Origin of the sequence: Curtobacterium sp. USHLN213 (assembly GCF_037144815.1) — a bacterium.
In the GTDB taxonomy this organism is placed as follows: Bacteria; Actinomycetota; Actinomycetes; order Actinomycetales; family Microbacteriaceae; genus Curtobacterium.
In genome coordinates this window covers 286,610-342,325 of the sequence record NZ_JBBCYQ010000003.1, presented here as the reverse complement: position 1 = coordinate 342,325, position 55,716 = coordinate 286,610, and the positions used below count along the sequence as shown (strand labels likewise).

Annotated in this window: 55 protein-coding genes (2 of these 55 only partly in view); 23 read left to right on the top strand and 32 right to left on the bottom strand. The window is 72.1% G+C overall.

Going from position 1 to position 55,716, the window contains the following annotated elements; translation table 11 throughout:
* Both WFH25_RS06195 and WFH25_RS06190 read right to left on the bottom strand, forming a co-directional pair.
* Positions 1 to 445 carry the 5' portion of a thioredoxin family protein gene (locus tag WFH25_RS06195; RefSeq protein WP_336697121.1) on the bottom strand. Its footprint begins 50 nt before the window's first position, so 445 of the gene's 495 nt are visible here — the first part of the coding sequence; the start codon lies at positions 443 to 445; its stop codon lies beyond the left edge, outside the window.
* A 95-nt stretch (positions 446 to 540) separates the two neighbouring features.
* Positions 541 to 1,146, bottom strand: coding sequence for a TMEM175 family protein (locus WFH25_RS06190; protein WP_070418568.1), 606 nt, complete (start codon positions 1,144 to 1,146; stop codon positions 541 to 543).
* Positions 1,147 to 1,188: 42 nt separating this feature from the next.
* Here WFH25_RS06190 and WFH25_RS06185 point away from each other — a divergent pair, with 42 nt between their 5' ends.
* A complete protein-coding gene (locus WFH25_RS06185; protein WP_336697120.1) occupies positions 1,189 to 1,410 on the top strand; it encodes a DUF1653 domain-containing protein in 222 nt (73 codons plus the stop codon).
* 234 nt (positions 1,411 to 1,644) lie between these two features.
* Here the strand turns inward: WFH25_RS06185 and WFH25_RS06180 are convergent, their stop codons facing one another.
* A complete protein-coding gene (locus tag WFH25_RS06180; protein ID WP_336697119.1) occupies positions 1,645 to 2,193 on the bottom strand; it encodes a hypothetical protein in 549 nt (182 codons plus the stop codon).
* A 155-nt stretch (positions 2,194 to 2,348) separates the two neighbouring features.
* Here WFH25_RS06180 and WFH25_RS06175 point away from each other — a divergent pair, with 155 nt between their 5' ends.
* Positions 2,349 to 5,867, top strand: a complete 3,519-nt coding sequence (locus tag WFH25_RS06175; RefSeq protein ID WP_336697118.1) for a TM0106 family RecB-like putative nuclease — start codon at positions 2,349 to 2,351, stop codon at positions 5,865 to 5,867.
* A 9-nt stretch (positions 5,868 to 5,876) separates the two neighbouring features.
* Here the strand turns inward: WFH25_RS06175 and WFH25_RS06170 are convergent, their stop codons facing one another.
* The 4 genes from WFH25_RS06170 to WFH25_RS06155 all read right to left on the bottom strand — a co-directional run bounded on the left by WFH25_RS06170 (position 5,877) and on the right by WFH25_RS06155 (position 9,001).
* A complete protein-coding gene (locus WFH25_RS06170; protein WP_071296652.1) occupies positions 5,877 to 6,305 on the bottom strand; it encodes an SseB family protein in 429 nt (142 codons plus the stop codon).
* 192 nt (positions 6,306 to 6,497) lie between these two features.
* Positions 6,498 to 7,166, bottom strand: coding sequence for a GOLPH3/VPS74 family protein (locus WFH25_RS06165; RefSeq protein ID WP_070418572.1), 669 nt, complete (start codon positions 7,164 to 7,166; stop codon positions 6,498 to 6,500).
* A gap of 92 nt (positions 7,167 to 7,258) precedes the next feature.
* Complete coding sequence (locus WFH25_RS06160; RefSeq protein ID WP_336697117.1) at positions 7,259 to 8,062, bottom strand: SDR family oxidoreductase; 804 nt, start codon at positions 8,060 to 8,062, stop codon at positions 7,259 to 7,261.
* A gap of 120 nt (positions 8,063 to 8,182) precedes the next feature.
* A complete protein-coding gene (locus WFH25_RS06155; RefSeq protein WP_336697116.1) occupies positions 8,183 to 9,001 on the bottom strand; it encodes an HNH endonuclease family protein in 819 nt (272 codons plus the stop codon).
* A gap of 133 nt (positions 9,002 to 9,134) precedes the next feature.
* On the opposite strand from WFH25_RS06155, the gene WFH25_RS06150 reads away from it, so the two are divergent.
* Together WFH25_RS06150 and WFH25_RS06145 are read left to right on the top strand one after the other, a co-directional pair.
* Entirely contained in the window at positions 9,135 to 9,680 is a 546-nt protein-coding gene (locus WFH25_RS06150) for a cysteine hydrolase family protein (protein ID WP_336697115.1), read from the top strand.
* A gap of 33 nt (positions 9,681 to 9,713) precedes the next feature.
* Positions 9,714 to 10,493, top strand: a complete 780-nt coding sequence (locus WFH25_RS06145; protein ID WP_336697114.1) for an aldo/keto reductase — start codon at positions 9,714 to 9,716, stop codon at positions 10,491 to 10,493.
* Positions 10,494 to 10,732: 239 nt separating this feature from the next.
* On the opposite strand, the gene WFH25_RS06140 is transcribed toward WFH25_RS06145, so the two are convergent.
* Positions 10,733 to 14,023, bottom strand: a complete 3,291-nt coding sequence (locus WFH25_RS06140) for a DEAD/DEAH box helicase (protein WP_336697113.1) — start codon at positions 14,021 to 14,023, stop codon at positions 10,733 to 10,735.
* Positions 14,024 to 14,067: 44 nt separating this feature from the next.
* Entirely contained in the window at positions 14,068 to 14,748 is a 681-nt protein-coding gene (locus WFH25_RS06135) for a hypothetical protein (protein WP_336697112.1), read from the bottom strand.
* Between the two features lie 86 nt (positions 14,749 to 14,834).
* Here WFH25_RS06135 and WFH25_RS06130 point away from each other — a divergent pair, with 86 nt between their 5' ends.
* Positions 14,835 to 15,140, top strand: a complete 306-nt coding sequence (locus WFH25_RS06130; RefSeq protein WP_070418579.1) for a hypothetical protein — start codon at positions 14,835 to 14,837, stop codon at positions 15,138 to 15,140.
* A gap of 61 nt (positions 15,141 to 15,201) precedes the next feature.
* Positions 15,202 to 15,651 carry a BLUF domain-containing protein gene (locus WFH25_RS06125; RefSeq protein WP_070418580.1) on the top strand — a complete coding sequence of 150 codons (450 nt, stop codon included), beginning with the start codon at positions 15,202 to 15,204 and terminating at the stop codon, positions 15,649 to 15,651.
* Positions 15,652 to 15,660: 9 nt separating this feature from the next.
* Here the strand turns inward: WFH25_RS06125 and WFH25_RS06120 are convergent, their stop codons facing one another.
* Positions 15,661 to 17,088: an amino acid permease gene (locus tag WFH25_RS06120; RefSeq protein WP_070418581.1), complete on the bottom strand. Its 1,428-nt coding sequence runs from the start codon at positions 17,086 to 17,088 to the stop codon at positions 15,661 to 15,663.
* A gap of 308 nt (positions 17,089 to 17,396) precedes the next feature.
* On the opposite strand from WFH25_RS06120, the gene WFH25_RS06115 reads away from it, so the two are divergent.
* Complete coding sequence (locus WFH25_RS06115; RefSeq protein ID WP_071296660.1) at positions 17,397 to 17,885, top strand: DUF427 domain-containing protein; 489 nt, start codon at positions 17,397 to 17,399, stop codon at positions 17,883 to 17,885.
* A 9-nt stretch (positions 17,886 to 17,894) separates the two neighbouring features.
* Here the strand turns inward: WFH25_RS06115 and WFH25_RS06110 are convergent, their stop codons facing one another.
* The gene (locus WFH25_RS06110) at positions 17,895 to 18,230 is read right to left on the bottom strand and encodes a hypothetical protein (RefSeq protein ID WP_229086134.1); all 336 of its coding nucleotides are present in this window, start codon (positions 18,228 to 18,230) and stop codon (positions 17,895 to 17,897) included.
* Between the two features lie 83 nt (positions 18,231 to 18,313).
* On the opposite strand from WFH25_RS06110, the gene WFH25_RS06105 reads away from it, so the two are divergent.
* From WFH25_RS06105 to WFH25_RS06095, 3 genes are all read left to right on the top strand, one after another.
* Positions 18,314 to 18,694 (top strand): DoxX family protein, encoded by a 381-nt coding sequence (locus WFH25_RS06105; protein WP_070418584.1) that lies wholly within the window; start codon positions 18,314 to 18,316, stop codon positions 18,692 to 18,694.
* Between the two features lie 98 nt (positions 18,695 to 18,792).
* Positions 18,793 to 19,113: a hypothetical protein gene (locus WFH25_RS06100; protein WP_139219841.1), complete on the top strand. Its 321-nt coding sequence runs from the start codon at positions 18,793 to 18,795 to the stop codon at positions 19,111 to 19,113.
* Positions 19,114 to 19,208: 95 nt separating this feature from the next.
* Positions 19,209 to 19,670 (top strand): hypothetical protein, encoded by a 462-nt coding sequence (locus tag WFH25_RS06095; RefSeq protein ID WP_071296662.1) that lies wholly within the window; start codon positions 19,209 to 19,211, stop codon positions 19,668 to 19,670.
* 8 nt (positions 19,671 to 19,678) lie between these two features.
* Here the strand turns inward: WFH25_RS06095 and WFH25_RS06090 are convergent, their stop codons facing one another.
* Positions 19,679 to 20,299 (bottom strand): hypothetical protein, encoded by a 621-nt coding sequence (locus tag WFH25_RS06090; RefSeq protein WP_070418587.1) that lies wholly within the window; start codon positions 20,297 to 20,299, stop codon positions 19,679 to 19,681.
* 116 nt (positions 20,300 to 20,415) lie between these two features.
* A complete protein-coding gene (locus WFH25_RS06085; RefSeq protein WP_336697111.1) occupies positions 20,416 to 21,885 on the bottom strand; it encodes an APC family permease in 1,470 nt (489 codons plus the stop codon).
* A 138-nt stretch (positions 21,886 to 22,023) separates the two neighbouring features.
* Here WFH25_RS06085 and WFH25_RS06080 point away from each other — a divergent pair, with 138 nt between their 5' ends.
* Entirely contained in the window at positions 22,024 to 22,449 is a 426-nt protein-coding gene (locus WFH25_RS06080) for a DUF6892 domain-containing protein (RefSeq protein WP_336697110.1), read from the top strand.
* Between the two features lie 127 nt (positions 22,450 to 22,576).
* Here WFH25_RS06080 and WFH25_RS06075 read toward each other — a convergent pair whose 3' ends face one another.
* Together WFH25_RS06075 and WFH25_RS06070 are read right to left on the bottom strand one after the other, a co-directional pair.
* Positions 22,577 to 23,194 carry a uracil-DNA glycosylase gene (locus WFH25_RS06075; protein ID WP_336697109.1) on the bottom strand — a complete coding sequence of 206 codons (618 nt, stop codon included), beginning with the start codon at positions 23,192 to 23,194 and terminating at the stop codon, positions 22,577 to 22,579.
* Entirely contained in the window at positions 23,191 to 24,393 is a 1,203-nt protein-coding gene (locus WFH25_RS06070; RefSeq protein WP_336697108.1) for a glycosyltransferase, read from the bottom strand. The genes WFH25_RS06075 and WFH25_RS06070 overlap by 4 nt, the downstream gene beginning before the upstream one ends.
* A gap of 57 nt (positions 24,394 to 24,450) precedes the next feature.
* Between WFH25_RS06070 and WFH25_RS06065 the strand changes: the two genes are divergently transcribed.
* Both WFH25_RS06065 and WFH25_RS06060 read left to right on the top strand, forming a co-directional pair.
* Positions 24,451 to 24,639: an antitoxin VbhA family protein gene (locus tag WFH25_RS06065; protein ID WP_336697107.1), complete on the top strand. Its 189-nt coding sequence runs from the start codon at positions 24,451 to 24,453 to the stop codon at positions 24,637 to 24,639.
* The gene (locus WFH25_RS06060) at positions 24,636 to 25,238 is read left to right on the top strand and encodes a Fic/DOC family protein (RefSeq protein WP_336697106.1); all 603 of its coding nucleotides are present in this window, start codon (positions 24,636 to 24,638) and stop codon (positions 25,236 to 25,238) included. Before WFH25_RS06065 ends, WFH25_RS06060 begins: the two co-directional genes overlap by 4 nt.
* On the opposite strand, the gene WFH25_RS06055 is transcribed toward WFH25_RS06060, so the two are convergent.
* The gene (locus WFH25_RS06055; protein ID WP_336697105.1) at positions 25,235 to 26,101 is read right to left on the bottom strand and encodes a DUF429 domain-containing protein; all 867 of its coding nucleotides are present in this window, start codon (positions 26,099 to 26,101) and stop codon (positions 25,235 to 25,237) included. The two genes, WFH25_RS06060 and WFH25_RS06055, sit on opposite strands and share 4 nt — an antisense overlap.
* Positions 26,102 to 26,321: 220 nt before the next feature.
* On the opposite strand from WFH25_RS06055, the gene ligD reads away from it, so the two are divergent.
* On the top strand, positions 26,322 to 27,341 hold the full coding sequence (gene ligD, locus WFH25_RS06050) for a non-homologous end-joining DNA ligase (RefSeq protein ID WP_336697104.1): 1,020 nt from the start codon (positions 26,322 to 26,324) through the stop codon (positions 27,339 to 27,341).
* Positions 27,342 to 27,346: 5 nt separating this feature from the next.
* Here ligD and WFH25_RS06045 read toward each other — a convergent pair whose 3' ends face one another.
* The gene (locus WFH25_RS06045) at positions 27,347 to 27,490 is read right to left on the bottom strand and encodes a hypothetical protein (RefSeq protein WP_175473622.1); all 144 of its coding nucleotides are present in this window, start codon (positions 27,488 to 27,490) and stop codon (positions 27,347 to 27,349) included.
* Between the two features lie 82 nt (positions 27,491 to 27,572).
* Positions 27,573 to 28,622, bottom strand: coding sequence for an ATP-dependent DNA ligase (locus WFH25_RS06040; protein ID WP_336697103.1), 1,050 nt, complete (start codon positions 28,620 to 28,622; stop codon positions 27,573 to 27,575).
* A gap of 120 nt (positions 28,623 to 28,742) precedes the next feature.
* Here WFH25_RS06040 and WFH25_RS06035 point away from each other — a divergent pair, with 120 nt between their 5' ends.
* Entirely contained in the window at positions 28,743 to 29,786 is a 1,044-nt protein-coding gene (locus tag WFH25_RS06035; RefSeq protein ID WP_336697102.1) for an MBL fold metallo-hydrolase, read from the top strand.
* Between the two features lie 182 nt (positions 29,787 to 29,968).
* Here the strand turns inward: WFH25_RS06035 and WFH25_RS06030 are convergent, their stop codons facing one another.
* The 5 genes from WFH25_RS06030 to WFH25_RS06010 all read right to left on the bottom strand — a co-directional run bounded on the left by WFH25_RS06030 (position 29,969) and on the right by WFH25_RS06010 (position 36,593).
* On the bottom strand, positions 29,969 to 30,601 hold the full coding sequence (locus WFH25_RS06030) for an FMN-dependent NADH-azoreductase (RefSeq protein WP_336697101.1): 633 nt from the start codon (positions 30,599 to 30,601) through the stop codon (positions 29,969 to 29,971).
* A gap of 133 nt (positions 30,602 to 30,734) precedes the next feature.
* On the bottom strand, positions 30,735 to 32,369 hold the full coding sequence (locus WFH25_RS06025) for a putative Ig domain-containing protein (RefSeq protein WP_336697100.1): 1,635 nt from the start codon (positions 32,367 to 32,369) through the stop codon (positions 30,735 to 30,737).
* Positions 32,370 to 32,569: 200 nt separating this feature from the next.
* Positions 32,570 to 33,403, bottom strand: coding sequence for a hypothetical protein (locus WFH25_RS06020; protein ID WP_336697099.1), 834 nt, complete (start codon positions 33,401 to 33,403; stop codon positions 32,570 to 32,572).
* 167 nt (positions 33,404 to 33,570) lie between these two features.
* Positions 33,571 to 35,481 (bottom strand): hypothetical protein, encoded by a 1,911-nt coding sequence (locus tag WFH25_RS06015; protein WP_336697098.1) that lies wholly within the window; start codon positions 35,479 to 35,481, stop codon positions 33,571 to 33,573.
* Positions 35,482 to 35,690: 209 nt separating this feature from the next.
* Positions 35,691 to 36,593, bottom strand: a complete 903-nt coding sequence (locus WFH25_RS06010) for a LysR family transcriptional regulator (protein ID WP_070418601.1) — start codon at positions 36,591 to 36,593, stop codon at positions 35,691 to 35,693.
* A gap of 81 nt (positions 36,594 to 36,674) precedes the next feature.
* Between WFH25_RS06010 and WFH25_RS06005 the strand changes: the two genes are divergently transcribed.
* Positions 36,675 to 40,136, top strand: a complete 3,462-nt coding sequence (locus tag WFH25_RS06005) for a bifunctional proline dehydrogenase/L-glutamate gamma-semialdehyde dehydrogenase (protein ID WP_336697097.1) — start codon at positions 36,675 to 36,677, stop codon at positions 40,134 to 40,136.
* Between the two features lie 216 nt (positions 40,137 to 40,352).
* Positions 40,353 to 40,793 (top strand): VOC family protein, encoded by a 441-nt coding sequence (locus WFH25_RS06000; RefSeq protein ID WP_336697096.1) that lies wholly within the window; start codon positions 40,353 to 40,355, stop codon positions 40,791 to 40,793.
* Between the two features lie 99 nt (positions 40,794 to 40,892).
* Here WFH25_RS06000 and WFH25_RS05995 read toward each other — a convergent pair whose 3' ends face one another.
* Positions 40,893 to 41,336, bottom strand: coding sequence for an acyl-CoA thioesterase (locus tag WFH25_RS05995; RefSeq protein ID WP_336697095.1), 444 nt, complete (start codon positions 41,334 to 41,336; stop codon positions 40,893 to 40,895).
* Entirely contained in the window at positions 41,333 to 41,908 is a 576-nt protein-coding gene (locus WFH25_RS05990; RefSeq protein ID WP_071301838.1) for a QsdR family transcriptional regulator, read from the bottom strand. The genes WFH25_RS05995 and WFH25_RS05990 overlap by 4 nt, the downstream gene beginning before the upstream one ends.
* 46 nt (positions 41,909 to 41,954) lie before the next feature.
* On the opposite strand from WFH25_RS05990, the gene WFH25_RS05985 reads away from it, so the two are divergent.
* The gene (locus WFH25_RS05985) at positions 41,955 to 43,148 is read left to right on the top strand and encodes an acyl-CoA dehydrogenase family protein (RefSeq protein ID WP_336697094.1); all 1,194 of its coding nucleotides are present in this window, start codon (positions 41,955 to 41,957) and stop codon (positions 43,146 to 43,148) included.
* 289 nt (positions 43,149 to 43,437) lie between these two features.
* Here the strand turns inward: WFH25_RS05985 and WFH25_RS05980 are convergent, their stop codons facing one another.
* The 3 genes from WFH25_RS05980 to WFH25_RS05970 form a co-directional block, all read right to left on the bottom strand.
* Entirely contained in the window at positions 43,438 to 45,549 is a 2,112-nt protein-coding gene (locus tag WFH25_RS05980) for a S9 family peptidase (RefSeq protein ID WP_336697093.1), read from the bottom strand.
* 60 nt (positions 45,550 to 45,609) lie between these two features.
* On the bottom strand, positions 45,610 to 46,482 hold the full coding sequence (locus WFH25_RS05975) for a patatin-like phospholipase family protein (protein ID WP_309886790.1): 873 nt from the start codon (positions 46,480 to 46,482) through the stop codon (positions 45,610 to 45,612).
* 152 nt (positions 46,483 to 46,634) lie between these two features.
* On the bottom strand, positions 46,635 to 47,384 hold the full coding sequence (locus WFH25_RS05970) for a S1 family peptidase (protein WP_336697092.1): 750 nt from the start codon (positions 47,382 to 47,384) through the stop codon (positions 46,635 to 46,637).
* 113 nt (positions 47,385 to 47,497) lie between these two features.
* Here WFH25_RS05970 and WFH25_RS05965 point away from each other — a divergent pair, with 113 nt between their 5' ends.
* On the top strand, positions 47,498 to 48,325 hold the full coding sequence (locus tag WFH25_RS05965) for a GAF domain-containing protein (protein ID WP_336697091.1): 828 nt from the start codon (positions 47,498 to 47,500) through the stop codon (positions 48,323 to 48,325).
* Positions 48,326 to 48,366: 41 nt separating this feature from the next.
* Positions 48,367 to 48,552: a hypothetical protein gene (locus WFH25_RS05960; RefSeq protein WP_022907754.1), complete on the top strand. Its 186-nt coding sequence runs from the start codon at positions 48,367 to 48,369 to the stop codon at positions 48,550 to 48,552.
* Positions 48,553 to 48,618: 66 nt separating this feature from the next.
* Here the strand turns inward: WFH25_RS05960 and WFH25_RS05955 are convergent, their stop codons facing one another.
* Positions 48,619 to 49,647, bottom strand: a complete 1,029-nt coding sequence (locus tag WFH25_RS05955; protein WP_336697090.1) for an NADPH:quinone reductase — start codon at positions 49,645 to 49,647, stop codon at positions 48,619 to 48,621.
* Between the two features lie 44 nt (positions 49,648 to 49,691).
* The gene (locus tag WFH25_RS05950) at positions 49,692 to 50,060 is read right to left on the bottom strand and encodes a winged helix-turn-helix transcriptional regulator (protein WP_070418612.1); all 369 of its coding nucleotides are present in this window, start codon (positions 50,058 to 50,060) and stop codon (positions 49,692 to 49,694) included.
* A gap of 93 nt (positions 50,061 to 50,153) precedes the next feature.
* Between WFH25_RS05950 and WFH25_RS05945 the strand changes: the two genes are divergently transcribed.
* Positions 50,154 to 50,801 (top strand): NAD(P)-dependent oxidoreductase, encoded by a 648-nt coding sequence (locus tag WFH25_RS05945; protein ID WP_070418613.1) that lies wholly within the window; start codon positions 50,154 to 50,156, stop codon positions 50,799 to 50,801.
* Positions 50,802 to 51,170: 369 nt separating this feature from the next.
* Here the strand turns inward: WFH25_RS05945 and WFH25_RS05940 are convergent, their stop codons facing one another.
* A complete protein-coding gene (locus tag WFH25_RS05940) occupies positions 51,171 to 52,496 on the bottom strand; it encodes an MFS transporter (RefSeq protein ID WP_336697089.1) in 1,326 nt (441 codons plus the stop codon).
* A gap of 143 nt (positions 52,497 to 52,639) precedes the next feature.
* On the opposite strand from WFH25_RS05940, the gene WFH25_RS05935 reads away from it, so the two are divergent.
* A complete protein-coding gene (locus WFH25_RS05935; protein WP_070418614.1) occupies positions 52,640 to 53,497 on the top strand; it encodes a LysR substrate-binding domain-containing protein in 858 nt (285 codons plus the stop codon).
* A 13-nt stretch (positions 53,498 to 53,510) separates the two neighbouring features.
* Here the strand turns inward: WFH25_RS05935 and WFH25_RS05930 are convergent, their stop codons facing one another.
* Positions 53,511 to 54,788, bottom strand: coding sequence for a hypothetical protein (locus WFH25_RS05930; protein ID WP_336697088.1), 1,278 nt, complete (start codon positions 54,786 to 54,788; stop codon positions 53,511 to 53,513).
* 98 nt (positions 54,789 to 54,886) lie between these two features.
* Between WFH25_RS05930 and WFH25_RS05925 the strand changes: the two genes are divergently transcribed.
* Positions 54,887 to 55,716: the 5' portion of an aldo/keto reductase gene (locus tag WFH25_RS05925; RefSeq protein ID WP_070418616.1), read on the top strand. The gene runs 139 nt beyond the window's last position; only the first 830 of its 969 coding nucleotides appear in the window; the start codon lies at positions 54,887 to 54,889; its stop codon lies beyond the right edge, outside the window.

Below are 55,716 nucleotides of genomic sequence, written 5' to 3'. Positions count from 1 at the left end.
CTGCTGCCAGGGCGGTGTCGAGGGCGGCGGTGAGCTCGGCGGGTCGTGGCGGGCCGCCGAAGCGGGTGTGCACTGCGCGGCCTCGGTCGAGGAGCAGGACCGTGGGGGTCTGCATGACGGCGAAGCGTCGGGCGAGCTCGGGGCGTTCCGCGAGGTCGATCTCGAGACGGGTGACGCCGGGGTGCTCGGCGGCGACGGCGTCGAGCTGGCGACGAGTGGCCGGGCAGCGGGCGCAGGTGGGCGTGGAGAACTGGACGAGGGTGGCCTCGGTGCCGAAGGCCTCGGCTGGGGCGAGGTCGGCGGTCGTCGGGTCGGTGGTGGTGGTGCGGGTGTCGTTCGTCCGTGTGGGGCGGGCTCGGCCGGTCCGGGCGCGCAGGAGCAGGCCGAGGGCCGTGGCGAGTGCGAGGACTCCCACGAGGACGGCGACTGCTGCGGCGACGGTCATGTCGCGACGGTACGTCCTCGGGTGCTCGGGAGCATCGACATGACCGCGTGTGACGGGCCGAGGCAGGCGGGCGGGCGGCGTCCGGTTCGGTCGGGTCAGGTGCGAGGCTTCGGCAGCAGCCGGCCGAGTGTGCCCTGGAGGACCAGGAGGAGCACCCAGTACAGGCCGATCGACGGGAAGATCATCGAGAGGACGAGCGCGAGGGCGAGCAGCACGGCGGCGATCGGACCCTTCCGCCAATCGCCGAGCGGCGAGGACAGCAGCTCCGGGGAGCGGCGGAGCTCCCACTCGATCGCAGTCAGCGTGAGGCTCGTCACGACCATGCTGCCCAGGTAGAGGGCGTGTGCGACTCGGTCGCCCTCGACCTCGGTGTTGAGCAGGTTCGCGGCGAAGGGCAGGAACGCGATGCTCACGAGCCACACGAAGTTGAGCTGCATCACGCGGATGTTGTACGAGCGGACGTGCTCGAACACCTGGTGGTGCAGCGTCCAGAAGCGGGCGATGACCCAGAAGGTGATGAAGAACTCGAGGAGCGCCGGCCAGTGCTCCTGCAGCAGGTCCCCGGCGCCCCGACCCCCGCTGAGTTCGCCGGCCAGGTCGACGAGCGGGAGGATCAGGATCGTGATCGCGATGGCGACGGTCGCGTCGGAGAAGTTCACGAGGCGGTCGAGGCCACGTTCGGTGCGTGCCGGCTCGGTCATGGAGCCGAGTCTAGGGACCGCGACGGCCCTAGCATCGGGAGCATGGTCGACGACGTGACGCCTGGACGGTACCGGCACTTCAAGGGCGGGGAGTACGAGGTGGTGCTCGTGGCGCGGGACGTCGAGACCGAGGAGCCGGTGGTCGTCTACCAGGCGCTGTACGGGGAGCGCGGGCACTGGGTGCGGTCGCTCGCGGACTTCACGGCGTGGGTGTCCCGGGACGGGTGCGAGGGGCCGCGCTTCGTCCGCGCCGCAGTGGCCTGACGATCTGACCGTCAGTCGTCGTCGCTCAGGGCCGACGGTTCCTCCGGCGGCGGATCGCGCTGCCGGTGGAGACCATTGCGAGGAACAACGCGATCGCAGCCAGTGCTGGTCCGTACCAATGGTCGGCGGTCGCGGGCCACGTCGCCGACACCGAACCGAGGACGACCAGGCCCACGCTGGTGATCAGCGCGAACGGCAGGCTGGTGACGCATCGGCGCACGGCGCTCGCACGCCTCAGGCGCATCGCGGCTTGACCTTGCCGCCAGCGAACGGGTAGACCCGCAGCTGCTTCGTCCCGCAGCGGATCGCGCCGCTGCCCGTGATCGCGACCGTGGCAGCCGTCAGGATCGCCCCGACGACGACGCAGAACGTTCCGCCGCTCACGGCGCAGACCGCCGCGCCGAGGGCGAACGCGGAGCCGCTGATGATCATGTTCTGGTCGGTGGCATTGAAGCTCACGAAGGTTGCCTTGGAGTCCCTGCCGGCACCGAGGCGCTGCGTCGTCGGCGCCGTCACGAGGTCGAAGACGAACCCGTCCCCGAGGTCGATCGTCGTCACCGAGCCGTCCGGTGTCGCCACCGTGCTCGTGACTGCGCCCACCGCGCGCGCTTCGGTGATGGCCTGATCGATCTGCGTAGGAGTGAGGCTCGTCGCTTCGCGCATCACGTCCGTCTCGGTGCGTGATGCTTCCGCTGCGTTGGCTGCTGGGGTGACGAACACCCCTCCGGCGATCAGCGCGCCGGTCGCAGCGAGCCCGATCATCGTGTGCCGCAGACGTGTCATGTGGTTCCCCTTCTTCGACGGAGCCGCGACGGTCGCGGATCCAACAGCACTATGGACTGCAGTACCAGAATGTCGCAATGCATATTTCACTTCTGCATGGTGATGTCGGCGGGCGGGCCTAGGCTCGCAGGGCACCGAGGAGACGGGGGAGACGCATGCAGATCGGCGGCGACGGGCAGGTCCTGCTCAGCCCGAGCGACCTCTCGACGTGGGCGGCCTGCGAGTGGGCGTTCCTCCGGCGCATGGACGTCAAGCTCGGCCGGGGCGAACCGCTGCCCGAGTCGCACGACGACATGCTCGAGCGCACAGCACGCCTGGGGGACCAGCACGAGCTCGACTACCTTGGGATCCTCCGCGAGACCCGGGACGTCGTCGAGTTCGACCGACCGGCGCCGCCCGAGTACCCGGCGGCTGCGGCGGCCGCACTGGAGGCGATGCGCACCGGCGCGGACGTCCTCTACCAACCGACCTTCTTCGCGCCGCCGACGGCAGGGGCGCCGGGCTTCATCGGCTTCGCGGACTTCATCATGCGGAACGACCGCGGCCAGTACGAGGTGTACGACACCAAGCTCGCCCGCCACGCCAAGATCAGCGCCCTGCTGCAGCTGGCCGCGTACGCCGAGCAGATGCAGGCGCACGGCATCCCCACCGGCGAGCAGGTCCACCTCGTGCTCGGCGACCGGACGACCACCACGCACGACCTCGCCGACATCGCGCCGGTGTACCGGACGCAGCGCGCCGAGCTCCAGCGGGTGATCGCCGAGCGGATGGCCGAGACCGAGTCGCTGCAGTGGGCCGACCCGCGGTACTCGTCGTGCGGCCGGTGCGACGTGTGCACGACACAGGTCGCCGAGCACCGTGACCTGGTCCTCGTCGCGGGCATGCGACTCGACCAGCGGACGAAGCTCATCCGGCAGGGGGTGCGGACGATCGACGAGCTGGCGGACCGGGCCACGGCCGTGCCCGGTCTCCCGCGCGTGACGCAAGCGCGGCTGGTGCGTCAGGCGCGCCTCCAGGTCGACACCGAGCACGCGCGGACCGCAGCCGACGGTGCCCAGGCGACCGGGACGACCAAGCCGCTCTTCGAGGTGCTCGACGCCCGAGCGCTCGACGCGATCCCGACGCCGGACCCGGGCGACGTGTTCTTCGACTTCGAGGGGGACCCGCTCCACACCGAGGACGGCGTCCACTGGGGACTCGACTACCTGTTCGGGCTCGTCGACCCCGAGGCGCGCTTCACGGCGTTCTGGGCGCACACGATCCGTGACGAGCGCCAGGCGCTGCTGGACTTCCTCGCCTTCGTCGAGGCTCGGCGGCAGCAGTACCCGGGGATGCACATCTACCACTACGCGGCGTACGAGCGGACGCACCTGCTGTCCCTCGCTGCCCGGCACGGCGTCGGGGAAGAAGCCGTCGACGACCTGCTCCGCGCCGGGGTCCTCGTCGACCTGTACCCGATCGTGCGCAAGGCGCTCGTGGTCGGCAGCCGCAGCTACTCCATCAAGAAGCTCGAGCCGCTCTACATGGGTTCGGACCTGCGGCTCAGCGATGTGACGAACGCGGCGGACAGCATCACGGCGTACGTCGACGCGATCGACGAGCTCCGGAACGGTGACGCCAGCGCCGGGCAGCACATGCTCGACGAGGTCGCCGACTACAACGCCTACGACTGCCGGTCGACCCTCCGGCTCCGCGACTGGCTCCTGTCGCTCCGAGCGACAGCGCGCGCGTCCTCGTCCGCGCCCGTCGCTGCCGAGCCGGACGAACTGCTCCCGCCGATCCCGGTCGACCGCGAACCGAACCCCGTGTACACGGCGCTCGCCGCGCAGTTCGACGGGGTCGACGCCCTCGACCGGACGCCCGACCAGACCGCGTTGGCGCTCGCCGCAGCCGCGATCGACTACCACCGGCGCGAGGCGAAGACGTTCTGGCAGGACCACTTCGACCGCTTGCGGAACCCGGTGGACGAGTGGGCGGACACCCGCGACGTGCTGGTCGTCGAGCGGGCGTCGGTCGAGCGCGACTGGGACACGCTGCCGCGTGCCCGGTCGCAGTCCCGAGAGATCCGGTTGTCGGGGACGCTCGCGCCCGGTTCGCGGCTCCGTCCAGGAGGCACGCCCCACCTCGTCTACGACGACCCGCTCCCGCCGTCGATCGCCGCTCCAGCGCCGGGTTCGAAGGGCGCGTCGGCCCGCGCCGTCGTGCTGGACGCGTTCGAGGACGGTGACGGGTTCGAGGTGCTCGTGAAGGAGAGCCTGCCGGTGGGCGGCTCGCCGCACGAGGTCTTCCCGGTCGCCCTCGCGCCGGCAGCACCACCGCGGTCGAAGCCCCAGCCCGAGGCGATCGCGGAGTGGGGACAGGCGGTCCTCGACGCTCTGCCCGCGATGCTGCCCGATCCGGCGCTCGACCTGCTCCGCCGGGTCCCGCCGCGGGGGCCGATCGTGCCCGTGCAGGGGGACGACACGGTGTCGGCCGTGGTCGCGACGCTGCTCGGCCTCGACCGGTCGTACTTGGCGATCCAAGGCCCTCCGGGGACGGGCAAGACGTACGTCGGGTCGAACGTCGTCGCGCGGCTCGTGCGCGAGTACGGCTGGCGCGTCGGGGTCGTCGGGCAGTCGCACGCGACCTCGGAGAACTTCCTGGCGTCGGTCGTGCAGGCCGGGGTGCCCGCCGACTGCGTGGTGAAGGTGCCCCGGGCCGGAGCGGACCCGGGCGACGTCGAGTCGGCACCGTGGACGCCCGTGAAGAACAACGCCGCCGTGGCCGCGTTCCTGTCGTCCTGCGCCGAGACCGGCAGGGGCGGGGTCGTCGGCGGGACCGCGTGGACCTTCGCGAACGAGGGCACGATCCCGCGCCGCTCTCTCGACCTGCTCGTGGTGGACGAGGCCGGGCAGTTCTCCCTCGCGCCGACGATCGCGTCCTCGATCGCGGCGACGCGCCTGCTCCTCCTCGGGGATCCGCAGCAGCTGCCGCAGGTGTCGCAGGGGTCCCACCCGGAGCCCGTCGACGAGTCGGCGCTCGGCTGGCTCGCCGACGGCCAGCACGTGCTGCCGGACGCGTTCGGGTACTTCCTGGCGCGGACCCGGCGTATGGAGCCGGCACTCACGGCGTCGGTGTCGGCGCTGTCCTACGACGGGCAGCTCGCGTCGATGGTGTCCGGGCGACACCTCGACGGCATCGACGCGGGCGTCCACCCGGAGCTGATCGTGCACGCGGGGAACACCACGTCCTCGGTGGAGGAAGCGGCTCGGGTCGTCGCGCTCGCGCAGGACCTCGTCGGTCGGCGGTGGGTGGACGGTGACACCGAACGCGTGCTGACTGACGAGGACGTGATCGTCGTCGCGCCGTACAACGCCCAGGGTGCGGTGATCCGCGACGCCCTCGACCGTGCAGGACTGCGGGGGACGCAGGTCGGCACCGTGGACCTGTTCCAGGGGCGCGAGGCCGTCGTGTCGATCGTGTCGCTCGCGGCGTCGAGCGCCGCCGACATCCCGCGCGGGCTCGACTTCCTGCTCATGCCGAACCGGTTGAACGTGGCGCTGTCGCGGGCGAAGTGGGCGGCGTACCTCGTGTACTCGCCGGCGCTGGCGACGGGCTTGCCGCCCTCGATCGCCGGGCTGTCGCTGCTGTCCCGGTTCATCGAGCTCGTCGAGCCCGGTCCGAGCAGCCGCTAGGCGACGGGGTCAGCCCTGGTCGGGGTCCTCGTCGAGGTGGACACCGCTCTGCATCTGCGCGCGCATGCCCGCGAGGACGTCGGCGTGCAGGAAGTTCGCCTCGGCGGCACTCGTGGGGTCGACCACGATGCCGAACTCCTCCGGCAGCGCCGTCACGAGCTCGGACATCGACACCGGGCGGCCCTCGGTGTCGGGCAGACCGGCGGCGAGTTCGGCGGGGTCGGTGAACACCGGGACGAACGGCTTCTCGCGGATGACCACGTGCGCGACGCTTCCGCCGTCCGGAGCGTCCGCGGGTCGCCACGGCACCCAGGCGGCGCTGCGGAGGAAGCCGGCCGGCGAGGTCGCCATGCGCCGCCGGAGTTCGGCGGCGGCGGTCGGCGGGGTCTTGTCGACGCCACGGCCGAAGGCCGATCCGGTCTGGTCGTTGGTGCTCATGCGGGTTCCCTCCCGGGGTCGTCGACCATGCTGTCACGGCCGATGGGGTCGTCACGACGTCGCAGCACGGCGACCGGGGACCGCGCCTGATGGTTGACCGTTCTGGTTCGGAGAAGCCGGGGATCGCGAACCGGAACGGTCACGGGCCCGGAACGAAACGTGCTCGCGCGGCGCCGACGTCGGCGGTCGGGCTCAGCTCGAGGAGATCGTCGCCGTCGTCGCGGCGGTGCTCGCCGCCACCGTCGCCATGATCGCCGCCGTCTGGATGTCCTCGAGCACGGCCTTGACCGCGGGGCTGGCCCAGCCGCCCGAGGTGACCTCCTTCACGAGCGCCCGGTCGACCTTGCCGAACTGCTTGCGGAGCGTGCTGGTCGCGTCGAGCAGGCCGATGACGGCGGCGGCGAACGGCGTGGGTTCGGCGCGCCCGGCGAGGACGTCGCCGATGCCGGCGCGGAGGAGCGCCTCGGGGCCACCGTCGCGCTCCGGGTACTTCGTGGTGGGGAAGATACCGAGCGTCTTGCCCTGTTCGAGCGTGATGAGGCCGCGTGCGATGAGGCCGGCGAACACGTCGTCCCGCAGCGGTCGCTTGCCGATGCGGGTGATCCACCACTTCGCCTTGCGGGGCTTGTCGGCGGCGGCGATGGTGCCGACGACCCCGTCGAGGACCGGGTCGCCGGTGGCCGCACCGTTCACGACGGTGACGAAGCCGTCCTGCAGCGAGACGACGCCGCGCAGGGCGAGGTCCGCGAGGACGGCACCGGCGAGCCCGGCGTCGAGGGTCTGCACGTCCGTGGACTTCCGCCCGTCGGACTCGATCTGGAGGAGCGCGAACGCCTGCGGGACCGTGAGTTGCTCAGCCATGTCCGCAGCCTGCCACGCGGGGCGGGGGTGCGCCGCGCCTCCAGGCCGATGCCCAGCGCACGTCGAGGTGGCCGCGCGCCGGGCTGCGTGACTCAGTACGCGGCGGACTGCCCGCCGTCGATCGGGACGACCGTGGCGTTGACGTACGAGGCGTCGTCGGACAGCAGGAAGGCGACGACGGCGGCGATCTCGGACGCCTCGCCGTAGCGCTTGGAGGGGTTGACCTGGATGAACTCCTCGGCGGCCTTGCGGGGGTTCTCCGGGTCGAGCTGCTTCATCGAGTTCTCGACCATCGGCGTCCAGATGGCACCGGGGGCGATGGCGTTGATGCGGATGCCGTAGCGGCCGTACTCGACGGCGGAGTTGCGGGTGAGACCGACGACACCGTGCTTGGCGGCGGCGTAGCCGGACTGGTTGCCGATGCCGCGGATGCCGCCGACGCTCGCCGTGTTGACGACCATGCCGGAACCCTGCTCGCGCATGATCTTCAGGACCTTCTCGAGGCCGAGGAACACACCGCGCAGGTTGATCGAGACGACCTTGTCGAACTCGGCGGCGGTGAACGACTCGGTCGGGTTCTGCTTGCCCTCGATGCCGGCGTTGTTGAAGAAGCCGTCGATGCGGCCGAAGCGCTCGGTGGTGGCGGCGACGTAGGCCTCGACCTGGGCCTCGTCCGAGACGTCGGCGACGGTGGTGAGGACCTCGGCGTCGGGGGCGGTCTCGAGCACGGCGGCGTTCGAGGCCTCGAGTCCCTCGGAGGAGACATCGACGAGGGAGAGCTTCGCGCCCTCGGCGGCGAGACGGACGGCGGTCGCACGGCCGAGGCCGGAGCCGCCGCCGGTGATGAGGACGACGCGGTCGGTGAAGCGGGTCGTGGGGGAGCTGGTTGCGGTCATGGGGAGGCCTCCTGAGGTCTTCGACGGTGAAGGGCTCGGGGTCCGCGGTGGAGCAGCGAGTCCGAACGATGCATTCGCATCGACGGGAGATAGGCTACACCTGTTGTATTGCGGCCGTGCTCAGCAGGTCCGCAGGATCCGCGCCATCGCGTCGTGCTCGGCGGGGGCCACCCACAGGCGGTACTTCGTCTTCACCGCCACCTGGTGCTCGATGTACGTGCACCGGAACGACTTGTCCGCCGGCAGCCAGGTCGCGGCGTCGCCGGAACGCTTCTGCGCGTTCGAGTGCTGGTCCACTGCGAACAGGTTCGCCGGATCGTTGGCGAGCGACTCCCGCTCACGCTGCGAGAGCTGCTGGGCCCCGGTCCGCCAGGCGTTCTCGAGCGCGACGACGTGGTCGATCTGCACGAGGGTCGAGGTCCTCTCGCCGCGCACGAAGCCGATCGTCGCCCCGGTGTACGGCGACACGAGCGTCCCGGTGAGCACCCGGCAGGGGCCCTGGCGAGTGGTCGCCGACAGGTCCCGCGCCAGCACGTCGTTCCGCGTGTCACAGCCGTTCCGGTCGACGTCGAGCCACGCGGTGCCGAAGTCGCCGACCCGGTCGTACCCGGTGGCGGGGGCCTTGCCCTTGACCGGCAGGGCGGCGAGTTCCGCCCGTGCGGTGGCTGCGGCGTCGGCGTCGGCGTCCGCGTCGGTCGCGGTCGTCGCGCCCGTCGCGTCGGTTCGGGAGGCGCGGGTCGTCCCCGGCGCGCCCGGTTCCGTCTCGATGGTGGGGGCGTCGGTCCCCGTGGGCGCGCTGGTCGTCGCCGGTGCGGCTTCGGCGTCGGGCGCGATGATGCCCGCGGTGTGCAGGGCGTACCCGCCGACGGCGAGTGCGAGGACGACGAGGACGGACGTGAGGCTGGTGCGGGTGCGGGTGCGGCGTCGGCGGGACGTCATGCGTGGGTGGAGCTCCTGGTGGTGCGGTGGTGCGGTGGTGCGGTGCACCGACGATGATGCCGGACACGTCGGACATCGCCCCGGACCCCGGCGGAGGGTCGGCCGCCCGGCCCGCCGGAGTAGCGTCCACGAGGTGGGCAGCGCACTCCTCGTCATGGACTACCAGAACAGCATCGTCGAACGACTCGGCACGGACGAGGCCCTGGCTGCGGCGACGGCAGCGGTCTCGGCCGCCCGGGAGCGCGGCATCCCCGTGGTCTTCGTCCGCGTGGCGTTCCGGCCGGGCGCACCCGAGGCCGCGCGCACGAACAAGATGTTCGGCGGGATGCGGGAGCGCATCGGGGCCCAGACTCCGGGTTCGACCGACGTGCACAGCGCGTTCGGGGTCGGCGACGACGGCCTCGTCGTGACGAAGCTCCGCGTCAGTGCCTTCGCCGGGTCGGACCTCGAGGTGCTGCTCCGTGGCCTCGAGGTCCGCGACCTCGTGCTCGCCGGGATCGCCACGAGCGGCGTCGTCCTCTCGACGCTGCGCCAGGCGGCCGACCTCGACTTCGGGCTGACGGTCCTCTCGGACGCGTGTGCCGACGGCGACCCGGAGGTCCACCGCGTCCTCACCGAGAAGGTCTTCCCGCGGCAGGCCGACGTCGTCACCGTCGCCGAGTGGACCGCCTCGCTCTGAACCGTCCCGCGGGCACGGCGTAGACACGGGTGCATGACCGATCACGCGAACCCGTCCGTGTCCGTCACCGGTGGGTCGATGCCGCTCCTCGGCTTCGGCACCTGGCAGATCCCCGACGCCGAGGCGCCCGCCGCCGTCGGCGAAGCACTGGCGGCCGGGTACCGCCACATCGACACCGCCACCGGGTACCGCAACCAGCGCGGCGTCGGGAAGGCCGTCGCCGAGTCCGGACTCGTCCGCGACGACGTCTTCGTGACGACCAAGTTGCCGCCGGACAACGCCGACCGCGTGCGCGAGACCATCGAGGAGAGCCTCGACCAGCTCGGTCTCGACCACCTCGACCTCTGGCTCGTGCACTGGCCGCCGAACGGCGACGCACGCCCGGACGTGTGGGAGCAGGTCGTCCAGGCGCAGTCGGACGGCCTCACGAAGGCGGTCGGGGTGAGCAACTACTCCCTCGCGCAGATCGACGAGATCACCTCCGCCACGGGGACTGCCCCGGCCGTGAACCAGATCAAGTGGAGCCCCGTCGAGTTCGACCGCGCCGTGGCGGACGGGCTCGCCTCCCGCGGGGTCGTCCTCGAGGGCTACAGCCCCTTCAAGGCGAGCAACCTGCAGGACCCGACGCTCGTCGACATCGCGACCGCACACGACGCGGACAGCGCGCAGGTCATCGTCGCGTGGCACGTCGCGCACGGGTTCGTCGTCATCCCGAAGTCGTCGAACCCCGAGCGCATCCGGTCGAACGCCGCCGGTGCCCGCATCGAGCTGTCGTCCGACGAGGTCGCCGCGATCGACGCCCTCGCCCGCTGACCCTCGGCACGACCCACGTCCCGCCGGACCACGCACCGCCGTGGTCCCGCGGGACGTCACTCGTCCTGCTGCCGCGCCGCCGGCGGACTGGAGGCGCGCTGCGGGCCCGCCCCGCGCCTCCCGTCCCGCACGGCGCGCGTTCCATTGGCCGGTCTCGGTGGGCGCGACGCCGGAGCGCGCACCGTGCGCGTTCCGTCAGTCGGTGCTCCGCACCGTGCGCCCAGCGGCGCGCCCGCGCGTCAGGCCAGCAGGGAGCGGATGTCGTCGGCTGTGAGGTCCTCGGCGAAGAGGGCGTCGTCGTCGATCATCGTCGCGAACAGCTCGGCCTTCTTCGCCGCGAGCGCGAGGACCTTCTCCTCGATGGTGTCCTCGGCGATGAACCGCTGCACGTTCACCGACCGGGTCTGGCCGATGCGGTGCGTCCGGTCCACCGCCTGGTTCTCGGCGGCGGGGTTCCACCACGGGTCGAGCACGAACACGGTGTCCGCCTCGGTCAGGGTCAGCCCGAAGCCACCGGCCTTGAGCGAGATGAGGAAGGCCGGGGCGGTGCCGTTCCGGAAGCGGTCGATGACCTCGGGGCGGCGCCTCGTCGAGCCGTCGAGGTACTCGTAGCCGACGCCCCGGTCGTCGAGGGCGGTGGCCACCATGCGGAGGAACGAGGTGAACTGGCTGAACACCAGGGCGCGTCGACCCTCGGCGGTGAGCTGTTCGAGTTCGTCGAGCAGCAGGTCGAGCTTCGCGGAGGACAGGTCCTCTCGTGAACCGTCGACCAGCGCCGGCGACAGCGCGAGCATCCGCAGCAGGGTCAGCGACCGGAACACGATCATCCGGTTCTTCGCAAGGTCGTCGATGAGGTCGAGGACCTTCAGGCGTTCCCGGTTCAACGTCGTCTCGTACAGGGTCCGGTGCGCGGGGTCGAGCGTCACCCGGACGACCTGCTCCTGCTTCGGCGGGAGGTCCGCGGCGACGCTCTCCTTCGTCCGCCGGAGCATGAGCGGCCGGATCCGCCGTCGGAGCCGCGCGGTGAGCTCCTGACGGGCGGCGCCGCGGAGGTCCGGCGAACCGAGCGGCTTCACGTAGTCGTCGCCGAAGCGCGACCAGGACGACAGCAGCCCGGGCGCGACGATGTGGAACAGCGCCCAGAGGTCCGTCAGCCCGTTCTCGAGCGGCGTGCCCGTGATCGCGAACTTCACCGGCGCGCGGAGGTCCACCGCCACCCGGTGCGTCTGCGACTGCGGGTTCTTCACGAACTGCGCCTCGTCGAGCACGAGGGCCGCCCACGGCAGGTCGGTGTACGCCTGCGCGTCGAGCCGGAGCAGCGCGTACGAGGTCACCACGATGTCCGACGCGGCAGCAGCGCGTGCGACGAGCCCGGGGTCCTTCAGCGTCGTCGCGCCGATCGTCGTGACGCGCAGCGACGGCGTGAACCGGGTTGCCTCGGCCGCCCAGTTGCCGACGACCGAGGTCGGCGCGACGACGAGGAACGGCGGCGCATCCGGCGAGGACTCGCGCGCGGCGGCGATCGTCGTGAGGACCTGCAGCGTCTTGCCGAGACCCATGTCGTCCGCGAGCACCCCGCCGACCCCGTGCGACAGCAGGAACGACAGCCAGGCGTACCCGGTGTGCTGGTACGGCCGGAGCTCGGCGTGCACCGAGTCCGGCACGAGCACCGACTCCGGTGGCGTCGCCCCGAGCAGCCCCGCCGCGATCGCCTCCCACCGCTCGTCGTGCGAGGTCTCGTCGGCCAGCTGGTCGAACTCGGACCACAGCCCGGCCTGCAGCGGCGTCACGGTCATCGGCTGGTCGGGCTCCCACTCGTCGAGGTCGCGCGCCTCGTCGATGAGCTCCTTCAGTCGGTCGAACGCGGGGTCGGACAACGACAGGTACGAGTTGTCGATGAGCTTCATCCGCCGGTCCCGCTTCGCGAGCGCCCGGAGCAGCGGCGTGAACGGCACCTGCTTGCCGTTCACGGACACGAAGATGCCGAGGTCGAACCAGTCGTGCTTGTCCGACGGCATGGTCGTCACGCGGATGTGCGGCCGACCGGTCAGCCGTTCGTAGTCGACGCGTTCGCCCTGCACGACGGTGCGGACGCCGAGCGCGGGCAGCGCCGGCAGCAGCTCGTTCGCGAACACCGCGACGTCGGCGCCGTCGATCGTGCCGTCCTCGAACCACGCGAGTCCGCCGCCGGGTCCGGTCGGGCCGCCCGTGTCGTCGGCCGCGCGCAGCCCGGCGAGGTCCGGGAGGGGTCCGTGCAGCGCGACGGGGTCCTTCCGCCCGTCGACGTGCCAGCGCCACTGGAGGTGAACACGGTCGTCCGTCCGGGGCGCCCGGGCCGGCTCGAACGTCGCCGTGAGCACGAGCTCGGGCGGCGTGCGCTCGGGCAGCTCGACGGAGCCGTCCGCGCTGACGAGGCCGAGCGCGCCACGGAGCCGTGGGGACCAGTCGGCGAGGAACTCGGCGACCTCGGGCTCCGGAACCGCGATCCGGGCACCGTCGACGAGCATGCGCCGCTGGTCCTCCGGCACGGAGGTGACCGTCGGGGCGAACGCGACGTGGAACTCGGGGCTCTCGCGAAAGACGTAGACGCCGTGGTCGCCGATCATCCGGGCCGTGCCCGGAGCCGCCGGTCGGCCGTCGAGGACCGCGCTCGCACCGATCACGAGTCCGCCGTCCTGCCGGGCGACGTCGAGGAGGACCCGAGCCTCGGCACCGAGGACGGCACCGCCCTCGCGCTTGCCGGTGACGAACGCGATGCCGAGGGCCGGTGCCTGCGCGAGGAGCGGCCAGAGCAGCGGACTGCCGAAGTCGTCAAGGTGGATCCAGTCGGCCTCGCCCGGGAGCCCGGCGAGCTGCCCGGCGCGGTGGAGCGCGGCGAACTGGACGAACCAGGCGTGCTGCTCGGGGGAGAGGCCGAGCCGGTTCATCGAGTAGGGGAGCGTGCCCCACGTCAGCTGCCCCCGAACCCAGTTGCCGGCGTCGCTGCGGGTCACCGGGCGGACGCCGAGTCGCACCGACCGCGAGGCGGTGGGCAGCGCGCGCCCGGCGGCTCGCGCACGCGAGGCGAGCCGGGCGGAGACCGCGTCACGCAACTCGAACTGCAGTCCCATGGGGGTGCCCTGCGGCTCGGTCACCTGCTCGTCGTCGCCGGCGAGGCGGGCGAGGTCGTGCCTCCAGTCCGAGGGCGGCGGAGCCGGCTGTTCCGGCTTCGGGCCGGCGGCTGCGGCGAGTGCGCGGGCGTTGACGGTGAGCAGGGCGGCGGCGACGTGCTTGCAGTCGCCGCCCAACGGGCAGGTGCAGGTGCTGCGGACCGGACGGACGAACTCGCCGCGGGCCGGGGTGGTCTCGATGCGGAGTTCGTACGGGTCGTCGGCGGAGCCGGACACCGTGCCGGTGACGGTGCCGTCGTCGTCGTGCCAGACGACGTCGTCGACGAGGCCGGCCCGGACGAGGTCCCGCGCGCGGCCGAACGCCTGCGGCCCGACGAAACGGATGACGTCGACGGCGTCGATCATCGGGGCGGCTGGCACGGGTCAATCGTGCCAGGTGCCACCGACCTCCGGCGCTCGCCGGGTCAGCGGATCGACCAGGTGCTGCCGGCGTTCAGCTGCAGGACGGACGGGCCCTTCGACAGGGTGATCCGCTTCGAGAGGTCCTTGCCGGAGCCGTCGTCGCTGGCGGGGATGGTCTCGTAGTCGTTGCGGAGCAGGGTTTCGCGGAGCATGCACGTCGCGACCCGAGTCGTCGTGCACCGGAACTGCCGGGCGGCGGAGGAGCCCCAGTAGAGCATCACGTTGTCGCCGTGCCCCGACGTCGTCAGGGCGGGGGCGCTCGAGACCTGGCTGAACCGCAGGGTCCACTGCCCCTTGGCCTCCACCTTGAGCGCGGCGGGCTTCCGCCACGAGTCGGTGCCGTAGGCGACACGGCCGGTGTACTTGCCGCCCTGGCCGATGGGGTTCGACCCGGTCGGGCCGCCCTTGCTGTTCAGCTCGTGCACCTCGAACTCGGTGTGCTCGGCATCCGCCGGGGTGAACGTCGCGACGATGATCCCGCTGCGGGCGTTCTGCGGGAGCACGATCGTGGCGTTCCTGCTGCCCGACTTCGTGAACGGGGTGAACGTGCCGTACTGGTGGTCGTACTGCGCCTTCATCGCTGCGGGCATCCCGGCGGCCTGCGCCGGCGCGACACCGACGAGGGACGACACCACGGCGGCGACGCTGACGACGAGTGCGGCGGTGAGGGTGGTGCGGCGCATGGAACTCCTCCGGATCGGCGTTCCCGATGATGGCGTGCGGCGCCCGCGTGCGACAGACCCTGTCCGGGGGCCGCGATACTGGGTGGGTGACGACACTGCGAGGAGAACTGCGCTCGACCGCGACGACGGAGGCCGAGGGCAGCGGCGAGAACATCGAGGCGGCGCGCACGGCGGCGGTCGAGGCCCTGGACCTGCACGGGTTCGAGCTGCAGCAGGTGAACGCGGTCACGAGCAAGGCGACCGGCGAGACCACCGTGCGTGCGATCGCCCGTTCCAAGGAGACCCGGCCGCACGAGGCGACCGGGCAGACCTACGAGGAGGCGCTGCAGGCCTTCCGCGCGTCGATCCCCGAGGGGTGGCAGGCCCAGAACATGCGCGAGATCCGGTCGTAGGACGTCCGGCGTCCCGTTCTGGGGGAGTCGCGGGCGCGCGGGAGCGGGCAGGATCGACGGCATGCTGCAGTCACTCGTCTACATGAGCGCGGCCACGGAGCCGTTCGACGACGACGCCCTCGACGAGGTGCTCGCTCACGCCCGTGCCCGGAACACCGCCGACGGTCTGACCGGGCTGCTCGTGCACCGCAACGGGCGGTTCATGCAGCTGCTCGAGGGACCGTACGAGCAGGTGCTGTCGACGTACCAGCGGATCCTCGCGGACGAGCGCCACGACGAGGTGCGGCTCCTCGCCGAGGAGTCCATCCACACCCGGCGCTTCCCGGAGTGGTCGATGGCGTACGACCGCGACGTCGAGGGCGCTGCGACGCCGGAGGGCTTCAGTGACTTCCTCACCTCGGGCGACCAGAGCGCCGACTCCGGCCGTTCCCGGGAGCTGCTGCGGTGGTTCCGCAACCACCCGATGGCCGACCCGACGGCGGCGAAGGGGAAGCACCGCCGGGACGCGTAGCCCGTCCGGTCAGACGATCGGCTTGCCCGTCGCCTCGCCGGTCGCCAGCTTGCTGTGCCGACGGGAGTAGCCGAAGTACACGCCGAGGCCGATCGCGAACCAGACCGCGAAGCGCACCCACGTCTCCCACTGCAGGAACGTCACGAGCCACAGCGACGCGATGACGCCGATGATCGGGATCACCGGCATGAACGGCAGCCGGAACTGCCGGTCGAGGTCGGGCTGGCGGTAGCGCAGCACGATCACGGCGGAGCAGACCACCACGAAGGCGAGCAGGATGCCGATGTTCGTCAGCTCGGCCACGACCCCGATCGGGAGCACGCCGGCCAGGATCGCCGACGCGATGCCGAGGATCCACGTGACGCGGGTCGGCACGTGGCGCTTCGGGTCGGTCTTCGCGAACCACTTCGGCATGAGGCCGTCGCGGCTCATCGAGAACCAGACGCGACTCGCACCGAGCATGAAGGTCACGAGCACGGTGATGATGCCGACGATGGCGCCGATCGCGATGATGTTCGCCACCCCGCCGAGGCCGACCGAGGCGAACGCCGACGAGAAGCCCGAGGCGGGGTCGATGTCGGTGTACTTCTGCATCCCGGTGAGCACCAGGGTCGCGAGGACGTAGAGGACCATCGAGATGCCGAGCGAGAGCAGGATCGCCTTCGGCATGTGCTTGCGGGCGTCGGTGGACTCCTCGGCGGCGGTGGACATCGCGTCGTAGCCGAACACCGCGAAGAACACCGTCGCGGCACCGGTCATCACGCCGCCGAAGCCGAACGGGAAGTACGGCGAGTAGTTCGCGCTGTTGATGTGGAACACGCCGAGCACCACGATGAGCACGACGAGGGCGACCTTGATGCCGACGGCGACGAACTCGAACCGTGCGGCGCTGCGGATGCCGCGGGTGAGGACGAACGCGGTGAGCAGGCACAGGATGATCGCGAACACGTCGATCACGTGGCCGTCGCCCGTACCCGGTGCGCCGAGCATCCAGGCGGGCAGGTCGATGCCGAACTGGCCGACGAGGAACCCGACGTAGCCAGAGATCCCGATCGCGACCACCGCCACGATCGCGGTGTACTCGAGCAGCAGGTCCCAGCCGATAAACCAGCCGACGATCTCGCCGAGGACCGCGTAGCCGTACGTGTACGCGCTGCCGGCCTTCGGGATGAGGCCGGCGAACTCGGCGTAGGACAGGGCCGCTGCGGCGCTCGCGACACCGGCGACGAGGAAGCTGATGAGGACCGCGGGGCCGGCGACGCCGTTCGCGACCGTGCCGGCGAGGGTGAAGATGCCCGCGCCGATGATGCCGCCGATGCCGATCGCGGTGAGCTGCCAGAGGCCGAGGTGCCGTTTCAGGCCGCCGTCGCCACCGGTCTCGTCGTCGATCGTCTCGATCGGCTTCCGTCGGAAGAGGGTGCGTGTCGTCGTCGTCACGCGCCCACTCTGCACCCTGCGGGCGCCGCGCGTCCGCCGCGCCCTGCGCCCCGCGCGACCACGGGCGGGCCGGGCCGGCGGGGCGGGGGCGAGCCGCGCCTCCAGGCCCGCGGGCAGGGACGGGCGGGGCGGGCCGGCGAACGTTTCGCGCTACGCGACAGTTCACGCGCCGGACCGAGCGTGAACTGTCGCTCAGCGCGAAAGTCCGGAGAGACGTCCCGCGCGACCACGGACGGGGCCGGGCCGGTGGGGCGGGGGCGAGCCGCGCCTCCAGGCCCGCGGGCAGGGAGGCGGCGTAGACGTGACCCATGCGCCGACCGAACCGTACCGAGCCCGCACCCGGCCAGGAGTCCGTGTGGGACTACCCGAGGCCTCCCGCCGTGGAGCCGGTGCCCGAACGCGTGGTCGTGCGGCTCGGCGGCGAGGTGGTCGTGGACACGACGGACGCGGTGCGGGTGCTCGAGACCTCGCACCCGCCGGTGTACTACGTGCCGATGGCCGACCTCGAGCTCCGGCCGGCCGAGGGGTCGAGCATGTGCGAGTTCAAGGGGCGCGCGCGGTACTTCGACGTGGTGGGCGGGGACGTGGTCGCTCCGCGGGCGGCGTGGAACTACCCGACGCCCGAGCCGGGCTACGAGCAGCTGCGCGACCGGGTGGCGATCTACCCCTCGGCGATGGACTCGTGCGAGGTCGGCGGCGAGGTGGTCCAGGCGCAGGAGGGGGACTTCTACGGAGGGTGGATCACCTCGCGGGTGGTCGGACCGTTCAAGGGTGCGCCGGGCACGCTCGGGTGGTGAGGGTCCGCGTCAGCGGTGGGCGTACGGCGTCCAGAACGGCGAGGGGAAGGCGCCCCCGGTCACGATGACGAGCAGCTGCCACACGAGCATCACGAGCCCGAGCACGCCGAGGACGATCCCGATCCACGACCAGACCCGCACGCCTCGTTGGGTCCGTCGTGCGATCGACAGGGCGCGCCAGCCGCTGGCGATGCACACGATGCCGAACACCGCACCGAGCACGACGTGCCGCCCCATCGAGGCCGCGGGGACGATGAACCCCATGTAGAGCGCCATCGGACCGAGCAGCGCGGCCACGACGGCGGGTGCTGCGGGTGGCTCGTGGTCGCGGGAGGCTGTTCCCATGCGTCCGAACCTAGCGGGGCGGTGGCGGTCCGGCACGCCGTGCGGCGCGTGCGGTGGCCGTCCGGCACGGGCACGATGGAGGCATGCGATCCTTCCTCCGCGTCCTGCTCGGCCTCGCGCTCGTCTTCGCCGGCACGAGCCACCTCACCTTCGCCCGGCAGGACTTCCGCGCCCAGGTGCCCGACTTCGTCCCGCTCGACGAGGACACCACGGTCCTGGCCTCCGGCATCGCGGAGATCGGCCTCGGCAGCGCCCTCGTGCTCGCACCCCGTCGCTCGCGTCGCTTCGTCGGCACGGTGGCGGCGCTCTTCTTCACCGCGATCTTCCCCGGGAACATCTCCCAGTGGCTGAACCGTCGCGACGCCTTCGGGCTCGACACGGACGTCAAGCGCATCGGCCGCCTGTTCGGCCAGCCGGTCCTCATCGCCTGGGCCCTCTGGTCCACGCGCGGGCGGCGAGGGTGATGGAAGCCCCCGTGGTCGCGGATCCGCTCGGGTCCGGTCCGGCGGCCTTCGGACGGGAGGCGCGACACCCCCTGGCAGGCGGCCGTCGCGTCGCGGACGTGGTCGCGACGGTCGTGCTGCTGGTGCTGTTGGCAGCGGAGTCGGTGGTCGCCGGTGGCGGGATCGTGTTCCTGTCGCTCGCGTTCAGCTCGTGTGGCGCTCCCGGCAACTCCTGCGACGAGACGCTCGGCGGTGCGGTCGTCTACGTCGGGCCGGTGCTCGTCGCCCTCGTGCTCGTCGCGGCGCTCGTGGTGTGCGTGCTGCGACTCGTGCGGCGGCGGCTCTCGTGGCCGTTCGCCCTCGTCGGCATCGCGGCCGTCGTGGCGGTGTTCTTCGGCGCGATCCTGCTCGTCGACAGCGCGATCACCCACGGCATCTGAGGGTCGTTCCTCCACAGGGCGGCCCCGTGCGGCGGTCGTCCACAGATGAGCGTCTGGTCGCTGAGCGGTGCGGTGGTCTCGGCGACGCTGAGGGCATGCCAGACACCGACATGCTCGACCGCCTCATCCGCACCCCTGCCCGCACCGACGACGACGTGGTGGACCTCGTGACCGCCCTCGTCGAACGCCCGATCACCCGGCAGTGCTGGGTGCTCTTCCTCGACGAACGGGCCGTGCCGGTGTCGTTCGTCATGCCGATCTCCGACCTGCCGTGGCAACCCGACGAACACGTCGAGGACTTCGCCGCGCTGGTGGGCGACGTCCTCGTGCAGGTCGGCGCGGCCGAGGTCGTGCTGGTCTGGGAGCGCCCGGGGGAGTCCCGGCTGTTCCCGGTCGACTGGGAGTGGGTCGACGCGTGCGCCTGCGCGTTCGAGGAGCACCACGTCCGGCTCCGTGCGCAGGTCGCGGTGCACACCGGCGGCGTCGCGATCGTGTCGCTCGACGACGTCGAGCCGGTCGAGCCGGTGGACGACGGTCCGCTCCCGCTCGCCTCGTGACGTGCTGGTCAGCCCTGGGGTGCGGTGTCGGGGACGGTCTCCCCGGTGAGGCCCTCGACGACGGACTTCGCCTCGGGCCAGAACTTCGCGTAGTGGTCGGGGTCCGAGTTGATCTGGACGGCGTGCGCCATCTGGGTCGGGGTCATGGTCTTCCAACCGGGGATCTTCACGAGCTTCGTGTAGAACATCGACGCCGCGGTGTACGGGTCCATCCGCTGCTCGTACGTGCCCCAGGCACCGTTGTCCCGCTGCTGGAAGAGCCCGCGGCTGTCGGGTCCGGCGGCGTCCCCGTGGTCGAGGTTCACCAGGCTCGACTCCCCGATGGCGGTCATCACGCCGACGGCCTGGGTGTGCGGTCCGATGCCCATGGCCTGTGCGGCGCTGATGACGTACGCGGCGTTGACCAGGCGGTCCTGGCAGAACCCGCCGACGGGGCCCGCGGGGACGACGATGCCGCCGATCGTCCTCGTCGCGACGTCCGGGCAGGTCGGGGTCGGGTCCGCGACGACACCCTTGGCGGCACCCGTCAGCGAGTTCACCGCGATGACGATGACCACCACGACGCCGATGCCGATCGCGACGACGCCCGCGCCGAACACCGACGCGAGGGTGATGCCGACGCGGCGCATGGCGGGTCCTCTCGAGCGGGGCGGGTCAGGCGGAGCACGAAGAGGCTACGTGCGCCGCCTGGGAACCGCACCCGCCCGATCGGGGGTGTCCGAGGACCGGCTCGGTCGTTCGCGGGTCAGACGTCGCGGTGGTCGTGCGTCTGCGCCGGCTCGTTCGGGCGCTGCACCTTCGTCGGTTCGGTGACGAGGCCGGTGGGCGCCTTCTCGGTCTGCTTCCGCCCGTGGGTGAACCACGTCACGATCCACAGCAGGATCCCGAGCGCGAGCAGCGCGCCCGCGATCTGGTACTGCTGCGGGTCGCGGCCGGACGAGAAGGGCAGCACGAGCCACAGGCAGGTGACGACACCGATGATCGGCACGATGACCCCGGCCCGGAAGTGCTTGTGGTCGACCTTGTCGCGGCGCAGCACCAGCACCGACGCGTTCACGACCGCGAACACCGACAGCAGCAGGAGCGAGGTCGTGCCGCCGAGCACGACGACGATGGGGGAGTCGGGGTCGAGCGAGACCCACCCGATCAGCAGCAGCGAGATGAGCGTCGTGAAGACGATCGCGGTGGACGGGGTGCGGCGGGCCGGCGAGACCTTGCCGAGGAAGCCGGGCAGGACGCCCTGCTTGCTCATGCCGTACAGCAGTCGCGACGCCATCATCATGTTGATCAGCGCGGTGTTGGCCACGGCGAACATCGAGATGAACGGCAGCAGGTCGGCGATCGGGAAGTCCGGGGCAGCGGTCTGCACGACGGTGACGAGCGGCGTCTCGTTGCCGGCGAGCTCACCGATCGGCACGACCGCCACGGCGCAGATGGACACGAGCACGTAGATCACGGCCGTGATGCCGAGACCCGTGAGCATGACCTTCGGGAAGATGCGGGAGGGGTCCTTGGTCTCCTCGGCCATGTTCACCGAGTCCTCGAACCCGACCATGGCGAAGAAGGCCAGCGACGTGGCGGTCGACACCGAGAGCAGGAGCGACTTGTCCTCCGGCGTGTCGAACATGACCACGCGCGAGAAGTCCGCGTTGCCGCCGGCGATCGCCCAGAACCCGATGAGGATCACCATCACGAGACCGGACAGCTCGACCAGGGTGAGGACGACGTTCGTCTTCACGCTCTCGCTGACGCCCCGGAAGTTGATCGCCATCACCGCGAGCATGAAGCCCATCGCGATGAGCATCACGACCGCGTTCGGCAGCTCCAACCCGAAGCCGGCGCCGAGGTTCGCCGCGAACGCCCGCGAGGCCGTCGACGCCGAGGTGATCCCCGAGCACATCACGATGAACGTCACGATGAAGGTGACGAAGTGGATGCCGAACGCCTTGTGGACGTACAGCGCCGCACCGGCCGTCTGCGGGTACTTCGTGACGAGCTCGAGGTACGAGAACGCCGTCAGCAGCGCCACGGCGAACGCGATGAGGAAGGGGAGCCACGCTGCTCCGCCGACCTCCGCCGCGACCTGACCCGTGAGCGCGTAGACGCCCGTGCCGAGGATGTCCCCGACGATGAAGAGCAGGAGGAGTTTGGGACCGATGACCCGCCGGAGCTCTGGCTGCTCCTGTTGCGGGCGCTCTGTGTTGGTGGTGGCCATGCGTCAGCCTGTTCCGCTTCGGGTCATCCTGTCCAGTCTCACAGGCAAATCGCCGCAGATCGCAACATGCTCGTGCTCCGTCGGACACGTGCCACTGCCCCTGGGCGCTCTCGGGTGGCGACGGCTACGCTCCGAGCCATGCACGACGAGTCGAACACGACCGAGGAGCCCGTGGAGTTCGCCGACTTCAACGCGAAGCTCCTCGTGCTCGATGTGCTCTGCTACGACCTCGACGTCCTCCAGCCCTACGCCGGGGACGACGACGAGAGCGACGAGGACCTCGACGTCGAAGGGCAGGACGACCGTGCGCGCGAGTACTACGACGACCTCGACCTCCTGCCGTCGCAGCTGTCGCTCGTCACGGAGCTGACGGTCGACTCCGACCTCGAGGTCCTGCAGGACGTGCACCCGGGGTGGGACGGCTCGGACGACCGGTACGACCCGCAGAACTGGGACGACGTCCTCGATCTGCCGGCGCTCGGCACCGTGTACGCCGCGGCACCGCTGCCCGCGCACGTGGTCGAGCGGCTCGCCGCGAAGGGCGTCGAGGTCCGCTCCGCCTGAGCCTGCGGCGCGCCCCCGCGAGCCGAGACTCGGCTGCGCGGACACCTTCGTGCGGGATCGGCCGCGAAAGTGTCCGCCCGGCCGAGTCTCGCCGCACCCGCACCCGCACCCGCACCCGCCCGCGCGCTCAGCGGCGGAGCGCCAGCACCTGCTCCGTGAACTGCGCGGCCCCGCCCTGCGCCGGGTGCCGCACCGCCACGGCGTCGATCCCCGCCAGCGCCAACGCCCCCTGTGCCTTCCGCCCCACGGCGACGACCTGGACGTCGTCGCCGCCCGGACCCGCCCGCATCGCATCGAGCAGCGCGAGCGCGACGGGCGCCCCCTCCCGGACCTCGGCCGGCCGTGGCGTCCGGTTCGTCAGCCGGTCCGGGGCAGCGAACGGGTGGTGCGGGAAGATCGCCCACGTCATCGGGAGCGCACCGTGCCACGACGCCAGGGCAGCCTGCACGACACGGGAGGACGCCTCCCACGGGGCGGTCGGTTCGGGCGGGACGAGGTAGTCCGGCCCGAGCTCCCGCATGCTCGTGAACGGCACGCCGGTGTTCGTCATGCCGCGCCACCCCGGGGCCTCGGCGACGAGCACCGTGTCCGCCCGGGCCCCGACGGTCGAGAGGTACCGCTCGAGGTTCGCCCGACGCAGCCGCCCGGCAGCAGTCGACACGTCGTACAGCGCCTCGGCGTCGTCCGCGACCGGCACGGCGTCGAGCGCTGCCCAGAACGCGTCGAACCGCCCGCCCCCGGTCACGCGCGTCCCAGCACCCGGCGGTACACGTCCTCGAGCCCGGCGGCCGAGCGCTCCCAGCTGAGGCGCTCCGCGTGCTCCCGGCCGGCCGCGGCCAGCGACGCCGCGTACGACGCGTCCGTCAGGATCCGCTCCGTCTCCGCCGCCCAGACGGCCGGGTCGCGGGACTCGAGCACGACCCCGGTCTCGCCGTCGACCACGGCCTCACGCAGTCCTCCGGCAGCGGCGGCCACGACGGGCACCCCGGACGCGGAGCCCTCGAGCGCGACGAGGCCGTACGTCTCCGAGTGCGACGGGACCAGCACGGCTGCCGCGCCGCGGAACAGGAACGCCAGGTCGGCCCGCGACTGCGGACCGACGAACGTCACGCGGTCGGCGATCCCGAGTCGGGCCGCGAGCCGACGCAGTTCGTCCACGTAGTCACCCGCCTCGCTCGAGGCGTCCCCGGCGATGACGAGGGTGGGTCGCGCCTCCTGGCTGATGCCGGCGATCGCCTCGATCGCGAGGTCCAGCCCCTTCAACGGCTGCACCCGCGCGGCGGCGACCACGTACGGGACGTCCGCGCGGCGGGCGCCGGCGGCGGACGGACGGAACACCGACCCGTCGACGCCCGGCGGGACGATCCAGATGCGCCCGGTCTCGCCGCCGAGCCGCGTGCGGACGGTGTCGGCCTCGGCCGAGGACACGACGACGACCGCGTCGGACTCGTGCGCGAGCATGCGCTCGCCGGCCATCCGTCCGTCGGACTCCGGGCGCTCGCCCTCGGACAGCGGCGTGTCGCTGTCGGCGGCGATCGAGTGGAAGGACTGCACGTGGGGGACGCCCCGCTCACGGGCCACGGGGAGTGCGGCCGCGCCGGAGAACCAGTGGTGCGAGTGGAGCACGTCGAACGGGCCGAGGTGCTCGAGCTCGCGGCGGAACGGCTCGATGAACGCGTCGTGCTCGCCCTTCGGCACCGGCTCGGCGGGCCCCGCCGACAGGAACCGCAGGCAGACGCCCGGCACGAGCGACACCGTGTCCGGCTGCGTCGGCGACGAGCGGCGCGTGATGATGTCGACGTGGTGGCCGCGGTCCGCGAGGGCCTCGGCCTGGTGGCGGACGACGACGTTCATGCCGCCGACCTCGCCGGAGCCGGGTTCGTCGCCGGGGGAGGTGTGCAGCGACACCAGCCCGATGCGCAGGGGTTCGGTGGTGGTGCTCACCGCGCAAGCCTATCCGCGCGTCTGGAATCCCCGACGGTCCCGGCGTAGGATCGGAGCATGGCCAAGGGAACTCGAACCGTCAGCGGAGCGGAGCGTGCCAAGCGCACGCGTGCCGTCGCTGCGGTCGTGCACTCGGGACGCCTCGAAGGCTTCAAGGACAATCCCGAGTGGATCCAGAACATGGAGCGGTTCGCCAACGGGGAGATCAGCCGCGAGGAACTCCGGGCCATCGCCCATCGCCGGTGAACCCTCGTCCCGTCGGCGGCTACCACGACGAGCAGTACGTCCTCCGGAACAAGCTCGGTGCGACGACCCGCGAAGAACTCGCGGCGCTCGAAGTCCCCGAGGTCCAAGACCGGGAGCTCGACCTCCTGCTCGGTGAAGTGGACGGTCTGTCGGACCTCCGTCCTTCGCTCCGGGTCCGTCGCATCCACGCGTTCCTCTTCCAGGACGTCTACGAGTGGGCCGGCGAGTACCGCCTGGACGGCATCGCGAAGCACCCTGACGAGCCGTTCCTCCCTCCCGAGCTGATCCCGTCGAGGATGGAGCAGTTCGACGACGTTCTCGGCGACGCGCACGGCATGCGCGCGGATCCTCGGGAGTTCCTGACCCAACAGTTCGCGGTGCTGAACGCCATCCACCCCTTCATGGAGGGCAACGGCCGGACCCAGCGCGAGTTCTGGCGGCAGTTCGCCGAGGAGTACGGCATCGTCCTCGACTGGAGGAACGCGACCACGGCCGAGAACCACCACGCGGCACGCCGGTCCATGCTCGGCGACCTGGGGCCCCTGCGCACGCTGATCGCGAAGGTGATCGTGTCCGACGACTCGTCGGCGACGGACTAGACCGAGCCCGACACGTCCGGCACACCGGACGAGGGCGCCGCCCGCTGCGACGGGCGCGCGGGCGCCACCACGACGGGCCGTCGGCCCGCCTCGTCCACAGCGTCGGACGGGAGGCACGGATCGCCTCCCAGGATCTGCACGCGGTCGTCGCCGTGCCGCTCCCAGAACGCGGCCGTCCAGGCGCAGAGGGCGCCGTCGAGCAGGTCCTCCCGGTGCTTGTGCGTCGGCCCGTGGATCCCGGAGGGCTCGGCGAGCGCGCGGGCGAGCGGATGCGTGTCGAGCCGGAGCGGAGGGTCCAGCGGCGTCTCGCGCAGCCGACGCACGAGCTCGTCGAACGCCTCCGCCCGTCGTGCCCGGGCCGTCGCCGGCGGGACGTGCAGGTCGAGACGCTTGTACCGCGGCCGTTCGACGTCGTAGCCGAGCTCCTCGACCCCGACGAGGGTCGTGTACGGGTAGCACTCGAACACCGCCGGACCGGTGCGCTCCCGCATCGCCGCGGTCGACGACACGTACCCGACGCCCAGGGCCGTCAGCCGCTCGAGCAGGCGGGCCCCGGCGCTCGCCGCCGACGCGAGGTTCGTCGGGTTCGCCGCGACCTTCCACCGGCCGTAGCGCTGGCCCACCTGCCGTTCGGCCTCGCGGATGCCGGTCGGGTTCGTCACGACGAGCGAGGCGTCCACGGCGATGAGGGAGCGCTCGCCGAGGTGTCCGGCGATCCAGTCGGTGACGGCGTCGACGCCCCGGGCCCAGCCGGCGTCGGTGACCGCTCCGTCGTGGTCCATCGCGACGAGTCCGGTCTCGTTCGGTGCGCGGGTCGCGGTGCCGAGTCCCCATGCCAGGTCCACCCCGAGGTACGCGTTCACCCGTCCATCGTGCACCCGGGCGGGCGGGACATGCCGCGCGCGGTTCGCCGAACGGGCGGAACCGGTCGGTGCGGCGCGCCGAGCGTGACGTACTTCGCCCGCTCGACCCCGACCGCCCGCGACCCCGACCCCGACCGCCCGCGACGCAGCCCGACCGCCCGCGACCCAGCCCGACCGGGGCTGCGGCCGGGCCCGGGCCCGCCCGTGTACGGTCCGCTGCATGGCGAGCGAAGCGACGACGCTGACGGTCCCGGGGCCGGACGGCGACCGGGAGGTCCGGATCAGCAGCCCCTCCCGCGTGCTCTGGCCCGAGCCCGGCATCACGAAGCTCGACCTGGCGGAGTACCTCGTCGCCGTCGGTGACGCGTTCGTCCGGGCCAACGGCGACCGCCCGATCTCGCTGCAGCGGTTCCCGGGCGGCGTCGACGGCGAGCAGTTCTTCTCGAAGAACCCGCCGAAGGGCGCGCCCGAGTACGTCCGCGCGGTCACCGTCACCTACCCGAGCGGCCGACAGCACCCGCAGCTCGTGGTGGACGAGCCGGCCGTCGCGGTGTGGGCCGCGCAGATGAACACCGTCGTGTTCCACCCGTGGGCCTCGCGCGCCGGAGACCCCGACCACCCGGACCAGCTCCGCATCGACCTCGACCCGCAGCCCGGCACCGACTTCCACGACACCGTCCCCGTGGCGCACGAGCTCCGGAAGGTGCTCGACGAGGTCGGGCTGACGGCCTGGATCAAGACGAGCGGGAACCGTGGGCTGCACGTCTTCGCGCCGATCCTGCCCGAGTACGAGTTCCTCGACGTCCGGCACGCGGTGATCGCCGCCGCGCGCGAACTCGAGCGACGGATGCCGGACCGGGTGACGACGGCGTGGTGGAAGGAGGAGCGCGGGGAGCGTGTCTTCGTCGACTTCAACCAGGCGAACCGCGACCGGACGATGGCCGGTGCCTACAGTCCCCGTGCCCTCGCGCACGCGGCCGTGTCGACGCCGATCGCGTGGGACGAACTCGACGACGCCGATCCCACGGCGTTCACGATCCGGTCGGTGCCCGAACGGCTGCGGACCACGGGCGACCCGTGGCAGGCGATGCACGACGAGCCCGCGAGCATCACACCGCTGCTGGCGTGGTGGGAGCGCGACCTGGAGAACGGCGAGGAAGAGCTGCCCTTCCCGCCGGACTTCCCGAAGATGCCGGGGGAGCCGCCGCGCGTGCAGCCGTCACGCGCGAAGAAGGCCTGAACGGGTCAGACGGCGGCGCAGTCCTCGGCGCGGCCCTCGGGCTCGGCGACGCGCGTGGTGTGTGTCGGGAGCGAGACGCTCGCCGTGTGCAGGCGCGTCAGTCGGGACCAGGTCCCGCGGTGGGCGTCGCTGATGCCGTCGATGATCATGTCCCGCTCCCGTCTGCTCGATGCGGATGCATCCGCATGGAAGAAGTTACCTAGTTAGCCTAACTACATCAATCGTCGAGCGTCAATCGGACAGCAGCACGGCGTCGAGGTCGTACGCCGCCGGAACCTCGAGCTGGTCGAAGCCGCACGAGGCGGCCTCGCGGTCGGGACGCCACCGTTCGAACTGGACCGTGTGCCGGAACCGGTCGCCCTCCATCTGGTCGTACCGCACCTCCAGGACCAGCGACGGCGTCAGCCGGACGAACGACGTGTCGCGACCCGACGAGAACCGCGAGCGTTCCCCGTCACCGGTGACGGGCCTCCCGTCCGCATCCCGGAGGACCACCCGGTCGAGTTCGTCCACCAACTCGACCCGTCGCTTGTCCGAGAAGGCGGACACGCCGCCCACCTGCCGGAGCTCGCCGTCGTCGCCGTACAAGCCGACGAGCAGCGAGCCGACGCCGGTCCCGCTCTTGTGCACGCGGTACCCGATCGCGACGACGTCGGCCGTGCGGTGGTGCTTGACCTTGAGCATGGTGCGCTTGTTCGGCTCGTACGGCTTCGCCCGGGGCTTGGCGACGACACCGTCGAGCCCGGCGACCTCGAACGTGGTCAGCCACTCGCGGGCGAGGTCGACGTCGAGCGTGGTGCGCGTGACGAACAGCGGGTCGGACATGTCCTGCGACAGCGCGTCCAGGCGCGACCGACGCTCGTCGAACGGCAGGTCCAGGAGCTCCGTGCCGTCCACCGCGAGCAGGTCGAACGCCACGAACTGCGCGGGGGTCTCGGCGCTGAGCTTCGCGATCCGCGAGGCCGCGGGGTGGATCCGCTGCGACAGCGCCTCCCAGTCGAGCCGTTCCGCGCCGGCGTCCCCGGAGCGCAGGATCACCTCGCCGTCGAGGACCACCGGGTGCTCGCGGCCACCGAACTGTGCGCGGAAGGCCTCGACGAGCTCGGGGAAGTAGCGGGTGAGGGGCTTCGCTCCGCGGCTGCCGATCTCCACGTCGTCGCCGTCGATGGTCACGATGCCGCGGAACCCGTCCCACTTCGGCTCGTACCGGAGTCCGCCGCGCACGCTGTCGGGTTCGGGGACGGTGGGGACGGCCTTGGCGAGCATCGGTGCGATCTCCATGGGTCCTGTCTACTCGGGCGGCCGCGTCCGTCCGGCAGGTGTCGCTCCGTCGTCGGGTGGCCGTGGCCCTGGAGGCGCGGCTCGGCCCGGTCGCGACCCGCACCTCAGTAGGGTGGTCGCGTGACGACCGTGCCCCCGCCGGCAGCGCCGGTACCGGAACCGATCAGCCCCGTGCAGGCCGCCGCGCTCCGCGACGGCGTCATGCCGCCCGTGGAGGAGGTCCGCCCGGGCATCTGGACCCTCGCCGTGCCGTTCCGCTTCGGGGTGCCCGACGCGACGCTCGTGTACGTCGTCGAGGGCTCCGACGGCTCGCTCGCGCTGATCGACCCCGGGTGGACCGCCGACGACGGTCTCGACGTGCTCCGCGACGGCCTCACTGCGATCGGGCGGTCGCTCGACGACGTCGGGCTGGTCGTCGTGACACACCTGCACGCGGACCACCTCGGCGCCGCGGCGGCGATCCGACGCGCCACCGGCGCCCGGGTCGCCATGCACCGGCTCGAGGTCGAGGCGCTGCACCGGGAGCGGGCGGACGCCGCGGCGAACGACGCCGACATCGCGACGTGGGGACTGCCGGAGCACCTGCGCGCCGGCGTGGTCGAGGCCTGGGGGAGCGGGCGACGGATCGGGCTCGGTCGGACGGCGGAGCCCTTCGCGGACCTGCTGCTCGAGGACGGCGACGTGCTGCCGGTCGCCGGTCGGACGATCCGGACGCTGTGGACCCCCGGGCACACCGCCGGGCACTGCTGCTTCGTCGACGCGGAGGACGGCCTGCTGTTCACCGGCGACCACGTCCTGCCCCGCATCAACTCCGGGATCGGGCTCGGGGGCCGGACCGCCACGAACCCGCTCGGCGACTACCTGGCGTCACTCGGGCGGCTCGACGGCTCCGCGGACCTCGAGGTCTGCCCCGGCCACGAGTACCGCTTCCGCGACGTCGTCGGCCGTGCCCGCACCCTGGCTCGGCACCGCGAGGAACGGTCGCGGCACGTCGCCGACGCGCTCGACGCCCTGTCCTCGCCGACGCTCTACGAGGTGGCGTCGCGGGTGCCCTTCAGCGGGGGCATCGAGTCGATGACGGGGTTCCTGCTCGCCAGCGCGCTGACGCAGACGGCGTTCCACGCGGCGCTGCTCGGTCGCGCGGACGAGGTCCGTCCCGCCTGACCCCGCCGGCCGCGGCGGCCTCGGCACGGTGGTTCGCGCCGCCGTCGCACAACGCAAGTGCATCCGCGCCGTGGATCGCCGCGGCGCGGATGCACTTCGGTTGTGCGGACCGCCGCGGGCGCCCGGGGGCGCCGCTGCCGCCGCGGTCGCTGCGGCCGCCGCGCGGGCGCCGCGGACCGGCGTCAGCCGAGCGTCGCGGCGAGGCGCTCCAGCGTCGTCTTCGCGTCGGCGAACTCGGCGGCGGCGTGGTCCGCGAGCGGTGCGAGGTCGGGCAGCCGGTCCGCCAGGGTCGCACTCACGGTGATCGGGTACGGCTTCATGCCGAGCGCGGTCCCGAGGATGAGGTGCAGGACCGGGGAGCCGTGGTCCCAGCCCTCCGTCGGCGTCCCGGCGTCGTACGTGGCACCCCGGCTGACGACGGTGACGACCGGACGCCCGGCGAGCGGCTGCACTGCACCGGCGAGGACACCCGGCACGTGGATGCGGTCGATCCACGCCTTGAGCGTCGACGGCAAGGTGTAGTTGTAGAGCGGCGCACCGACCACGACGACGTCGGCGCCGAGGAGCTCGTCGATCACTTGTTGCCGGAGCGCGTCGGCCTCGGGGGCCACGACCTCGTCGTCCGTGCGTTCGGCGGCGGCCCAGTGCAGCGCCGAGGTCTCGAGGTGGGGGAGCTGGTCGACGTGCAGGTCGCGTCGGACGACCGTGTACTCCGGGCCGCGTGCGCGCCAGGCGTCCGCGAAGGCCGCGGTGAGGGCGCGGGAGCGGGAGTGCGCGAGGTCGGCCGAGGAGTCGATGTGCAGGAGCGTGGGCATGGTCCCCACGCTACCGACCGACACCCGCCGCATGACGGGAACGGCCCCGCCGCGCCGGTGAGGGGCGAGGCGGGGCCGAGGTGGGCCTCCCGTCAGTCACGCGGGCACGCGACTGGCGGGAGGCGTCTGGGCGTCAGCGCTGGGCGTGACGGCGGCGCAGCGTGCGCACACCGATCAGTCCGGCGCCGGCGAGGACGAGCGCGAGGGCCCAGGGGAGGGCACCCGTCGCGTCGGAACCGGTGTAGGCGAGCTGGCCCTTCGCGGTGGTGGGCGTGACGATGGCCACCGTCGGGGTGGTCGGACGCACGTCGACCGCGAACGAGAGCGGCTGCAACGCGCCGCTCGCGACCGTGAGGGTGTGGATCGACGCGTGCGGGAACGTGACGCCGAAGACGCCCTGCCCCTCGGCACCGTTCTCCTCGTACGGCGCGACCACGTCGGTGGCGACGTCCGAGGTCACGGTCGGGACGAACGTCGGGTTGCCCTCGTCGTCGAAGTCCGACGCGTCGTTGCCGAAGCGGTCGACGGGCGAGCCGGACACGATGAGCGTGCCGCCCTGCGCCACGGTGGGACGGCCGGTCGGCGTGAGGGTGAGCTCCTCGGGGAAGCCGTCCTCGTCGGTCGACAGGTCGACGGTGTAGATCGAGCCGTCGGGCTGGATGAGCCAGATGCGCTTGTCCCGCGCGGTGATCGACTTCTCGTCGGTCGTGAACGCGGTGATGCCGAACGCGGCGGCGTGGTCGACGGTCAACTCGACGTACTGCGTGGTCGAGACGTCGCCGCTCGTGGCCGTGACGGCGAAGTCGTAGAACGACGCGAGGGTGGCGGTGCCGCTCAGCTCGCCCGTGGTCGGGTCGAACGTGATGCCCTCGGGGAGCTGGTCGTCGACGGTGAAGTCGTCGTCCTCCTCGAAGCCGTACCCGATCGCGATGGAGTCGGCCTGCGACTTCGACTCGACGATCGAGTCGGCGGAGTCCTCCTCGTCGCCGTAGTACCAGTCGAGTTTGTAGGTCGGCGCCGGGTACCCCTGGGCGCGGAACGTGTACGAGAACGGGTCACCGGCGGTGGCCTCGAGGGGCAACACGTCGACGTCCGCCTCGGTGCCCTCGGTGATGGGCTTGCCGTCCGCGTCGACGAACACCGGGTCCTGCGTGATGACCGCAGAGGGGTCCGAGGTCACGGTCTCCTTGCCGCCGCCCGGCAGGTCGCCGGTCACGGTCACGACGAGCTGCTTGCCCGCCTCGGTCTGGTCGACCGTGAAGGTCTTGGACTTGGAGATCGTTGTCGGCGTCGGGCCGGCGTCGGCCTCGGTCCAGACGTACTTGAACGAGCCGTCCTCGTCGAACCCGGTCGTGTCCGCCGTGAGCTGCGAGCCCACCTTGGTGTCGCCGGAGACGGTGACGGTGGGGTCGGCGGCCAGCGGCGTGACCGGTGCGTCCGTCGACGCGGCCGACGGCGTCTGGTTCCGTGCGGGAGCGGACGGTGCGGTGGTGCTCGTCGGCGCGTCCGTCGCGGTGTCGGTCGGCGCGTCCGTGGGTGCCGGGTCCGTCGGCGCGTCCGTCGGCGTGGTGTCCGTCGGCGTGGTGTCCGTCGGCGCGTCGGTCGGCGTCGGGTCGGCCGGCGCGGTCTGCGTCGGGACCGACGTGTCGGCGCCCTCGGCGTGTGCTGCCGTCGCGGTCGCGATGCCGAGACCGGTCGTCAGCGCGATGAGCGCGGCGGTGGTCCCGAGCGCGCAGGCGCGTCGGACGGTGGAAGTGCTGCGGCGCACGTGTTCCCCCAGGTGTTCAGGTCCGGTCGGGTGCCGGATCGTAAGAATCTGCCGAGAATCCTCGGCCTGATCGGATCGTAGGGGTACGCGCGCGTGATCGGGAGCACCGAGCATGAAATGTGACCTGGGTTGGGGGTGCGTGCGGGAAACCGCGGGTGGCGTGCCGTCCAGCGCGCCACCCGCGGCTCCCCGTGGTCGACTCAGTGCGCGGCGTGCGCCACCGAGACCGTGAACGACGTGTGCGCGTGCTCCTGGGTCACGGTGAGGCGGTGCGACCACGCACCGCTGATCGTGATCGTGTCCTGGGCGCCGGTCCGGGTGACGTGGTCCGACGTGACGTTGCTCGTGACCGTGGACACGTCGCCGCCCTCGTCGGGAGCCTTGATGACGTTGCCCTCGGCGTCGACCGCGACCCCGGTGACGATGAGCTGCTCGAGCCGGACCGCCGGGACGGTCTTGACGACCGTCGCCTTGCTCGTGGGGGTCAGCCGCTGCCGGATGACACCGTTCGGCGCGATGTACCAGATCGGCGCGGTCGTGTTCGGCTGCGAGACGTACGTCCGCACGCCGACTGCCGCCCCCGGGCGCACGGTGAGCTGCACGTACGCGTGGGCCTCGACGCCGTTGCGGAGGGCGACGACCTGGAAGTCCCAGATACCGCTCTCGACCCCCGTGCCGGACAGGACGCCGGTGTTCGTGTTCACCGAGAAGTGGTCGGACGCGCGCGGCGAGTCCGGCGTCAGCCCGGCCGGCTCGTCCATCGCGTAGGCGACCGACCCCGCCTTCGTGTTGGTGGTGAAGGTGTACGCGAACGCCTTCCCCGCGGTCGCGGTCAGCGCGATCGGGTGGGCGGCGGACGAGCTCTGCGTGAAGGCGAGCGGCGCCGGCGTCGCCGCGGCGTGCTGGCTCGTGACCGTGGCGCTGGCGGATGCGGCGTCGACGCCGAGGACGGCGGTCGAACCGGCTGCGGCGACGGCGACCGCGACGGCGGTGACGAGGGCCGCGCGACGGCGCGACGACGTGGTGGTGTTCATGAGATCCCCTGGTCGTTCTGTGCAGGGCGGCGATCCGCTCCTGTCAGCGACGACGGTACGACCGCAGGCGTCCCCGGGGCATTCCGGTTCACTCAGGCGTGCCGACGATGACGGGAGGCGCGGTGCCAGCTGGCACCGCGCCTCCCGTCCCGCCGGACGGTCGCGTCTCAGGCGCGACGGCGACGCAGCCGGTGGACCAGCAGTCCGCCGCCGGCGGCGAGCAGTCCGAGCGCCCAGGCGAGGGGACCCGAGGTCTCCGCGCCGGTGTAGGCGAGACGGCCGGAGCCCGTGTTCGTGGTGGCTCCCGCCGTCGCCGCGGTCGGGGTGACGTCGAACCGGATGTCCTGCGTGCGGTCCTGGTACGCGACGGTCACGACGTGCGGCGAGGCGTGCTCGAACGTGACCCAGGTCGCGGCGGTGCTCGGGTCGTAGGCGATCCGGTCACTCGCGACGTCGCTCGTGATGGTCAGGTCGTCGTGGTCGGCGACCGCGTTCCCGTAGGCGTCGACCGGCACCGCGAGCACGAGCATGCGCTGCCCCTGCCGTGCGGGGACCGCGTCGACGACCTCCGAACCGCCGTCCGGGGTGATGTGCGTGATCGTGTCGCCGTCGACCGACCAGGTCTCCGACTCCGGGTCCCGGTCGGACGGCAGGACCGCGACGACGAGCTTCGCGAAGGCCGCGGGCGAGACGGTGACCTCGACGTTCGCGACGGCCTCCTGCCCGCCGCTCGTCGCGACGACCTGGAAGCGGAACGACGTCGCCGCCGTGCCGGTCCCGGTGAGCACGCCCGTGGTCGGGTCGATGGCGAGGTCGAGCCCGTTCCGGGCGTACGTGTCGTCGAAGGGCTCGCCCTGGACACCGCGGAGCCCGTAGCGGATGTCCGACGGGTCGGTCGCTCCCGACACGTCGAACGTCCGCGTGAACTCCTCGCCCGCGGTCGGGGTGATGGCGATCGGGGCGTCGGCGGACGACGGGTCGACGAACGCGAACGGCTCGTCGGCGACCACGACGGTGAAGGACGTGGACACGCCGCCCTCGGAGACGGTCACCGTGCGGATGCCGGCCTCGGTGAAGGTCACGAGGTTCGCACCCGCCGGGTCCCACACCGCACGGTCGGACGCCACGGTGCTCGTGACGGTCGACCGGGGGTAGTCGTCGTCCTGGTCGCTCCCGGTCACGCGGTTGCCGTAGGCGTCGACCGCGAGACCAGCCAGGGAGAGGGTCGTCCCGGTCGCGACGGGGACGTCGGAGACGACGCGGACTCGTCCCTTGCCGACTGCTTCCTCCCAGATCGTGCCGTCCGGCTCGACCTGCCACAGGCCGGAGGACTGCTGCGCGGAGACCGAGAAGGTGACGCCGACCGGGGCGCCGGGCTTCACCGTGAGCTCGACGTACTCGACGGCGGTCTCGGAGCCGCTCGTGGCGATGACCTGGAACGTGTAGGTCCGCAGGGCGTACCGAGGCGACCCGGACAGCGTGCCGGTGGTCCCGTCGAACGAGAAGTCGCTGTTGAAGTCGCCCTGGCCGATCACCGGGCTGCCGTTCGCGCCGCGCACCTTGTACGTCACGGTGCCCGACCCGCCCGTCGCGGTGAACGTCCGGGACACGGTGTCGCCCACCGTCGCGGTGAGGACCAGCGGGGCGTCGGCGCTCGTGCCCTCGGGGAAGGCGAGGGCCGCGGCGGCGGACTGGTCCGGAGCCTCCTCGGCCGGCGCGCTCGCCGCGGGTGCGGTCGTGGGAGCGGACGGCTCCGGTGCCGCTGTCGGGTCCGTGGTCGGGTCCGTGGCCGCGTCGGGCGTCGGGGCCGGCTCGGGCGACTCGGCGGGGTCGTCGGTGACCACGGGGGGAGTCGTCCCCGTCTCGTCGGCGCTGGGCGACGTCGGGTCGCTCGCCGCGCCTCCCGAGCCGTCGGACGTGCCGGTCGTGACGGTGGTGGCGGGCGTGAGCGGTGTCGGAGCCTCGTCGGCCATCGCGCTCGTCGCGCCGATGCCGAACGCCGAGGAGGCGGTGACGATGGCGACGGCTGCGCCGATGGCGGCGCCGCGTCGGACACTGGCGGTGCAGGACTGCTTCATGGGATCCCCCTGGATGCTGTGCGGGGCACCGGGAGGTGCCCTCATCCTGGAGGTGTCGCGGCGCCGACGATCCTGACGACCCGGTACGTCTCGGTCCGGTAACGACGACGGAGCGGCCGGTCGGTCGCGCTCGGGTCGGTCGCGCTCGAGTCGGTCGCGCTCGGGTCGGTCGCGCTCGAGTCGGTCGCGCTCAGGTCGGTCGCCGACGGTCAGTCGCCGACGGTCGCGGCAGCGCGCTCGAGGGCAGAGCGGAGGGCGCGGACCGCCGGCGACGAGGACCCGGCCGCTCGGACCACCGTGAAGATCGTCCGCCGCGGGTGCTCCGGCAGCTCCACCAACCGGCACGTCGTGGTCCGGCCCGTCCACATGAGGTCCGGCATGAGGCTCGCGGCGTTGCCGGACTCGACGAGCCGGATCTGCGTCTGCAGGTCGGCGGTCTCGTACCGCACGTCGGGCTCGAAGCCCCAGCGACGGCAGACCTGCTCGGCGAAGTGCCGCGACGCGGTCCCTCGAGGCTCCATCACCCACGGCAGCGCCGCGGCGTCCTCGATCGACGACACCGGCGCGAGGGCCGTGTCGACCGGGGGCAACGCCAGCCGGACGGCGTCGGTCGTGAGGTCCTCGCGCTGCAGCCCGGGGAGCCGCGGTGCCGCGTGCGCGGGGTACTGCTCGGCGATGACCATGTCGAAGTCCCGGATCCACGTCTCGTGCAGCGCGGTCTCCGGCTCGCGCTGCACCATCTCGATGCGGACGTCCGGGTGCTCGGTCGCCATCGCGTGCAGGGCGTTCGGCATCAGGGCGAGCGCCGCGGACTGGAACACCGCCACCCGGATCCGACCCTGCACGGTCGGCATGGTCTCCTCGACCTCGGACTGCGCCCGCTCGAGGACGTCGAGCACGTGCCCCGCGGCCTGGACGAGCACCTCGGCCTGCGGGGTGAGCTGGAGCCGCCGTCCGGCCTTGCGGAGCAGGGGCACGCCGGCCTCGCGTTCCAGGGCGGAGAGCTGCTGCGAGACGGCCGACGGCGTGAAGTTCACGGCCTCGGCCACGGCGGCGATCGTGCCACGGATCGAGAGCTCCCGGAGGAGGACCAGGCGGCGGACGTCGAGCATGCCGACACTTTAGTGTCGCTGATGGGTATCCGTCACGAAACGTTGCTTCCGCTTCAGCATGGCGGGCTCCACACTGATGCCATGACGACCCTGCACGAGCACCCCGCCACTGACCACGACGCCCTCGCGGACCAGTCCGTCGCGCTCGTGCGACAGTGGCTCGCCGAAGCCGAGACCTACCCGGTCGACGGCTCGGCGAAGCAGCTCGCCGGGGTGCTCGCCGACCCCGCCGGCCTCGACTTCGCCGTCGGGTTCGTCGACGGCGTCGTCCGCCCCGAGGACCTCGGCGTCGCCGCACGCAAGCTCCGTGCCATCGCGCCCGGTGCGCCCGGCTTCCTGCCCGCCGCACTCCGCGGGCTCGTCCGACTCGGCGGTGGGATGGCACCGGCGCTGCCCGGCATCGTCGTCCCGATCGCCCGCCGCGTGCTCCGCGACATGGTCGGCCACCTCATCGTCGACGCGACCGACGCCAAGCTCGGGCCGGCCATCGCGAAGATCAAGCGCGACGGCGTCCGGCTCAACGTCAACCTGCTCGGCGAAGCCGTCCTCGGCGAGGGCGAAGCAGCCCGCCGACTCGAGGGCACGCACAAGCTCCTCGCCCGCGACGACGTCGACTACGTGTCGATCAAGGTCTCCTCCACCGTGCACCCGCACTCCCCGTGGGCGTTCGACCACGCGGTCGAGGACATCATCGCCAAGCTCCGCCCGCTGTTCCGCCGTGCCGCATCGGCGTCCCCGGCGAAGTTCATCAACCTCGACATGGAGGAGTACAAGGACCTCGACCTCACCATCGCGGTCTTCACGAAGCTCCTCGACGAGCCGGAGTTCCTCGGCCTCGAAGCCGGGATCGTGCTCCAGGCGTACCTGCCCGACGCGCTCGCCGCGATGGAGCACCTGCAGGAGTGGTCCGCCGCCCGCCGTGCCCGCGGCGGTGCCGGCATCAAGGTCCGCCTCGTCAAGGGCGCCAACCTGCCGATGGAGCAGGTCGAGGCGTCGGTGCACGGCTGGCCGCTCGCCACCTGGCACACCAAGCAGGACTCCGACACCAACTACAAGCGCGTGCTCGACTGGGCGCTGACGCCGTCGCGCATCGAGAACGTCCGCGTCGGGGTCGCCGGCCACAACCTCTTCGACGTCGCGCACGCCTGGCTGCTCGCCGGGGAGCGCGGCGTCCGGGACGGCATCGAGTTCGAGATGCTGCTCGGCATGGCGCAGGGGCAGGCTTCTGCGGTCAAGAACACCGTCGGATCGCTCCTGCTCTACACGCCCGTCGTGCACCCGCAGGAGTTCGACGTCGCGATCGCGTACCTGATCCGCCGCCTCGAGGAAGGCGCGTCGCAGGAGAACTTCATGTCCGCGGTGTTCTCCCTCGTGTCCTCGCCCGACCTGTTCGCCCGCGAGGAGGAGCGCTTCCGCACGTCGCTCGCCCCCCTCGCCCTGCCCGGTGGGCTCGATGCCCCCGCATCCCACCGCGTCGCCGACCGCTACGCCGCCGTCGGTCGCCCAGGCCCGGGGCACTTCGAGAACACGCCGGACAGCGACCCGTCGGTCGCCGCGGTGCGGTCGTGGGGTGCGGCGATCACGGACCGGGTCGCGTCGTCGACGCTCGGCGTCCGTGCCGTCCAGGAGGCGCGGGTCGACTCCGCCACGGCGCTCGACACCGCGCTCGGTCGCGTCCGGGACGCCGGTGCCGTCTGGGGGACCTGGTCCGGTGCCGCGCGTGGCGCCGTGCTCCACGCCGTCGGCGACGCACTCGAGGCGAACCGCGCAGCCCTGGTCGAGGTGATGGCGTCCGAGACCGGCAAGACCATCGACCAAGCCGACCCCGAGGTGTCCGAGGCGATCGACTTCGCGCACTTCTACGGTTCGCTCGCGTCCGAGCTCGACGAGGTCGACGGTGCGTCCTTCACCCCGGCCGCCCTCACGCTCGTCGCGCCGCCGTGGAACTTCCCGGTCGCGATCCCCGCCGGGTCCACCCTCGCCGCGCTCGCCGCCGGGTCCGCCGTCGTGCTGAAGCCCGCGCCGCCCGCCGAGCGCTCCGGTGCCGTCCTCGCGTCGATCATCGAGACCGCGCTCGATGCCATGGGTGCCCCGGCCGACGTGCTCGCGTTCCTGCAGGTGTCCGAGAACGACCTCGGGCAGCAGCTCGTCGCGTCGCCGCTCGTCGACCGGGTGATCCTCACCGGGGCGTACGAGACCGCTTCGCTGTTCCGGTCCTTCCGGCCGGACCTGCCGCTGCTCGCCGAGACCTCGGGCAAGAACGCGATCATCGTCACCCCGTCCGCCGACCTCGACCTGGCCGTGAAGGACGTCGTCGCCTCGGCCTTCGGGCACGCCGGGCAGAAGTGCTCGGCCGCATCCCTCGTCGTGCTCGTCGGCTCCGTCGCCACCTCGCGGCGCTTCCGCTCGCAGCTCATCGACGCGGTGTCGTCGCTGACCGTCGGCTACCCGACCGACCCCACCACGCAGATGGGGCCGGTCATCGAGCCCGCCGCCGGCAAGCTCCTGGACGGCCTGACGACGCTCGGCGCGGGGGAGTCGTGGGCCGTGCAGCCCGCGAAGCTCGACGACTCCGGCACGCTCTGGAGCCCCGGCGTCCGTGACGGTGTCCGCCGCGAGTCGGCGTTCCACCGCACGGAGTACTTCGGGCCGATCCTCGGCATCATGACCGCGCGCACGCTGGACGAGGCGATCGACATCGTCAACGAGGTCGACTACGGCCTCACCTCGGGCCTGCACTCCCTCGACCGCGCCGAGATCGGCACCTGGCTCGGGCGCATCGAGGCGGGCAACCTCTACGTCAACCGTGGCATCACGGGCGCGATCGTCCGCCGCCAGCCGTTCGGCGGGTGGAAGAAGTCGGCCGTCGGTGCCGGGTCGAAGGCCGGTGGGCTGAACTACCTGCTCGGGCTCGGGTCCTGGGCGCCTGCTCCGGCCGCGTCCGGTTCCTCTCCCTCGTCTGCGGTCGCCGCGTTCGTCCGTGCCGCGGGGGTGGCGTCGCCGTCGCTCGACCGGGCCGTGGCGTCCGACGAGCAGGCGTGGGCGTCGCTGTTCGGCACGGCGACCGACGTGTCCGCGCTGACGGCGGAACGGAACATCGCGCGCTACCTGCCGTACCCGGCGGTGCGGGTGCGCCTGGCTGCCTCTGCCTCCGATGACGGGGTCGCCGATCTGGTCCGCGTCGTCGCGGCGTCCGTCCGCGCCGGTACGACGATCGACGTCTCGACCGTGTCGACCCTGCCGTCCGGTGTCGCATCGGCCGTCCGGGCACTGCCGAACGTCCGGTCGCTGACGCAGTCGCACTCCGACGCGGCGTTCGCGTCGGCGGTGGCGAGTGGTCCGTCCGGTCGCGTGCGGCTCATCGGTGGCGACACGTCGGCGCTGTACACGGCGATCGGTGGTCGGCCGGACGTGGCCGTGTACGGGGAGCCGGTGACCGAGGCCGGGCGTCTCGAGATCCTGCCGTTCGTGCGGGAGCAGGCCGTGTCGATCACGGCGCACCGCTTCGGCACCCCGAACCACTTGACCGACGACCTGATCTAGGGCGGCGGCCGCCGCGGTCGGTCGTCGTGCGGGCGATCTCGCTTCGAACCACGGAACCGACATCGAACCAGGGCACCGGCCTGGTTCGATGTCGGATTCGCGGTTCGACGCGGCGCGTTGTCCGGTGGCCGCACGGTCGGGGCGTCCGGTCAGGTGGGGCGCGTTGCGTCGGGGTGGTGCCGGACCCTGCCGGCCCCTTGCCTGAGGAGCACTCCCGTGACCGAACCGTTCGCCCGACCCACCGCACTCGCCCACGTCCGTGTGACCGTGACCGACATCCACCGCAGCAAGGCCTTCTACCAGCAGCTGCTCGGGACCGACCCGGCGATCGACTTCAGCGACCAGATCGACGAACCGGGCATCCGCGAGGACCGGGAGCGCTTCTACGGCGGCAGCGTCTTCCGTCTCGGTGACCAGGTGTTCGGGCTCCGTCCAGTCGCGCCGGCGGGGCAGCGGTTCGACTCGGAGACGGTCGGCCTCGACCACGTGAGCTTCGTCGTCGGGTCGGTGGACGAACTCCACGAGGCGGCCGTGCGACTCGACGCGGCCGGGGTGGAGCACGGCGAGGTGACCGACCTCGGTGACGCGGGCATGGTCATCCTGTCGGTGCAGGACCCCGACGACATCAACCTCGAGCTGGCGGCGCTGAAGGGCTGACGCGAGCTATCCGGCCTTGGTTCCGGCAGTCGCGGCAGAACCAAAGTGCAAGCGAACCGCGGTTCTGCCCGGTTCGAATGGTCATTGGTTCTGTGCGCGTCAGTCGGAGTGGACTGCCGCGGGCGTCGCCATCGTGGCGGTGACGAGTTCGCGCAGGTCGTCCGGGAGGGGGATCGGGCGACGGGCGCCCTCGCGGTCGATGATGACGTGCGCGAACTCCCCGGTCGCGAGCAGCGCGTCGTCGGACTGCCGGAACAGGCCGAACTCCCACGACAGGCTCGTGTTCCCGAGGTGCTTCGACCGCATGCCGACCTCGATGACGTCGGGCCACACCGCCGACTCGACGAACCGGCAGCTCGACGACACGAGCACGGCGATCCACTCGGACGAGAACGGGTCGAGGCCGGCTTCCTCGCGGAACCAGTACGTCGCCGCGTTGTCCATCGCGCTGTAGTAGATCGTGTTGTTCACGTGCCCGAACATGTCGTTGTCGTTCCACCGGGTGGGGTAGAGCCGGACGAAGGGGTAGTCGGCGATGGTCATCGGGCTCCTGTCGTGGTCGGTCGGAGGACGTACTCGAACGTGGCTCGTGCGCGTTCGGGATCCGGCGTCTGGCCGGAGATGAGGTCGGCGTACGTGAAGGACTCGGAGATCCGGACGAGCAGCCGGGCGAGCTCCTCGGCGGAGAGCGGCGTCGGGTCGAACGCACCGGCGACGCGTTGCTCCTCGACGAGGGCGGTGACCCGGCCGACGAACCGGCTCTGCACGTCGCTCTCGGTGGTGGTCAGCAGACGGAGTGCCCGTGCGGGCTCGCGGGTGAGGAAGGACCGGAAGTAGGGCGCGTCGATCAGGTCCGCCGTGAACCGGTCGAGCACGTCGACGATGCGCGGGGCTCCGGCGGGAGCCGCCGCGGCGGCAGCCGCGTCGAACGTCGGCACGGCGAGGGACCAGAGGATCTCGGACAGCAACCGGTCACGGTTGCCCACCCACCGGAACAGCGACGTGCGGTCCACGCCGAGCGAGGTGGCGAGCGCGCCCATGTCGATGCGTGAGCCGGCGATGAAGGTGTGTCGCGCCTCCCGGAACGCGCGCAGCGCAGAATCCGATGTGTACACGCGCTCCTCCCTTGCAACGTTTCGCAGAATGATGCACGATCAGTGTATGTCACTGACGACGGCCATCCCCGCGCTCCTCGAGTCCGACTTCTACCGGTTCCAGGAGGGGTTGACCGACCAGGAGCGCGAGTCACTCGGACGGCTGCGCACGTACCTCGAGTCCGACGTGCGCCCGATCGCGGACGCGTACTGGGCGCGCGCCGAGTTCCCGATGCAGGTGATCAAGCCGCTGTCCGAGCTCGGCATGTACGGGCCGGGAATCTCGCTCGTCCGGCAGTTCGAGAACTCGGCCGTGTACCGCGGGTGGGCGGCGCTCGAGCTCGGGCGTGTGGACGCCAGCGTCGCGACGTTCATCGGCGTGCAGTCCGGCCTGGCGATGAACTCGATCGCGGTGGCGGGCAGCGACGAGCAGCAGCAGGAGTGGTTGCCGCGGATGGCCTCCGGCGAGCTCGTCGGGGCGTTCGGGCTGACCGAGCCGCTGTCCGGCAGCGACTCGGCTCGGGGGCTCCGTACGACGGCCCGGCGCGAGGGCGACACGTGGGTGCTCGACGGCGAGAAGCGCTGGATCGGCAACGCGACCTTCGCGGACGTCGTCGTGATCTGGGCGAAGGACGTCGCCGACGGTCAGGTGAAGGGCTTCCTCGTCACGACGGACACGCCGGGGTTCACGGCGACGAAGATCGAGGACAAGATCGCACTCCGCGGGGTGCAGAACGCCGACATCGTCATGACCGGCGTCCGGGTGCCGGAGTCGCGACGGCTGCAGCACGCCGACTCGTTCCGCGCGACCGCCGAAGTGCTCCGCCTGACCCGCACCGAGGTGGCGTGGCAGGCGATCGGCATCGCGGTCGGCGCCTACGAGGCCGCGCTCGACTACGCCCGTTCCCGCGTGCAGTTCGGCAAGCCGATCGCAGCGCACCAGATGGTGCAGGACCTGCTCGTGAAGTCCCTCGCGAACATCACCGCGTCGATCGCACTGTGCACGCAGGCGTCGGCGATGCAGGACGCCGGCACCGGGGCAGACGAGCACTCGGCGATGGCGAAGGCGTTCGCGACGGCGAAGATGCGCGAGACCGTGGGGTGGTGCCGCGAGGTGCAGGGCGGCAACGGGATCGTGCTCGAGAAGGGTGTCGCGCGGTTCTTCGCGGACGCCGAGGCGATCTACTCGTACGAGGGGACGCGCGAGGTGAACACGCTCATCGTGGGGCGGGCGATCACGGGGCAGGCTGCGTTCGTCTGAGGGGCGGGCGGGGCTGGGCTGGGCTGGGCCGGGCCGCGCGGCGGCGTTCGGTGCCGCTGCGGAACGACACGATCGTTGTCGTACGACAGCGGACGTGTCGCTGGTTGCGTGTGCAACGGTTGCGGGCGCGCGGGTGCGACGTCGCCGAGGCCGTACGACAGCGACCATGTCGTTCGTTGCGTGTGCAACGGTTGCGGGCGCGCGGGTGCGACATCGCCGAGGTCGTACGACAGCGACGATGTCGTTCGGGCTCGGCGCCTTCCCACTGACGCCGCGCGCCAGGGCCCCGCTACCCGAGCAACTCCGGCCGCCGCCACTCGCCCCCGAGCACGTGCTGCTCGAGGAACGCGAACACCGTCTCGTACCAGACCACCGAGTGCTGCGGCTTGAGCACCCAGTGGTTCTCGTCCGGGAAGTACAGGAACCGGTGCGGCATCGTCCCGTCGTCCGCCGCGTGGTGCTCCGCCAGCTCGGACCAGAGACGCAGCCCCTCGCCGATCGGCACCCGGTAGTCCTTGTCGCCGTGGATCACGAGCATCGGTGACGTGATGTCCGCGACGAACCGGTGCGGGTCGTTCTCGTGCAGCCCGGTCTCGTCGAAGATCGACTGCCAGTACTGCGACATGTCCGTCGTGCCGTTGAACTGGTCGAGTGCCCAGAGGCTGGCGTGCGTGACGATCGCCCGGAACCGGTCGGTGTGCCCGGCGACCCAGTTCGCCATGTAGCCGCCGAAGGACCCGCCCATCGCGGCCGTCCGGGTCTCGTCGACGTCGTCACGGGCGACGACCGCGTCGGTGATCGCCATGAGGTCGGTGAACGGCGCCTGCCCCCACGCGTTCCAGCCGCGGTTGATGAAGTCGAGACCGTACCCGGTCGACAGTGCGGGGTCCGGCAGCAGCACGGCGTACCCGCGGGCCGCCGCGAGCTGCGGGTTCCACCGCCAGGACCACTGGTTCCACGAGTTGAGCGGACCACCGTGGATCCAGAGCAGCAGCGGATGCGGGGCGGCGCCGGCGTCGTCGTTCGGCAGGAGGAGCCAGCCGCGGACGCGGGAGCCGTCGGCCGCGGTCGTCTCGACTTCTTCGAGGTGGCCGGGCGTCTCGGGCAGCGGCGCCGGGCTCGCCAGGGTCGTCACGGTGCCGTCGGCCTCGATCCGGACGGGGTGCAGCGGCGCGGCCCAGGAGGCACGGAGCGCCACCACGGTCCCGCTCGCCGCCGCCACGCGCAGGCTCGAGTACGCCCAGTCGTCGTGGGTGAGCTGTTCGACGGCGCCGCCGTCGAGCGGGAGCCGGAACACCGGTGCGCGACCGTCGTGGTCCGCCGTCGCCAGGAGCGCACCGTCGTCGTGCGCGAACACGAGCTCGTTCGGCCAACGGTCCCATTCGACCGCGATCCGCCGCGCGTCGGACAGCGCGGACCCGTCGAACCGGGCGACCCAGATCTCCTGCTCGGTCGCACCGCGGGGTGTGAACCGCTCGGTCCGGACCCATGCCAGCGTCCGGCCGTCGTGGCTGATCGTCGGCATCTCGTGGTCGACATCGGGGTCGTCGAGCAGCACGGTGCGCGTGCCCGTCGCGACGTCGAACGCGACGATCGTCGAACGGGACCCGCGAGCTTCCTGCACGCCGACCGTGGCGACGACGACCGAGCCGTCCGGCGTGACGACCCCGTCGACGTGTTCGAGCGATCGCCCCGGGGCGGGGGTCAGGTCGGTGAGCGCGGGGAGGTGCGCCGGGTAGGACGGTCCGGCATCGTCATCGGAGGGATCGGCGGCGGTCGCTGACGGTGTGGTCGCCTTCTCCTGCAGCGTGCCGAGGTCGAGCGTCAGCACGTGCGTCTCGTCGGGGCCGAGGTCGTGGTCCCAGAACCGGACCGGGTACGTCTCGTGCAGGATCGCCTGCACCTTCCGGTCCTTCCGGCGTCCGCGCAGCTCGGCGTCGGCGGCGACCACGCCGGTCCGGTCCGTGCCGGCACCCGGCAGCAGCCCGGCCGTGACCGCGATCGTGTCCGTGTGCGATGCGGTGCCGAGGACGCCACCGACCCCGCCCGCGAGCTTCGTGACCGGTCGTGCCTCACCACCGGCGGCGGGGAGGACCCAGAGCTGCGCGGCGTCGCTGTCCTTGTCGCCGTCGCCGTCGGGGCGGCCGGAGACGAACAGCAGGTCACCGGTGCGCGTGAACGAGACGCCGCCTTCGCCCTTGGCCGAGCGCGTCAAGCGCACCGGAGCGGCCGCAGCGTCCGAGGTTCCGGGGACCGCCCAGACCGACCGCCGGTAGCCCGTGCCGTCGGCGTCGAGCACGCTGACGGTCAGCGCGACCCGGGAGCCGTCCGGACTCACCGCGATCCCGTCCACGCGGGGGAGGGCTGTGTACTGGTCGAGGTCCGAGAACGGCGTCGTCATGCACCCACGCTAGCGGCGCTCCCGGAACCCGACACGGTCACTCGGCGGTCTGTGGAGAACTCACGCCCAGAACGCGGCGATGCCCTCGGCCACGGCAGCGCCCTGCGTCCGTCCGGCATCGGCGGCGGGTGCCTGCGTGGACAGCGAGAGCGAGTTCGTGCCGAAGGCCTGCTGCGAGGTGCTGTCGGCGACGACGACCTCGACCGAGCTGCCGGCCGCCCGGAGTCCCTCGACCGCGACGTCGAGCCACGGCCCGAGCGGCGACGGCCCCTCGGGACCGCACGCGATCACGAGGACGCGTTCGTACCCGGCGGCGACGTCCGCGTTCGTGGCGGAGCGCATGCCCCCGTCGACGTAGGGACGGCCCTCGATCCCGACCGGCGACCAGACGAGCGGCACCGAGCAGCTCGCGGCGACGGCGCGGGGGAGCGGCACGGCATCGGCCGCGGTGAGCACGCGGAAGGTGCCGTCGGTCGCGTCGATCGCGGTGAGGGCGAGCGGCTTCGCCGGCCACTCCGTCGACGGGAGGGTCTCGGCGAAGGTGGCCGTGCGCTCGTCGTCGGTCTGCCCGTCGGTGGTGCGCTGGGCGAGGAGGCCCAGTCGGGCGCGGGCGTCCTGGTCGGACGACGCTCCCTCGAGCACGGCGCCGATGCGCTGCTGGAAGTCCTCGCCGTCGATGGGGACGGGTTCTTCGTAGGTCGTCGGGACGGCGGCGTGCTGCTGGTCGTACGCCTGCTGCACCGCGCCGTAGCGGACGAAGGTGCCGACGACGCTGCCGGCGCTGGACCCGACGACGAGATCCGCGGCGTCGAGGTCCACCCCGGCGTCCTGCAGGGCGGACAGCACCCCGAGTTCCCAGGCGATGCCGGCGACGCCACCACCGCCGAGGACGAGTGCTCTGGTTCCGGGCGCAGGCGTGGAGACGTCGGTCATGTCTCCTGCTTACCAGGTGCAGACGACGCGCAGGGGCGCGCAACGCGACCTGTGGAGAGCGACCGAGCGCGGCACCGGTCGTGCGCACGGGAGGTCGGGAGGCGCGGTGCGGGCCCGCACCGCGCCTCCCGACCCGTGGTGGGTGCGCTGGGTCAGACGCCCGCGGTCGAGCGGATCCAGCTGGCGGACTGGGTGAGGACGGCGTAGTTCGAACCGGCGTGGATGTCCGACCCGGGGTCGGCGACGTCGCCGGTCGAGCAGACGCCGACGACCTTGCCGTTCACGACGAGCGCGCCGCCGGAGTCGCCGTGGTTCGACGCGCCGGTCACACCCGTGACGTGCTGCGCGCGGCCGCCGTACGCGTCCGTCGAGCTCCCCGTGAGGTTGACGGTCGCCTGGTAGAGCCCCGTCGTCGGCACGCTGTTGGCGCGGTTGCCGTAGCCGAGCACGGTGCCGGTCCCGGAGCTCTTCGTGGTGTACGCGAGGTCGAGCTGGGCGTACGAGGAGAGGGTCTTCGGCGTGCTGAGGTGCACGAGTGCGATGTCCCCGGAGGGCGCGGAGTAGAGCCGGTCCGCCGCGGTCGCCGCGCCCCGGTTCGTCGTGCTGTTCGAGTGGTAGACGTTCATCGCGGTGGTGCCGTCGACGCAGTGCTCGGCGGTGAGCACCCACGAGGCGTTGAGCTGTTCGCCGGTGCACCCGTACGTGCCGGTGCCGCCCTGCTGGAAGACGAGCTGCACCTCCCACGGGGTGCTCGGTGCCTGCTCGCCGCCGATGACCTGCGGTGAGACGGTGGCGGCGCTCGCTGCGGTCGCGCCGAGGCCACCGCCGAGCAGGGTCATGGCCGCGGCTGCTGCGGCGGCTCCGGCGAGGGCGAGGCCTCTGAGGTTCGTTCGCTGCTTCATGGCCCGATCGTGCTCGCCCCCTGTTCGGGGGTCAAGTCCGCGTTGCAGGGGACAACAACGTCACCCTGTGGACAACTCCGTCAGCGTCGGTGGGGTGTCCTAGCGTCGTCGACATGACAGGGGACCAGGCCACGACGGGTCGTGGGCGACGCCGGGCCGGAGCGGTCGTCTGGCCGATCGTGGTCGCGACGGCGCCGACCGCTGCCTTCCAGCTGCCGAACCTCGTCGTGGCTCCAGGGGTGAAGGTCTCGCTCGTCGTGTTCGGGCTGGTCGTGCTGGCGGCCGCGGTGGTCGTGCAGGTCGTCCGCGCCCGACGGGCCGAGGCGTCGGTCACGGCTGCGGCGGCGGTGGCGCGGTCGACCGAGCTCGAGCATGGGACGGCCGTCCGGTACGCGTTCGGGCAGCTCGCCACGCGGCTCGCCCGGTTCGCCGAGCTGCGCCGCCGGGACCGCCGGCAGGAGTTGCCGGCGTTCGCGGACCGGGTCGCCGTGGCGCTCGCGTTCTACCTGCTCCCCGGTGTGCCCGACGTCCGTGCGAACGTCTACCAGCTGTCGGAGGACCTGCGGGGCCTCGAACCCATCGGGCACGGGGGTGCGGAGGACACCGCCGGCGTGTTCCGGGCGGGTACCCCGTACGGCGACCGGAACCTCGACTGGGTGTTGGTCGGCGGCGGCCCGCGGGTGGTCGGCGACCGTGCCACCGACGTCGACGCCGACGAGGACCTGCCGGGGTTCGAACCCCGCTACCGCTCGTACGTCTCGGTCGTGATCCGGTCGGAGGAGTACTCGTTCGGCATGCTCACCGTGGACTCGCCGGCGCCGGACGCGTTCACCGACCTCGACGCCAAGTACGTCGCGCTGATGGCCTCGTTCATGGCCATCGCGTTCTCGCACGCGACCCCGTTCCCGGACCGCGACCGCAACCGCAGGAAAGGCCCGTGATGCGCACACGATTTGTCGGACGCTCGACGTACCATCCCCACATGACCATCGTGACCCCCGAACCGAAGCCCTTCGGTCGGTCCCGGGTGTACACCCCGAACTGGACCGACGACACGACCGACGCCGACTACGAAGACCTCGAGGTCATCGCCGCCAACATCGAGCGGGAGCGGGTCGCTGCCCGCCGCCGCTTCGAGGCACGCCTCGCCGCTGCGCTCGCCCGCTGAACCAGCCCCGCGGCGCCGACCACCGGAGCGCTGCGTCCACCCGATCCGGGCGGACGCAGCGCTTCGTCACTCCGCGCTGACGTCGATCAGCACCTTGCCGACGGTGTCCTGCTCGACGGCGTCGTGCGCTGCCGCGGTGTCCTCCAGGGCGAACCGCACGAGCGGCAGGCCCGCGTCCTCGCCGACGGGGAGCACACCGTCGCGCAGTGCCGCGGTGACGTCCTCGGCCGCTGCCGCGAGGGCCTCGTCGCCGATCGTGTACAGCAGCAGGAACTGGTAGCGGGCGTTGACGCTCATGTTCGGGCGGATCGGCAGGGTGGCCTCGTCGCCCCCGTTGTTCGCGTAGATCGACACGACGCCGTGGTTCGCCAGGACGTCGGCGACGAGCCCGGCGTTCTGCGGGATCGAGACCTCGACGACGATGTCCACACCGTCGGGGGCGATCTCGCGGATCCGCGCGGCAGCGTCCTCGTCGCGGTAGTTCACCGTGTGGTGCGCCCCGGCGGCGGTGGCGAGCGCGGCCTTCGCGTCCGAGCTGATGGTGGTGACCACGGTCGCGCCGGCCCAGCGTGCGAGCTGGATCGCCGCGTGTCCGACGGCTCCCGCACCGCCGGCGACGAGCACCGTCTTGCCGTCGAGGGCTCCCGGAGCGAGCCGGTCCGGACCGTGCTCGTGCGTCGTGAGGGCACGGTGCGCGGTCATCGCCGGGACCCCGAGCGAGGCGCCGACGTCGAAGCTCGTGCCCTCCGGCAGCGGGACGGCACGGGCGGCGGGCACGACTGTGTACTCCTGGGCGGTGCCGGTCGGGCGACTCGCAGCCGCCATGTACAGCCAGACGTGGTCACCGACGGACAGCCCGTCGACACCCTTGCCGACCGCGTCCACGACGCCGGCGCCGTCTTGGTTCGGCGTGATCTCGGGGAACGGCAGGCCGTCGCCGTAGGTGCCGCCGGCGCGGGCCTTCCAGTCGGTCGGGTTGACACCAGAGACGACGACACGGACACGCACCTCGCCGGGACCGGGGTCCGGGAGCGGACGCTCCTCGAGGGTCAGGACGGACGAGTCACCGGGCTTCGAGTAGACGACTGATCGCATGTCCCCAGGCAACCACGGCGGTCGCGCGGGGATTCCGGGGGCGCTCAGCGAGGCCGGGTGTCGTACTGCTCGCGGGAGACCGCGACGTCGTCCATGTGCGAGGTCGCCCAGTCCTCGAGGGGCTTCAGCACCTCGCGCAGGGACCGACCGCGATCGGTCAGCTCGTACTCGACGTGCGGCGGGATCTCGGGGAAGACCGTGCGGGTGACGAGTCCATCGCGCTCGAGCGCCCGGAGCGTCTGCGTGAGCATCTTCTGCGAGACGCCCTGCACACGGGTGGCGATCGCCGAGTAGCGTGCCGGACCGTCGGCGAGGGTGCCGATCGTCAGGACACTCCACCGGTCGCCGATGCGGTCGAGCAGCTGTCGCGAGGGACACTCGGCGGCGTAGGGGCTGTACTCGAGAGCTGACACGACGACCTCCGTTACGCACCGCGAGGTGCCTACTTACTCAAAGAGAGTAACGCTTGTACGGTGAGTGTCAACGTTCCACGAAAGGACTGCTCCATGACCAGCATCGTCGTCTTCGGAGGCACCGGCTACGCCGGCTCCGCCATCACCCGCGAGGCCCTCTCCCGCGGCATCGCCGTCACCGCCGTCGCCCGCGACACCTCGAAGCTCGAGCCGGCCGAGGGGCTCACCCTCGCGCAGGGTGACGCCTTCGACACCGACTTCGTCGCCGAGGTCACGAAGGGCGCCGACGTCATCGTCGTCGCGCTCCACGCGGTGCAGGCGGACGGCAGCGAGCTGAAGGACGCGTTCCAGCCGTTCGTCGACGCCGCCGCTGCTGCCGGTGCGCGCCTCGGCATCGTCGGCGGAGCCGGTTCGCTGCTCGTCGCCGAGGGTGGCCCGGCGCTGTACGACACGGCCGAGTTCCCCGACGCGTTCAAGGGCGAGGCGAAGAGCCACGGACAGGTCCTCGAGGCCCTCCGCGCGTCGGACACCGACGTCGACTGGTTCTACGTGAGCCCGGCGGCTGCATTCGGCGGCTACAACCCCGGCGAGCGTCGTGGCACCTACCGCACCACCGACGACGTCCTGCTCACCGACGCCGACGGCAACTCGGACATCTCCGGCGAGGACTTCGCGATCGCCTTCGTCGACGAGATCGCTTCGCCGGCACACCACCAGGCGCGCTTCGGGGTCGCCTACTAGGCGGTTCGGTTCGCCTCCGCACAACGGAAGTCACCCGGAACTGCGCCTCCGCGCGGTTCCGGGTGACTTTGCTTGTGCGGCGCGGCGCGGCGCGTCGCGGCGCGGTGTGCGTGCGTGCGGGCGCGCAGCGCGCGTTCGGTGCGGAACCACGAAACCGACGTGGAACTAGGCGGCGCGCCTGGTTCCACGTCGGTTTCGTGGTTCGACACCACGCGGCAGTGCAGCCACGCGGCGGCGCGAAGGCGCGGCGGCGGGGCGGCGGCGCAGCGACGCGGGCGCGACGGGAGCAGCGAGCGCGCGCGCCCAGCGCGACCACGCGTCGGACGGGCGGCGCGGCGCCCCCCCGCACCGCGCCCCCCGCCCGACGCGTCAGCGGTGCCCGACGATCGACGGCACCGGCATGTGGTGCCGCATCCGCACCGCCAGGTGGAGCCCGCCGCGGCGGGCGAGCACGAGCCCGACGACGGCCGCTGCCGCGGCCGGCATGCCTCCGGCGACGACCATCCCGACGTGGGCCCCGAAGTGGTCGACCACCTGGCCCATGAGGGGGCCGCCGATCGCCTGCCCTCCGAGCAGCACGAGGACGTAGAGCGACATCACCCGGCCTCGGATCGCGACGTTCGAGGACAGCTGCACGAGCGAGTTCGACGCGGTCTGGAAGAGCAGCTGCGACATCCCGACGGCTACGAGCGCGACGGTGAACGGCGCGATGACCGGGATCGAGCCGGAGACCACGAGCAGGATCCCCGTCCAGAACACCCCGCCGACGATGGTGCGGAGCCGGACGGTGGCGCGTCGCGTCGAGAGCAGTGCGCCGGCCAGGGCGCCGATCGCGACCGCGGAGTTGAACACGCCGTAGCCACCAGCGCCGACGTCGTACACCTCGGACGCGAACGCCGACAGCAGCACCGGCATCGTCAGCGCGAACACCGAGAAGAACGCCACGAGGATGACCGGCACGATGATGGTCGGCTTCCGGACGGCGTAGCGGAGGCCCTCGACGAGCTGCCCCTTCCCGCGTGGTGCCGGGGGTGTGCGGTGGAGCTCCGAGACCTTCAGGAACCCGAGCGTCACCACCACGGCGACGCAGGCGATCGCGTTGACGCCGAACGACCAGCCGGCGCCGACCGCGACGAGCAGCGCTCCGGAGAGGGCCGGGCCGATCATGCCGCCGAGCTGGAAGACCGACGAGTTCACGCTGATGGCGTTGCGCAGGTGCTCGTGGCCGACGATCTCGGTGACGAACACCTGTCGCGCTGGGTTGTCGATGACGGTGACCATGCCGACGACGAACGCGATCGCCCAGATGTGCCACGCCTGCACCATCCCGGACAGCGTCAGGACGGCGAGCAGGGCCGACAGCACGGCGAACGAGCCCTGCGTGATCATCATCAGGGCGCGCTTGGAGAACCGGTCGACGAGCACTCCGCCGAGGAGCCCGAACAGCAGCATCGGCGCGAACTGGCACGCGACCGTGATGCCGACCTGCGCGACGGACCCGGTGAGCTGCAGGACGAGCCAGTCCTGCGCGATGCGCTGCATCCAGCCGGCGGTCATCGCGACGAGGTTCGTGGCGGTGAAGAGCCGGAAGTTCGGCACCGACAGGGCGATGAGGGTGTGGCGCCACGGCGGTCTGGTGGCCTGGATCGGCAGCGGTTCGGTGGGCGGGGGGAGGGTCGTCGATGACGCACTCACGAGTGGGGGTCTCCGGAGGTCGAGGTGGAGCAGGCGGGACTGTATCCACTCGAAACTAACTGCGCGCGGCCCATTCGATACCCCTATGGTGGCTATCACTCCATTGCGAAGTCGAATGGGGTCGTCACGACGAAGGGTGTCCGGTGCTGGATCCGGTTCTGCTGCAGACGTTCCTCGCGGTCGCCGAGACCGGGAGCTTCACCCAGGCCGGCGCCCGGCTCGGCATCAGCCAGCCCACGGTGTCGCAGCACGTGCGGCGGCTCGAGACGGCCGTCTCCCGGACCCTCGTCGCCCGGGACACCCGGGGCGTGGCGCTCACCGACAACGGGGACGCGATGGCCGGGTTCGCGCGGACGATCCTCGCGGCGCACGCCACCGCCGACGCGTACTTCTCGGGAGCCGCGACCCGCGGGCGACTCCGGTTCGGGGCGGCGGACGACCTCGCGATCACGCAGTTGCCCCGGATCCTGCGGGACTTCCGACGGCTGCACCCGCAGGTGAACCTCGAGCTGACGGTGAACCAGTCGTCACCGCTGCTCCGCCGGGTGCACGCGGGGCAGCTCGACCTCGTGTTCATCAAGCAGACCGCGGGGGAGTCCGCCGAAGGCACCCGTGTCGCGACCGACCAGATGGTCTGGATGGCGCAGGACGGCATCGCGCTGGAGCCGGGGGAGCCCGTGCCGCTCATCGCGTACCAGGCGCCGAGCATCAGTCGACAGATGGCGATCGACGCGCTCGAGTCCGCCGGTCGCACGTGGCGGATCACCTGCAACACGCGCGACGTGAACGGGGTGCTCGCGGCCGTCCGGGCGGGGATCGGGGTCGCGGTGTTCCCGCACTCGCTCATCCCGGCGGACCTCGTGAAGGTGTCGCAGCGGTTGGCGTTGCCGGACCTCCCGGCGGTCGACTACGTGCTCATCGCGAACCCGACGGTGCAGCGGGAACCGATCGATGCCCTGACGAACGCGATCCTGTCCCGCGGGGTGGTCCGCGCGGTGTGACGGGCGCGGCGCGCTACGGCGCGAGCGTCGGGACCGTCCCCGTCCCGGTGAGGTCCGGCAGGGTCACGCCAACGAGCGGCAGCACCGCCGAGGCCACGGCCCACAGCAGCACGAGCGTCCCGACCCCGCCGAGCACGGCACCGAGGAGCGCGAGCGGCCGCTGCCACGTCGCCTCGGGCCGCCGCAGCGTCACGATCGAGAGCAGGAGCGCGAGCACGCCGAGCACCAGCCCGACACCGTGCACCGTCGCGGGGGCGGTGAACCACCACGCGCCGAGTCCGAGCGTGGCGAGTCCGGCGAGGGCGCCGAGGACGGCCCCGGGAGTCGTCCCCACCCGCTGCGTCGTCCCGGCGGCCTGGAGGCGCGGCCCGCCCCCGCCACGCACCGTCGCGGCAGCCGGGGTGGTCGCGTCCACCGCCGGAGGCGCGTCGGTCGCGGTCCTCGCGGTCCTCGCGGTCGGCTTGCTCGTGCGCGACGGCCGGGCGGGCCTCGCGGCCTTCGTGCCCTTCGAGGGCTTCGTGCCCTTCGTGCCCTTCGGGGCCTTCGGCGTTCGTGGGCTCGTCGACCGGCCGCGTCCCGTGTCCGAGCCGCGGGTCGGCAGGTCGATCAGGGGGAGTGCTTCGGTCGGCGGCAGTGCCTCCGCACGGGGAGCCGGTGTCGAGCCCGGGCCCCCGGGTGCCGGCGGAGCGATGACGGCGTCGAAGGCCGGAGCCACAGCCGGAGCGGCGGTCGCCGGAGCCACGGCGGCCTGTGTGGCGGGGCGCTGGTGGGCGAACCGGGCGGGGGTGCGGTAGCCGATCGGTCCCGACGGAGCCGGTTCCGACCCCTCGACGACGACGTGCTCGAGGCCCGGCACGGAGAACCGGGGCTGACCGACGACCGGGACGCTGGGGCCCGCCGGGACGGCCGGCGCGGCGGGAGCGGGTGCGACCCCCGGCGTGACGGATGCGGCACCGACGGTACCGACGGCGTCGATCGGCGAGACCGGGGCGGGGCCGACCGAGGCCGTGTCGAACGGGACCGTGTGCACCGCGGGCGAGGTCGGGGCCGGGGGCAGGAGGTGCTCCTCCGGCGGGAAGTCGGGCACCACGATGTCGTCGTCGACGAGTGCCGGTGTGGCGGGCGGTGCGGGGAGCGTGCTGCCGGGGCCGGCCGTCTCCGGAGCGGGGGCGGGTGCGACGGGGGCGGGGCGCGCCTCCAGGCCGTCTGCCGCGCCCTCGGGGGGAGCCGTGACCCAGTCGGGGACGGCGCGACGCGGCCGGTCCTCGTCCGGCATGCGATGCGATGCCACTGCGGTGCTCCCTCCGTAGGCTGATCCATCGTCAGTTCTAACGGCAACCCGTGCGGCTGGCGCAGCCCCAGTTCCGGGGTCGCCGGTACGGTCGGGGCATGACCGGAATCGAACACCGTCCACTCGGGCCGTCGGGGCTCGTCGTCTCCACCGTCGGCATCGGCTGCAACAACTTCGGCCGACCCGGCACGCTGACCGAGACGCAGGAGGGCACGGACGCCGTCGTCCACGCGGCCCTCGACGCCGGCGTCACCCTGTTCGACACCGCGGACGTCTACGGCGGCCGGCGCGGGCTGTCCGAGGAGCTCCTCGGCAGGTCCATCGCGGGACGTCGCGACGAGATCGTCCTCGCCACGAAGTTCGGCATGGACATGCAGGGGGTGAACGGGCCGGACTGGGGCGTGCGCGGCTCCCGGCGGTACGTGCGGCTGGCGGTCGAGTCGTCGCTCAAGCGCCTCGGGACGGACTGGATCGACCTCTACCAGATGCACGGCCCGGACGACGTGACCTCGATCGAGGAGACGCTGTCCGTGCTCGACGACCTCGTCCGCGAGGGCAAGATCCGCTACATCGGCCACTCGAACTTCGCCGGGTGGCAGATCGCCGAGGCCGAGCTCACCGCCTCCATCGCCGGCACGACCGCGTTCGTGTCCGCGCAGAACGAGTACAGCCCGCTCGCCCGGGGCGTCGAGGACGAGGTGCTGCCGGCCGTCCGTGCGTACGCGCTCGGGTTCCTGCCGTACTTCCCGCTCTACAACGGCCTGCTGACGGGCAAGTACACGAAGGCCGGCGGGCCCTCGGACGGGCGGCTCACCACGGCGAAGCCGCAGCTGCTGCAGGACGCGCCGTGGGAGATCCTCGAGGAGTTCCAGCGGTTCTGCGACGAGCGCGGCGTCACGATGCTGCAGGCGACCTTCGCGTGGTTGCT

Bases quoted from the DNA above. Each gene is read 5' to 3' on its own strand.
- WFH25_RS06190 (WP_070418568.1), bottom strand. From the start codon at position 1,146: ATGACCGAGCCGGCACGCACCGAACGTGGCCTCGACCGCCTCGTGAAC.
- WFH25_RS06185 (WP_336697120.1), top strand. From the start codon at position 1,189: ATGGTCGACGACGTGACGCCTGGACGGTACCGGCACTTCAAGGGCGGG.
- WFH25_RS06180 (WP_336697119.1), bottom strand. From the start codon at position 2,193: ATGACACGTCTGCGGCACACGATGATCGGGCTCGCTGCGACCGGCGCG.
- WFH25_RS06175 (WP_336697118.1), top strand. From the start codon at position 2,349: ATGCAGATCGGCGGCGACGGGCAGGTCCTGCTCAGCCCGAGCGACCTC.
- WFH25_RS06170 (WP_071296652.1), bottom strand. From the start codon at position 6,305: ATGAGCACCAACGACCAGACCGGATCGGCCTTCGGCCGTGGCGTCGAC.
- WFH25_RS06165 (WP_070418572.1), bottom strand. From the start codon at position 7,166: ATGGCTGAGCAACTCACGGTCCCGCAGGCGTTCGCGCTCCTCCAGATC.
- WFH25_RS06160 (WP_336697117.1), bottom strand. From the start codon at position 8,062: ATGACCGCAACCAGCTCCCCCACGACCCGCTTCACCGACCGCGTCGTC.
- WFH25_RS06155 (WP_336697116.1), bottom strand. From the start codon at position 9,001: ATGACGTCCCGCCGACGCCGCACCCGCACCCGCACCAGCCTCACGTCC.
- WFH25_RS06145 (WP_336697114.1), top strand. From the start codon at position 9,714: ATGACCGATCACGCGAACCCGTCCGTGTCCGTCACCGGTGGGTCGATG.
- WFH25_RS06135 (WP_336697112.1), bottom strand. From the start codon at position 14,748: ATGCGCCGCACCACCCTCACCGCCGCACTCGTCGTCAGCGTCGCCGCC.
- WFH25_RS06125 (WP_070418580.1), top strand. From the start codon at position 15,202: ATGCTGCAGTCACTCGTCTACATGAGCGCGGCCACGGAGCCGTTCGAC.
- WFH25_RS06115 (WP_071296660.1), top strand. From the start codon at position 17,397: ATGCGCCGACCGAACCGTACCGAGCCCGCACCCGGCCAGGAGTCCGTG.
- WFH25_RS06110 (WP_229086134.1), bottom strand. From the start codon at position 18,230: ATGGGAACAGCCTCCCGCGACCACGAGCCACCCGCAGCACCCGCCGTC.
- WFH25_RS06105 (WP_070418584.1), top strand. From the start codon at position 18,314: ATGCGATCCTTCCTCCGCGTCCTGCTCGGCCTCGCGCTCGTCTTCGCC.
- WFH25_RS06095 (WP_071296662.1), top strand. From the start codon at position 19,209: ATGCCAGACACCGACATGCTCGACCGCCTCATCCGCACCCCTGCCCGC.
- WFH25_RS06090 (WP_070418587.1), bottom strand. From the start codon at position 20,299: ATGCGCCGCGTCGGCATCACCCTCGCGTCGGTGTTCGGCGCGGGCGTC.
- WFH25_RS06085 (WP_336697111.1), bottom strand. From the start codon at position 21,885: ATGGCCACCACCAACACAGAGCGCCCGCAACAGGAGCAGCCAGAGCTC.
- WFH25_RS06080 (WP_336697110.1), top strand. From the start codon at position 22,024: ATGCACGACGAGTCGAACACGACCGAGGAGCCCGTGGAGTTCGCCGAC.
- WFH25_RS06065 (WP_336697107.1), top strand. From the start codon at position 24,451: ATGGCCAAGGGAACTCGAACCGTCAGCGGAGCGGAGCGTGCCAAGCGC.
- ligD (WP_336697104.1), top strand. From the start codon at position 26,322: ATGGCGAGCGAAGCGACGACGCTGACGGTCCCGGGGCCGGACGGCGAC.
- WFH25_RS06045 (WP_175473622.1), bottom strand. From the start codon at position 27,490: ATGATCATCGACGGCATCAGCGACGCCCACCGCGGGACCTGGTCCCGA.
- WFH25_RS06040 (WP_336697103.1), bottom strand. From the start codon at position 28,622: ATGGAGATCGCACCGATGCTCGCCAAGGCCGTCCCCACCGTCCCCGAA.
- WFH25_RS06030 (WP_336697101.1), bottom strand. From the start codon at position 30,601: ATGCCCACGCTCCTGCACATCGACTCCTCGGCCGACCTCGCGCACTCC.
- WFH25_RS06020 (WP_336697099.1), bottom strand. From the start codon at position 33,403: ATGAACACCACCACGTCGTCGCGCCGTCGCGCGGCCCTCGTCACCGCC.
- WFH25_RS06015 (WP_336697098.1), bottom strand. From the start codon at position 35,481: ATGAAGCAGTCCTGCACCGCCAGTGTCCGACGCGGCGCCGCCATCGGC.
- WFH25_RS06010 (WP_070418601.1), bottom strand. From the start codon at position 36,593: ATGCTCGACGTCCGCCGCCTGGTCCTCCTCCGGGAGCTCTCGATCCGT.
- WFH25_RS06005 (WP_336697097.1), top strand. From the start codon at position 36,675: ATGACGACCCTGCACGAGCACCCCGCCACTGACCACGACGCCCTCGCG.
- WFH25_RS05995 (WP_336697095.1), bottom strand. From the start codon at position 41,336: ATGACCATCGCCGACTACCCCTTCGTCCGGCTCTACCCCACCCGGTGG.
- WFH25_RS05985 (WP_336697094.1), top strand. From the start codon at position 41,955: ATGTCACTGACGACGGCCATCCCCGCGCTCCTCGAGTCCGACTTCTAC.
- WFH25_RS05980 (WP_336697093.1), bottom strand. From the start codon at position 45,549: ATGACGACGCCGTTCTCGGACCTCGACCAGTACACAGCCCTCCCCCGC.
- WFH25_RS05975 (WP_309886790.1), bottom strand. From the start codon at position 46,482: ATGACCGACGTCTCCACGCCTGCGCCCGGAACCAGAGCACTCGTCCTC.
- WFH25_RS05970 (WP_336697092.1), bottom strand. From the start codon at position 47,384: ATGAAGCAGCGAACGAACCTCAGAGGCCTCGCCCTCGCCGGAGCCGCC.
- WFH25_RS05965 (WP_336697091.1), top strand. From the start codon at position 47,498: ATGACAGGGGACCAGGCCACGACGGGTCGTGGGCGACGCCGGGCCGGA.
- WFH25_RS05960 (WP_022907754.1), top strand. From the start codon at position 48,367: ATGACCATCGTGACCCCCGAACCGAAGCCCTTCGGTCGGTCCCGGGTG.
- WFH25_RS05955 (WP_336697090.1), bottom strand. From the start codon at position 49,647: ATGCGATCAGTCGTCTACTCGAAGCCCGGTGACTCGTCCGTCCTGACC.
- WFH25_RS05945 (WP_070418613.1), top strand. From the start codon at position 50,154: ATGACCAGCATCGTCGTCTTCGGAGGCACCGGCTACGCCGGCTCCGCC.